The 57365-nt window shown below is 59.0% G+C and carries 52 protein-coding genes and 3 pseudogenes (1 of these 55 running past the window's edge); 25 read left to right on the forward strand and 30 right to left on the reverse strand.

The genetic code is table 11. The features are described from left to right. A pseudogene (locus FY112_RS24925) lies at positions 1-753 on the forward strand (keratin); the annotation flags it as partial. Between the two features lie 125 nt (positions 754-878). Continuing rightward, positions 879-2345 (forward strand): hypothetical protein, encoded by a 1467-nt coding sequence (locus tag FY112_RS24930; RefSeq protein WP_131622851.1) that lies wholly within the window; start codon positions 879-881, stop codon positions 2343-2345. Between the two features lie 188 nt (positions 2346-2533). Here the strand turns inward: FY112_RS24930 and FY112_RS24935 are convergent, their stop codons facing one another. Beyond that, positions 2534-2833 (reverse strand): hypothetical protein, encoded by a 300-nt coding sequence (locus FY112_RS24935; protein WP_025395764.1) that lies wholly within the window; start codon positions 2831-2833, stop codon positions 2534-2536. 308 nt (positions 2834-3141) lie between these two features. On the opposite strand from FY112_RS24935, the gene FY112_RS24945 reads away from it, so the two are divergent. Then, positions 3142-4053, forward strand: a complete 912-nt coding sequence (locus FY112_RS24945; protein ID WP_131622849.1) for a glycosyltransferase — start codon at positions 3142-3144, stop codon at positions 4051-4053. A 132-nt stretch (positions 4054-4185) separates the two neighbouring features. Continuing rightward, positions 4186-5208, forward strand: coding sequence for a glycosyltransferase family 2 protein (locus FY112_RS24950; RefSeq protein ID WP_131622847.1), 1023 nt, complete (start codon positions 4186-4188; stop codon positions 5206-5208). 186 nt (positions 5209-5394) lie between these two features. Here the strand turns inward: FY112_RS24950 and FY112_RS24955 are convergent, their stop codons facing one another. Beyond that, positions 5395-6144: a Crp/Fnr family transcriptional regulator gene (locus tag FY112_RS24955; protein WP_026158838.1), complete on the reverse strand. Its 750-nt coding sequence runs from the start codon at positions 6142-6144 to the stop codon at positions 5395-5397. Positions 6145-6598: 454 nt separating this feature from the next. Here FY112_RS24955 and FY112_RS24960 point away from each other — a divergent pair, with 454 nt between their 5' ends. Next, positions 6599-7255: a sugar transferase gene (locus FY112_RS24960; protein WP_131622845.1), complete on the forward strand. Its 657-nt coding sequence runs from the start codon at positions 6599-6601 to the stop codon at positions 7253-7255. 148 nt (positions 7256-7403) lie between these two features. Here the strand turns inward: FY112_RS24960 and FY112_RS24965 are convergent, their stop codons facing one another. After that, the gene (locus FY112_RS24965; RefSeq protein WP_131630052.1) at positions 7404-7700 is read right to left on the reverse strand and encodes a hypothetical protein; all 297 of its coding nucleotides are present in this window, start codon (positions 7698-7700) and stop codon (positions 7404-7406) included. A gap of 591 nt (positions 7701-8291) precedes the next feature. Next, positions 8292-9512, reverse strand: coding sequence for an acyltransferase (locus tag FY112_RS24970; RefSeq protein ID WP_181018279.1), 1221 nt, complete (start codon positions 9510-9512; stop codon positions 8292-8294). 142 nt (positions 9513-9654) lie between these two features. Here FY112_RS24970 and FY112_RS24975 point away from each other — a divergent pair, with 142 nt between their 5' ends. From FY112_RS24975 to FY112_RS24985, 3 genes are all read left to right on the forward strand, one after another. After that, on the forward strand, positions 9655-11973 hold the full coding sequence (locus FY112_RS24975) for a membrane-bound PQQ-dependent dehydrogenase, glucose/quinate/shikimate family (RefSeq protein WP_131630051.1): 2319 nt from the start codon (positions 9655-9657) through the stop codon (positions 11971-11973). A gap of 146 nt (positions 11974-12119) precedes the next feature. Beyond that, positions 12120-13907, forward strand: a complete 1788-nt coding sequence (locus FY112_RS24980) for a tetratricopeptide repeat protein (protein WP_131630050.1) — start codon at positions 12120-12122, stop codon at positions 13905-13907. A gap of 195 nt (positions 13908-14102) precedes the next feature. Then, complete coding sequence (locus FY112_RS24985) at positions 14103-16274, forward strand: adenylate/guanylate cyclase domain-containing protein (RefSeq protein WP_165504150.1); 2172 nt, start codon at positions 14103-14105, stop codon at positions 16272-16274. Positions 16275-16288: 14 nt separating this feature from the next. On the opposite strand, the gene FY112_RS24990 is transcribed toward FY112_RS24985, so the two are convergent. The 5 genes from FY112_RS24990 to FY112_RS25010 form a co-directional block, all read right to left on the reverse strand. After that, positions 16289-16789: a YHS domain-containing (seleno)protein gene (locus FY112_RS24990; protein WP_026158840.1), complete on the reverse strand. Its 501-nt coding sequence runs from the start codon at positions 16787-16789 to the stop codon at positions 16289-16291. A 13-nt stretch (positions 16790-16802) separates the two neighbouring features. Beyond that, entirely contained in the window at positions 16803-17396 is a 594-nt protein-coding gene (locus FY112_RS24995) for an ankyrin repeat domain-containing protein (protein ID WP_026158841.1), read from the reverse strand. Positions 17397-17529: 133 nt separating this feature from the next. Then, positions 17530-18312, reverse strand: a complete 783-nt coding sequence (locus tag FY112_RS25000) for a FadR/GntR family transcriptional regulator (protein WP_017961838.1) — start codon at positions 18310-18312, stop codon at positions 17530-17532. A 194-nt stretch (positions 18313-18506) separates the two neighbouring features. Beyond that, positions 18507-19493 (reverse strand): substrate-binding domain-containing protein, encoded by a 987-nt coding sequence (locus FY112_RS25005; RefSeq protein WP_017961839.1) that lies wholly within the window; start codon positions 19491-19493, stop codon positions 18507-18509. A 48-nt stretch (positions 19494-19541) separates the two neighbouring features. Beyond that, positions 19542-20522, reverse strand: a complete 981-nt coding sequence (locus FY112_RS25010; RefSeq protein WP_017961840.1) for an NAD(P)-dependent oxidoreductase — start codon at positions 20520-20522, stop codon at positions 19542-19544. A gap of 257 nt (positions 20523-20779) precedes the next feature. Here FY112_RS25010 and FY112_RS25015 point away from each other — a divergent pair, with 257 nt between their 5' ends. Continuing rightward, entirely contained in the window at positions 20780-21520 is a 741-nt protein-coding gene (locus tag FY112_RS25015; protein WP_017961841.1) for an ATP-binding cassette domain-containing protein, read from the forward strand. A gap of 40 nt (positions 21521-21560) precedes the next feature. Next, positions 21561-22559: an ABC transporter permease gene (locus tag FY112_RS25020; protein WP_017961842.1), complete on the forward strand. Its 999-nt coding sequence runs from the start codon at positions 21561-21563 to the stop codon at positions 22557-22559. A gap of 60 nt (positions 22560-22619) precedes the next feature. Here FY112_RS25020 and FY112_RS25025 read toward each other — a convergent pair whose 3' ends face one another. From FY112_RS25025 to FY112_RS25050, 6 genes are all read right to left on the reverse strand, one after another. After that, positions 22620-23669, reverse strand: a complete 1050-nt coding sequence (locus tag FY112_RS25025) for an ABC transporter ATP-binding protein (RefSeq protein ID WP_131622835.1) — start codon at positions 23667-23669, stop codon at positions 22620-22622. A 13-nt stretch (positions 23670-23682) separates the two neighbouring features. Continuing rightward, the gene (locus FY112_RS25030; protein ID WP_151519513.1) at positions 23683-24525 is read right to left on the reverse strand and encodes a carbohydrate ABC transporter permease; all 843 of its coding nucleotides are present in this window, start codon (positions 24523-24525) and stop codon (positions 23683-23685) included. Next, entirely contained in the window at positions 24522-25445 is a 924-nt protein-coding gene (locus tag FY112_RS25035) for a sugar ABC transporter permease (RefSeq protein ID WP_017961845.1), read from the reverse strand. Before FY112_RS25035 ends, FY112_RS25030 begins: the two co-directional genes overlap by 4 nt. Before the next feature lie 11 nt (positions 25446-25456). Next, the gene (locus tag FY112_RS25040) at positions 25457-26704 is read right to left on the reverse strand and encodes a sugar ABC transporter substrate-binding protein (protein WP_151519514.1); all 1248 of its coding nucleotides are present in this window, start codon (positions 26702-26704) and stop codon (positions 25457-25459) included. Between the two features lie 132 nt (positions 26705-26836). After that, a complete protein-coding gene (locus tag FY112_RS25045) occupies positions 26837-27628 on the reverse strand; it encodes an SDR family oxidoreductase (RefSeq protein ID WP_151519515.1) in 792 nt (263 codons plus the stop codon). Continuing rightward, complete coding sequence (locus FY112_RS25050; protein WP_017961848.1) at positions 27625-28383, reverse strand: FCD domain-containing protein; 759 nt, start codon at positions 28381-28383, stop codon at positions 27625-27627. Before FY112_RS25050 ends, FY112_RS25045 begins: the two co-directional genes overlap by 4 nt. Before the next feature lie 159 nt (positions 28384-28542). Between FY112_RS25050 and FY112_RS25055 the strand changes: the two genes are divergently transcribed. The 3 genes from FY112_RS25055 to FY112_RS25065 are packed head-to-tail and all read left to right on the forward strand — an operon-like array spanning position 28543 to position 30948. Further along, entirely contained in the window at positions 28543-29688 is a 1146-nt protein-coding gene (locus FY112_RS25055) for a mandelate racemase/muconate lactonizing enzyme family protein (RefSeq protein WP_151519516.1), read from the forward strand. Between the two features lie 58 nt (positions 29689-29746). Further along, positions 29747-30613, forward strand: coding sequence for a DUF6772 family protein (locus FY112_RS25060; protein ID WP_151519517.1), 867 nt, complete (start codon positions 29747-29749; stop codon positions 30611-30613). Then, a complete protein-coding gene (locus FY112_RS25065) occupies positions 30613-30948 on the forward strand; it encodes a hypothetical protein (protein ID WP_151519518.1) in 336 nt (111 codons plus the stop codon). Before FY112_RS25060 ends, FY112_RS25065 begins: the two co-directional genes overlap by 1 nt. Before the next feature lie 44 nt (positions 30949-30992). Here FY112_RS25065 and FY112_RS25070 read toward each other — a convergent pair whose 3' ends face one another. From FY112_RS25070 to FY112_RS25115, 11 genes are all read right to left on the reverse strand, one after another. After that, positions 30993-32387: an FAD-dependent oxidoreductase gene (locus FY112_RS25070; RefSeq protein WP_151519519.1), complete on the reverse strand. Its 1395-nt coding sequence runs from the start codon at positions 32385-32387 to the stop codon at positions 30993-30995. Positions 32388-32407: 20 nt separating this feature from the next. After that, positions 32408-33211 carry an SDR family oxidoreductase gene (locus FY112_RS25075; protein WP_151519520.1) on the reverse strand — a complete coding sequence of 268 codons (804 nt, stop codon included), beginning with the start codon at positions 33209-33211 and terminating at the stop codon, positions 32408-32410. A gap of 316 nt (positions 33212-33527) precedes the next feature. Further along, a complete protein-coding gene (locus tag FY112_RS25080) occupies positions 33528-34085 on the reverse strand; it encodes a cytochrome c (RefSeq protein ID WP_151519521.1) in 558 nt (185 codons plus the stop codon). A gap of 125 nt (positions 34086-34210) precedes the next feature. Beyond that, positions 34211-34351: a hypothetical protein gene (locus tag FY112_RS37995; RefSeq protein WP_246700737.1), complete on the reverse strand. Its 141-nt coding sequence runs from the start codon at positions 34349-34351 to the stop codon at positions 34211-34213. An 11-nt stretch (positions 34352-34362) separates the two neighbouring features. Continuing rightward, positions 34363-34518 carry a methyltransferase gene (locus tag FY112_RS38000; protein ID WP_246700738.1) on the reverse strand — a complete coding sequence of 52 codons (156 nt, stop codon included), beginning with the start codon at positions 34516-34518 and terminating at the stop codon, positions 34363-34365. Between the two features lie 134 nt (positions 34519-34652). After that, positions 34653-35402, reverse strand: a complete 750-nt coding sequence (locus FY112_RS25090) for a ribonuclease activity regulator RraA (protein WP_151519522.1) — start codon at positions 35400-35402, stop codon at positions 34653-34655. Between the two features lie 21 nt (positions 35403-35423). Further along, positions 35424-36587 carry a mandelate racemase/muconate lactonizing enzyme family protein gene (locus FY112_RS25095; protein ID WP_151519523.1) on the reverse strand — a complete coding sequence of 388 codons (1164 nt, stop codon included), beginning with the start codon at positions 36585-36587 and terminating at the stop codon, positions 35424-35426. 33 nt (positions 36588-36620) lie between these two features. Next, positions 36621-37718 (reverse strand): ABC transporter ATP-binding protein, encoded by a 1098-nt coding sequence (locus FY112_RS25100; protein ID WP_151519524.1) that lies wholly within the window; start codon positions 37716-37718, stop codon positions 36621-36623. 10 nt (positions 37719-37728) lie between these two features. Continuing rightward, a complete protein-coding gene (locus tag FY112_RS25105; protein ID WP_077979186.1) occupies positions 37729-38616 on the reverse strand; it encodes a carbohydrate ABC transporter permease in 888 nt (295 codons plus the stop codon). After that, a complete protein-coding gene (locus FY112_RS25110; RefSeq protein WP_151519525.1) occupies positions 38613-39572 on the reverse strand; it encodes a sugar ABC transporter permease in 960 nt (319 codons plus the stop codon). Before FY112_RS25110 ends, FY112_RS25105 begins: the two co-directional genes overlap by 4 nt. A 74-nt stretch (positions 39573-39646) precedes the next feature. After that, entirely contained in the window at positions 39647-41125 is a 1479-nt protein-coding gene (locus tag FY112_RS25115) for a sugar ABC transporter substrate-binding protein (protein ID WP_151519526.1), read from the reverse strand. Positions 41126-41331: 206 nt separating this feature from the next. Here FY112_RS25115 and FY112_RS25120 point away from each other — a divergent pair, with 206 nt between their 5' ends. The 11 genes and pseudogenes from FY112_RS25120 to FY112_RS25170 all read left to right on the forward strand — a co-directional run. Then, positions 41332-42042, forward strand: a complete 711-nt coding sequence (locus FY112_RS25120) for a GntR family transcriptional regulator (protein WP_151519527.1) — start codon at positions 41332-41334, stop codon at positions 42040-42042. 32 nt (positions 42043-42074) lie between these two features. After that, positions 42075-43262, forward strand: coding sequence for a mandelate racemase/muconate lactonizing enzyme family protein (locus tag FY112_RS25125; protein ID WP_348642749.1), 1188 nt, complete (start codon positions 42075-42077; stop codon positions 43260-43262). A 60-nt stretch (positions 43263-43322) separates the two neighbouring features. Beyond that, complete coding sequence (locus FY112_RS25130; RefSeq protein ID WP_151519529.1) at positions 43323-44684, forward strand: mandelate racemase/muconate lactonizing enzyme family protein; 1362 nt, start codon at positions 43323-43325, stop codon at positions 44682-44684. A 17-nt stretch (positions 44685-44701) separates the two neighbouring features. Continuing rightward, positions 44702-45901 (forward strand): mandelate racemase/muconate lactonizing enzyme family protein, encoded by a 1200-nt coding sequence (locus tag FY112_RS25135; RefSeq protein WP_017961870.1) that lies wholly within the window; start codon positions 44702-44704, stop codon positions 45899-45901. Positions 45902-46642: 741 nt separating this feature from the next. Continuing rightward, on the forward strand, positions 46643-46930 hold the full coding sequence (locus FY112_RS25140) for a DUF2282 domain-containing protein (RefSeq protein WP_017961871.1): 288 nt from the start codon (positions 46643-46645) through the stop codon (positions 46928-46930). Between the two features lie 64 nt (positions 46931-46994). After that, a complete protein-coding gene (locus FY112_RS25145) occupies positions 46995-47876 on the forward strand; it encodes a DUF692 domain-containing protein (protein WP_094087526.1) in 882 nt (293 codons plus the stop codon). Beyond that, positions 47873-48655, forward strand: coding sequence for a putative DNA-binding domain-containing protein (locus FY112_RS25150; protein ID WP_094087525.1), 783 nt, complete (start codon positions 47873-47875; stop codon positions 48653-48655). The genes FY112_RS25145 and FY112_RS25150 overlap by 4 nt, the downstream gene beginning before the upstream one ends. After that, positions 48652-49176 carry a DoxX family protein gene (locus tag FY112_RS25155; protein ID WP_131645196.1) on the forward strand — a complete coding sequence of 175 codons (525 nt, stop codon included), beginning with the start codon at positions 48652-48654 and terminating at the stop codon, positions 49174-49176. The genes FY112_RS25150 and FY112_RS25155 overlap by 4 nt, the downstream gene beginning before the upstream one ends. 480 nt (positions 49177-49656) lie before the next feature. Beyond that, complete coding sequence (locus tag FY112_RS25160; protein ID WP_151519530.1) at positions 49657-50235, forward strand: TetR/AcrR family transcriptional regulator; 579 nt, start codon at positions 49657-49659, stop codon at positions 50233-50235. A 36-nt stretch (positions 50236-50271) separates the two neighbouring features. Further along, a complete protein-coding gene (locus FY112_RS25165) occupies positions 50272-50559 on the forward strand; it encodes a hypothetical protein (RefSeq protein ID WP_151519531.1) in 288 nt (95 codons plus the stop codon). A gap of 3 nt (positions 50560-50562) precedes the next feature. Continuing rightward, a pseudogene (locus FY112_RS25170) lies at positions 50563-50838 on the forward strand (DNA-3-methyladenine glycosylase I); the annotation flags it as partial. A gap of 313 nt (positions 50839-51151) precedes the next feature. On the opposite strand, the gene FY112_RS25175 reads toward FY112_RS25170, so the two are convergent. Both FY112_RS25175 and FY112_RS25180 read right to left on the reverse strand, forming a co-directional pair. After that, positions 51152-52684, reverse strand: a complete 1533-nt coding sequence (locus FY112_RS25175; protein ID WP_151519532.1) for a SulP family inorganic anion transporter — start codon at positions 52682-52684, stop codon at positions 51152-51154. A 4-nt stretch (positions 52685-52688) separates the two neighbouring features. Then, positions 52689-53393, reverse strand: a complete 705-nt coding sequence (locus FY112_RS25180; RefSeq protein ID WP_151519533.1) for a carbonic anhydrase — start codon at positions 53391-53393, stop codon at positions 52689-52691. Positions 53394-53759: 366 nt separating this feature from the next. Between FY112_RS25180 and FY112_RS25185 the strand changes: the two are divergent. Next, positions 53760-54044: pseudogene (locus tag FY112_RS25185) on the forward strand (integrase core domain-containing protein); the annotation flags it as partial. Here FY112_RS25185 and FY112_RS25190 read toward each other — a convergent pair. Continuing rightward, entirely contained in the window at positions 54041-55111 is a 1071-nt protein-coding gene (locus FY112_RS25190) for a lipocalin-like domain-containing protein (RefSeq protein WP_151519534.1), read from the reverse strand. The pseudogene FY112_RS25185 and the gene FY112_RS25190 overlap by 4 nt on opposite strands. After that, on the reverse strand, positions 55101-57365 hold the 3' portion of the coding sequence (locus tag FY112_RS25195) for an ABC transporter permease (RefSeq protein WP_151519535.1). Its footprint extends 138 nt past the window's final position; 2265 of the gene's 2403 nt are visible here — the last part of the coding sequence; the start codon falls outside the window, past its right edge — the gene reads right to left on this strand; the stop codon is at positions 55101-55103. The genes FY112_RS25190 and FY112_RS25195 overlap by 11 nt, the downstream gene beginning before the upstream one ends.

The following is a 57365-nucleotide window of genomic DNA, read 5'->3' on the forward strand; positions in this document are numbered from 1 at the left end:
CCCGATGTGGACAAGCTGAAGGCGCAGGAATTGAACCTGATGCGGCTGCGACGCGTCGATATCGAAAGCCAGATCGACGCGGCGAGCGACCTCGCCCGTCTCTACGGCCAGCAGGTCCAGTCGCTCGAGGCCAAGATCAATTCGCAAAAGCGGCAGATCGACCTTGCGCAAAAGGAACTGGATAATGTCAACAGCCTGGTGAGCAAGGGTCTGGTCAGCAATTCCCGGCAGGTCACGGTCGACCGCGGCGTTGCGGATGCACAAGGCACCCTGATCGATCTCGAGGTCGCCCTGACCACGGCTCGCCAGGGGCTCAGCGAAGCCGATCGCTCGAAGATTAATATCGTCAACCGGCAGAACAGCGAAAACCAGGAGCTGCTCAACCAGGTCAATCTCGCGATCGGCAGGGCTGCGATCGACATCCAGGTGGCCCAGCTTCTGGGCGAACAGGCTGGCTACAGCGCGCAACTCGCCCAGATGAATATGAACACGCCGGGTCTTGGCAGAGCGCAAAAGAACTACAGGATCGTGCGTCGCAACGACGATGGCACCTATCGCAACATCGAGGCGGACGAGACGACCAGCTTGCGGCCACATGATGTCGTCGAAATCGGCATCGACACGGATCTCCAGACGCCGCCGCTGCAGCTGCAGTCCGCGCCGCAGCAGCAAAGCTCGGCAGTCCCGCTGTCTGATGTCGCAGGCGACAATCAGACGGCTCCCGGCTGGATATCCCAGACGGGATCGAATTAGGGGGCGGTCGTGACCACTAACGACAGCTGGCGGCTTTCGCCTCGGGCATTGCGTCGGAAGGCGGATGCCGGTTTTCGGCAAACCCGATGCCTCCGCCGCTCTCCGTCCGGATCGGGATCTGAAGCATGTCGATAGAACCGATCGGCTTCATCGTTCTGCTGCTTGGCCTGCTCAGCATGGTCAACGGGGCCCGTTTTGCGATCACGACCCTTTGCCTGTCGACGCTGCTCGGAGCGGCCGCGGCTCTGCAATTGCCCGCGCTCGGCGGCAGCAGCATCCAGCCAAGCCATCTTCTCGTGCTTTTTCTCGTGGTAGCCGCCCTGCTGCGCCCGGCTCAAACACAGGCGACGCTCGCCAGCATGGCCTATCCGGGTCCCGGTTTCTGGTTTGCCGCCTACATCCTGTTTTCCGTGGCATCATCTTTCTTTTTGCCCCGCATCTTTGCAGGCGCGACCCTCGTCTACTCTTCTGCACGAGACACCACGGGCATGATGTCGACGGTGGCCGCTCCCCTGTCGCCGGGTTCGTCCAATCTCAGCCAGTCTGTCTATCTGCTCGGCGACCTCGCCTGCTTTGCCGTCGTCTCGGGGCTTGCCAGGCTCGGCTATGCCCGTTTCATCGCACTGCAGTTAATCGTCGCCTCGATCGCATGTTTTACCCTGGCATTGATTGATATCGGAACATTCCTGACCGACCAGTCCTACCTGCTCGATGTCATCAGAAACGCGAACTATACGATGCATACGGCCGAGACGATCAGCGGCTTCAAACGCATCGTCGGCCCCTTCCCCGAAGCAAGCACCTATGGCGCGGTCGCATTAGCCTATTTTTCCTTCACGCTTCTGCTTTGGCTGGAGCGCGTCCAAAGCCGTATGGCAGGACTTGCAACGCTTTTCATCGGCCCGACGATCGTCCTCTGCACATCGACAACTGCCTATATTGCCGGCATTTTCGTTGTCTGCATGTTCGTTCTGTTTTGCCTGAAACGACTGATCAGCGGCCCTGCCAAGACCCCGCATGTGACTTTCCTGGTGATCACGCTGTTTTTGATTCCCTGCGCCATCGTCGCGCTCAGCCTTGTCCCCGATGCGTGGAATTCCATTGCCGGCCTGATGAGCACCACCTTGTCGGACAAGCTCCAATCGCAATCCGGCGAAGAGCGCACCGCCTGGAATACACTGGCATTGATCGCATTCATCGATACCGCCACCTTCGGCGCTGGGCTCGGCACGGTTCGGGCATCGAGTTTTATCGCTGCGTTGCTCTCCAATGTCGGATTGACCGGCACTCTTCTCTTCGCCGCCTTCCTGTACAGCCTTGCAAGGGCCTCCGGTCGGCGCATGTCAGGCGACCGGGAGACGCACGCGATCGGAAACGCTGCGGTTATGGCATCCATCGCGCAGGTCGCCTCCGCGGCGATATCGGGGAGCGGCACGGATCTCGGCTTGCTGTTCAGCACCACGGCAGGTCTGGCGGCCGGCTGCCTGGCAACCAATACCTCTCCCCGGCGCGCGACCCGATCGCTCGCTAATCGAACCCCGCTGGAGACATCGACATCTCTGATGAGAGCGCCGATGTTTTCAACACGATGACGCCCGCTTTGAAACTCCGCCAGGGCGCGGGATGGCAATCTCGTCGAGCCATCGGCGTGCCCGCATTGGGCCGAAGCCGGCCGGCCGCACTGCATCTTTCCGGGATCGCCTGTAAAAGCAGTCCATCGAACAAACGCCGTCCTGCGAGGCCAGTCGCAGAAGGCCATGCTGCAGGTTTTATGTCGACATCAGCCTTGCGGGCGTTCGCTGGTGGTCGCGACGCTATCTGCAACGGAATTGTTTTCGCGCAGCTTGGCACTGCGCCGCAAAAGCCCCGACAGGAACACGCCTGCCAGATAGCCGATTTCCATGAGCACGAGGATGGCGATACCGGAGAGCATGGCCGCGATCACGGAAGACCCGCCGGCAAAAGCCACGCCGCCGAAGCCGATTGCCACCAGGATTGCAAAAATCGCGAAAGCCCAGGCGCGGATGGAAGCCCCGGCAGCGATCGAAATCACGGCTGCCCCGAGTGTGGTGATCAACATGACAATCCCCCTTCCCTCCGCATTCCGACAAGGGTCTCGGCACCAATCGCCGTACCGCGAAACAACATGTCGAAACATAGCCTTATGACAGGCAAGGCACTCTTCATGGTGAATATCTCAACAATGAAACATACAAAAGCCGCCGATAGCCGGACACCGTTTCAGCACCAGCGCGCTGGATGCTGGCCTATATATACCGAACAGGGCCTTCATATGACAGACCCGTCCGCTCAATTCACAACTGGTCCCTCGCCTCGCAAAGACAATACCGATTCACTTGTATTGCGCACAATCGGAAAGGTGATGACATGAACAACCAGTGCGTCGTCTACGTCACGGATGTCGAGTATTCATTTCCGACCATTCTCTCGGCGCTTCAGGCTCGCAAATTCGCAAGCCCTGCGACCGACGTCTGCGTTCTGATGTCGGAACATCTCGACAATTTCGAAGAGCTGAAAGCCCTGCTCGCAAGGAGTGGGGTCATATTGACCGATGCGACCGAAGCGCTGCAGGACTCGCTCGGCAAGCTCGACAGTTCGCATTTCCAGGGACGCATCAGCGTCAGCACAATGGCCAAGCTGGTCCTTTGCGAGATCCTGCCTTCCAACTATGCCCAGATCATCTACCTCGATGGGGATACCCAGATCGTCAGCGATCTCGGTGCGTTCGAAAGCGCCACTGTGCCCGAGGGCAGGTTTTTCGCGGCGCGCGATTACACGGCGATCCATGACTTCCTCGATACCGGAAAGGACAGCCACTATTTCAACGCAGGCGTCCTGAAATTCCATCGAAACGGCTGGATCGGGCAGGAGGCGCTCGAGCTTTTCGCTAGAAATCCCGAGGCCTGCGAGGGCAAACATGATCAGGGTGCATTGAATTATGTCTGCGGTTCATCACTCATCCTGGTATCGAACCGCTGGAACTTTCCCAAACAATTCCTTCATCTGGTGAACATGTCCTCCTTGTCGATCGTCCATTATATGGCGCATCCGAAGCCATGGCATGGAACTTTCTTTCCCTGGACCGATAAGGAAAGCCAGGTATACGTCGACCTGCGCAAAGCACATCCGATTTACAACGCGCTGTATCGTGGAATAACCTTCGATCGGAAGATGCTGTATAAATACCGGTCTATCCGGGCGCGCATCGAGCACGCAGTTGAGAAAGAAGGACCTAATCCCAGGGTCCAGAGCCTGCTGGTTGGCGACTACGCCGTATGATGATGTATTGTTGGTCCGACTTGAATGTCCGCGTGACTGAACTCAGCGTCGCCGGTCGAGCCGTGGATTTGCAGACGGAAGCGCAAAGTATTCATCCATTCATTCAGGAATGGATAATCTTCAGGACAGAATATGAGTTATAGGGCTTCCGCCGCCAGTATGTCGCACTACGTGAAAGCCCGCCTGCGCCGTTCGCTCAAGGCTCGGCAGGTTCGCTATGACCTGCTGCGCAACGGGCTCAAGCAGGCGCGCCACGTCGTCATCTGCGTCATCCGTGACGAGGGGCACCGGCTGGCCTTCTTCCTTCAGTATTATCGCGATCTCGGCTTCGAGCACTTCATCTGTATCGACAACGGCTCGACCGACGGCACGGTCCAGTTGCTGTCCAGCTTCGACGATGTCTCCCTTCTTTCGGCTCATGGTTCCTACAAGGCGGCGAGGTTCGGAAACGACTGGATCAACGAAGTCATCAACCGTCATTGCCGGGAGAAGTGGGTCCTTTATGTCGATGCAGACGAGTTCCTGGTCTATCCGCATTGCGACACACGCCCAATCGATCAATTGACTTCCTATATCGATTCCATGGGCGGCCATTCCCTCCGCTCGGTCATGATTGACATGTACAGCCCGCATCCCGTTCTCGAAAACATATGCGAACCCGGTCGCAACCCGCTCGAGGTCTGCAATCTCTTCGACCGCTCCGGCTATGTAGCGCATTTCGACAAACGCAACTGGACGATATGGATCAAAGGCGGCGTTCGCGGGCGCGTCTATTTCCACGACCGGCTCTGGGAAGGCCCCGCGCTCAACAAGATACCCCTCGTCTATGTGGCGGGTGAACGTCTGTTTCTCAAATCATCACACCAGGTCTGGCCACTCTCCCTGAATTTGGGCGACATGCGCGGAGCACTCGGCGTATCCGGCGCCCTTCTGCATTTCAAGTTCTTGTCGACCTTCGTGCACAAAGTCGCCGATGCGGCACACCGGTCCCAACATACAGAAGAATATACCGTATACTCCTCAGCCAAGGAAATGGATGACTTCGTCTACGACGATACGGGCACTTACAGAAGCTGGAAGGACCTGTCCGATTACGGGCTCATACAGGGTGAAGGCTGGAAATACTGGAGGAATGCTTCCGAGAGCGAAGTCTAAGTATGCCGCGCCAAAATACGCAGCGATTTTGGGACGACGTGCATGAAGACAAGTGCTAACAAGCCAACCTGATCTTTCAGCCTGCCTCGTCTGTCTATCAACTCGCACTGTCATCAAACACAAAACCCGCCGACGGCGGGTTCTGTCGAGGCTTTCTGCTGTTCCGTTTTTTATCGCGGCGACGCCTCAGGCGAGACCCGCCCCCTCGGCATAAGCCTCCAGCGCCTTCCGATTGAGAATACGGATTTTGCCCTGTGTCCCGTCGACCACTTTGCTCTCGCGCAAGCGCCGCAGGCATTGGTTGACCTTTTCACGCGACGCCGGCAGTGTCGCGGCCAGCTCATGCTGGGAGATGATCAGCTCGTCACCGCTATTTTGCGCATCCATTCTGTAGAGGGCAGAAAGACGCAGCAGCGTTCGGGCAAGTCTCTGCCTTAGACTAGATCCGGCATTGGAAATGATCCGCAGTTCGAGTTCGGAAACACGCGCCAGCGCCTTCGACAGGATCTTCACCTGAAATTGCGGATCGTTCGCACACAGGTCCCGCAGCAACCGACCGTCGAAGTAATGCAGTTCGCAATCCGATGAGGCCCGATATTCCAAGCTGAGAGACTGCTTGCGGAGCACCTCCAATTCGCCGATCAAGCCGCCTTTCGGAACGATTTCCACGATGAACTCTCGTCCATCGGCAAGCGGGGTGCTTGCGCTTACCATTCCGCGCTGTACGCGGGCGAACACGTCGAGGACGACGCCGGCGCCGGCAATAATCTCACCGCGGCGAAACTTTCGAACACTCGAGCGGCAAAACGGAAACTCGTGATCCAAATCCGCCCGGCCGTCGTAAACAATACCTGCAGACCCGCAAGTAACCGCTTCGCTTATTCGCGCTGCGTTTCCTCTAGGTCTGTTGTCTCTAGTGCTGATCGCCCCGTCCATACGCACAACTCCACACAGAATAATTGTCTTATTTGTCTTGAGCGACATTCGTAATAGGTTAAATTAGAAAGTCAAACAATAATAAAATAAAAAATTCCTGTTTAATCTATACATAATTATGAACAATCCTCATCTTTATATATAATAAAATTCATATTGAATTCTATCGCATACAAGTCTTTGGGGCTGCATGACGATTTTTATACATTTTATGACAATAGCCTACCTGCAGAACACATCTAACAATTATAACAACAACACCAAATTTTAAAATAAAACGAAATAACATTTCTGCTGTATAGTCAAAAGCAAAGGTAATACCTTTAATATTCACAAGAATTTCTTTATAGTATAAAGAATTTATTCATGATTATGACCTCGGTCACAGACATAAAACTTGCATTAAAACAAAGCTTTGGCTGTGATTTCTGGAATTCATCTAACGGAGACGCGGGTGGCGGGGAAAAATCAGGGCATCAACCCAACCGGACCTTGGCGGGATTTCGCCAGGGCTCGACAGGAAAGGCGTCCATGCAATTCGTCACAACCCCGTCTGATCAGCAGAATTCTGAAGCGCACATTGGATATCATCATTGCGGCAAGTTTCTTATTCTTTCTGTCGCCGCTCCTTCTGTCGGCGGCAGTCATCGTCACGCTAAGTGATTGGGGCCCTGTTTTCAATTCTCATCGCAAGATCGGTTATAAGGGAAAAGAGTTTGGTTGCCTCAAGTTTCGGACGACAGGATCCGACGCAACGACCGACGCGCACGTCACGGTCGTCGGCGATATTTTGAGGCGATCGAGCCTCGACAAGCTTCCGCAATTGATCAACGTGTTGCTGGGCCAAATGAGCCTCGTCGGGCCTCGCGCCATTACCAAAGAAGAGCTGCCGCGTTACGGTGAACATGCCTATGCCTACATGGCCGTCCGTCCCGGCCTGACTGGCCATTGGCAAACCAGCGGGCACAACGACGTCAGCTATCGGAATGGAATTTCCCTCGACGTCGAATATTTGTCCAAATGGACGCTCAGGCTGGATTTCGTGATCATGGCAAAAACGCTGTCGGCGCTGCTTTCCCGCCACGCGTTGCTGCCCAAAGTCGATTCCTAAAGCATGTCGCGCAAAGCTGTGGTGCGGTCTGCGATAAAGACATGCGCAAAACCAGAGACTCAGGCGTGGCAAGCGAATCTAAAATATCGCGACCCGCTTTACACCCTGACATAGCGCAGCCGAGCATCCTGCCGCCTCGGTCATGTCATTACCCATGAGGACGCTTGCCCGTAACGTGGGAGCGCTCAGTGATGGAGTTCTTTTTCCGGCGCTTTTGAATATGCCACAAGGAGAAGGCGAATAGACCCGCCAGATAGCATACCTCCATCAATACAAGCACTTCGACGCAAGAAACGACAGCCTCCGTCAACGAGGAACCTTTCAGCAGGATCACGCCGCCCAGGGCCGTGACCACCAGAAATGCAAAGATTGCAAAGGCCGAGGCGCGAATGGTCGCTCCGGCGGCGATAGAGACGGCAACCACGACGAGCGTGCTCTTCAGCATTATTCTGATCCTCTCTTCACACCTCCTTCAAGCCACCGTCAGCCCTCGATGACATGACAAAACCCAAAGTCGAAACGAAGTCCGATCAAAGTATTTTACCTATTGTGGTTAAAATATTGCTAATAGCAGTCCAGCAAATCGACGGACCAACGCCGGAGAATATTCGACTATTCATCCAGGAGGGCCGTTCTACCGATTAAACCCAAGAAATCCTTGGATATTGCGGTCAGAAAGATTTAGGTATCTGAGGCTTATACAGGAGCCGATAATGCAGCTGCGGCGTTCTCTCGCCGAACTGAACGCTCATTTGATATCCCTGAAAAGATGAATTTGGCCATAGGCTTACGCTCGAGCGCATATACGCCTGGCCACGAACAGGCTTATGCTCGTCCGGCAAGCGTGACATCGACCGCATCAAGGTTGCCCAGCAGCCTACGGAAAACTCGGCCCATCGATCGACCGGATACTTGTCCGAGGTGATCGGTCAGGCAACAACGAAACAGGGCCGCCGCTGTGGCGAGCCCTGCTGAAGTCCTTGCCGGGTTGAGCACCTGGATGGAATTGCTAGCCTCGAGGCCGATATCGACAAACCTATTTCGAGACCGCGCCGGCCAGTTGCCGTTTTACGCCGCGTTGGAGACTGAGGTTTTCCAGCCAGGTGACTTGTTTCCTCAATTTCAACGCCGGCTTTTCGATGAATCTCCACGAGAAGGCGGCAAAGCAAGCGGCAACAATGCTGCAGACGATGCCGTTCAACCACCAGTTATGCGCCCAGGGGCCGAGCGCTACGAACGCCTGTTGGATCGGATAGCCATAGAGGAAGACGCCGTAGGAGTAGTCGGCCCCACGTAGGACGCCGAGCTTGCGGGGCGAGGTGATACCAAGAAAGACCGTGACATATCCCATGGCCGGAATGGCAATGAAGTCCCCAAAGGAGGTGAACCAGTAGGCCCACAAAATCATTACCACAGAGGCAAGGAAAATTCGGATGTCCCAAAGAACCTTGTCCTTGTAGAGATAGAAGGTCACCCCCACAAGAAAAGCACAAATGAGGAGATTGCCGGACGCGGTCGTCGGCATAGTTGCCCAATCGCTTCCATGTTTCCAATATCTTGCAATACCGAAGGCTATGATCAACGCCGGCGTGGCGATAAGGGCAATCACCCGCCGCCTGACCACGCCGAGCAGGAAGAGTGCGGCGATCACGGCATAACACTCAAGCTCGAAGGGCACCGTCCAGAGCTGCCCGTTCACCATTGCGGCGTCAGGATTATCCAGGAATACCCCGGGTAGATTGAAGTGAATGTGCCCTGTGACATTCATCAGATATGTAAAGAACTGAGGATCGGTGAAATAGTCACGCAGGTCATACTCTGTATAGATCGCTCCGAGTATAAAGGCAGCCAGCAACACCTCTACCGCGAGAGCGGGATAGATCCGGATAAATCGATTGCCGAGAAAAGAGATCAATGTCTTCGATCGTTCGAGACTGCCAGCCACCAGAAACCCGCTCAGGACAAAGAACATGGGCAGAACTGACTTGATGACAGGGCGGAAGGGTGACTCCCAGAGAAACAGGTCGTCGCCATAGGTGACACGGGCCGTGTGTATCCAAAGCACTGAAAAGGCTAACAGTAATCGCATATAGTCGAATCCTGTCGGTCGCCCGTTCGCTAGATCAAGCTTTTCGCCGAGAACCATCTGTGCCCCTTTCAGAAGTATTGACCCGATTTGGAATGGCAAGCCGTTGCCGCAGAGCGGCAGCGGCATCATTGCCGGGTCGGGGCCGCGTGTCAGTGACCACAGGTACATCAGGTAAAAATTGAACGAGAGAGCAGCCCTCTCCCGAAGACGCGTCTCTGACCATCAACCCATGGCCCTGTGCTTCCCGAGGGCCATGCGACGGTCGGAGTTGGAATCCAGGTGATCGGGCGGCGGATTGGATGAGGAGACTATGAAATTTCTGGCCACCCTGTTCTGTATTGTTCTCGCCCTTATCGGATTGGGGCTGACCGGAGGCGGCGCCTGGTTGCTGCGCCTCGGCGGCTCGCCCTATTACGCGATCGTCGGGCTTGCCTATCTGGTTGCAGCGCTTCTGCTGTGGCGCCGGAAGACAGTAGGCGGGCTCATCGTCCTGCTTGTCGCCATGTTCACCTTTCCCTGGGCGCTATGGGAGTCGGGTCTCAATTTCTGGGCGCTGTTTGCCCGCTTGATGTCCCCCATCGCGCTGGCGGGCTTTGCCCTTCTCTTTGCACCGTCGCTTTCCCCGACCGCCAACCGGAAGCTCTTTTATGGCGGCGCCTTGGTGACCGCTCTCATTTTTGTCGCGGGTTTCGGTCTCAGCTTCGTGCCGCATGGGATCATTCACCCCTCCGCCGACATCACCGCCTATAAAACCGCCAAGGGCGACAACTCTCCCTCCGACTGGACATCCTATGGCCGCACCACGGCAGGAGATCGTTATTCCCCATTCGATCAGATCAACCGCGGCAATGTTTCCAAGCTCGATCTCGCCTGGACATATCGCACCGGAAAAGGCGATGGCGCCGATCAGAACACGCCTCTGCAGATCGGCGATACCGTTTACACCTGCACGCCGACAGATGTGATCGCAGCGCTCGATGCAGATACTGGCAAACCCCGCTGGACTTTCGATCCCAAGGCGACGGCGCCTTATTGGCAACGCTGCCGCGGCCTCGGTTACTACAAGATGCCGACGGAAGCGCAGTCTGCCGAGGGTCTTTGCGATGAGCGCCTGGTGCAGACGACGATCGATGCCCGTCTCCTGGCGATCGACAGCAAGACCGGCGCGCCCTGCAAGGAGTTCGGAGACCATGGCACCGTGCAGCTTTCCCAGGGCATGGGCGAAGTCAAGACGGGCTATTATTTCCAGACATCGGCGCCGCTGATTGCCCGCAACCTGATCGTCGTCGGAGGCTGGGTCACGGACAATCAGGAGGTCGGCGAACCCTCTGGCGTCATCCGTGCGTTCAACGTCGTCACCGGCGAGCTTGAATGGGCATGGGATCTCGGCAACCCGGAGATCACCAAACTCCCGCCGGAGGGCCAGACTTATACGCGGGCCACGCCCAACATGTGGACGACGGCCGCATTCGACGACAAGCTTGGCCTCATCTATGCACCGCTCGGCAATACCACGCCGGATTATTACGGCGTCAATCGCCCTGCCTTCGCCGATCAATACAATGCGACATTGGTGGCACTCGATGTGACGACGGGTCGGGAGAAATGGAAATTCCAGACCGTGCATCACGACATCTGGGACTATGATCTGCCGGCCCAACCGGCCCTGGTCGATCTGCCTGACGGCAATGGCGCCACCGTGCCTGCTCTGCTGCAGACCACCAAACGCGGGCAGCTTTTTCTCCTCGACCGCCGAACCGGCACACCGCTTGCCGAAGTTCAGGAGAAGCCGGTGCCGCAGCAAGGCAGCGTGCCGGAAGAGAAACTCTCCCCGACGCAGCCCTATTCCGTCGGCATGCCGACAATCGGTGCGGAGCGCGTGACGGAGCAGACGGCCTGGGGCCTGACGATGTTCGATCAGCTGGCATGCCGCATCGCCTTCCGCAAAATGCGCTATGACGGCGATTTCACCCCGATCGGCACGCAATATGCAATCCAGCAGCCGGGAAATCTGGGTGGCCTCAACTGGGGAAGCGTATCGGTCGATCTGCCCAACAACAGGGTCTTCATGAACGATATCCGCGTCCCCAGTCTCTTTGCACTCATCCCTCGCGAGGAGTATGTCGACTTTGCCCTCACCACGACTGCTCACGGCCCCTCCGCCCCGCAGCGCGGTACGCCTTACGCCATGGCCACCGAGATGTGGACATCGAGGCTCCGCGTTCCCTGCACCCAACCGCCCTTCGGCACCGTCACTGCAGTCGATCTGAAGACGCGCAAGATCGCGTGGCAGGTTCCGGCCGGCACAGCCGAAGAACTTGGGCCGTTCAAGATCAAAACCAAGCTGCCTATGCCGATGGGCCTGCCGAGCTATGCCGGCACTTCGGCGACCGCCGGCGGAATCGTCTTCTTCGCCGGCTTCCAGGACTATTATATCCGCGCCTATGACGCCGAGAACGGTGCCGAGCTCTGGAAATATCCCCTGCCGGTCGGCTCGAGCGCGACACCCATGACCTACGTCTCACCGAAAACAGGCAAGCAGTATGTGCTGATATCGGTTGGCGGCGCGCCCTATTCGAAAGATGTCGGCGACTACGTCCTTGCCTTCTCTCTGAAAGACGGAGCTTAGCCGCGGATATCGCTTAGGCTTCACCGACCATCTTCAAGTCCAAGCAACCCGCCACGGACCGCTTCTTAGCGAAGGCAATCGGATTTGGCGGCGTTGCCGATCACACTGTGTTATTTTGATCCGACGAGGAATTGGGACCTACGAACGTGACGCGAAAACTGGCGGCGATCCTGGTCGCAGATGTGGTCGGCTACAGCCGCCTCGCCGGTGCGGATGAGGATCGCATCCTGGCGCGGCTGAGAACGTTGCGCAGCGACCTGGTCGATCCGACCATTGCCGTGCACAATGGCCGGGTCGTCAAGCGTACCGGTGACGGAAGCCTCATCGAGTTTCGCAGCGTCGTGGACGCCGTGCGCTGCGCGATCGAAGTGCAGACTGCCATGGTCGAGCGCAATATCGGCGTGTCGCCTGAACATCGCATCGAGTTCCGGGTCGGGATCCATCTGGGAGATGTGGTCGAGGAGAATGACGGCGACTTGATGGGCGACGGCGTCAATATCGCCGCGCGGTTGGAGGGAATTGCCAAGCCGGGCGCCATTTGTCTTTCCGAAGACGCCTACCGCCAGGTGAAAGCACGGCTTGACCTTGCCGTGACAGATCTCGGCAAAATTGAGCTTAAGAATATCGCTGAACCGATGCAGGTCTATTCGCTCCAGATCGGAACTCCGCAGCCGAACCCGGCACGACAGGTGCGGCCCGCAATCGAAATGCCGTCAGTTCCGGTCGTTCCCGACAAGCCGTCCATCGCCGTACTGGCGTTCAACAACATGAGCGGCGATGCCGAACAGGAGTATTTCTCCGACGGTATCAGCGAGGACATCATCACCGACCTCTCGAAGCTGTCCGAATTGCACGTCATCGCCCGCAACTCATCCTTCGTCTACAAGAATGTAACAGCCTCGGTGCCTGATATGGCCAAGGCGCTCGGCGTCCGCTATGTCCTTGAGGGCAGCGTGCGCAAGGCCGGCAACCGTGTGCGTGTCACCGCCCAATTGATCGACGCCAGCAATGGCGGACATATCTGGGCCAGCCGGTTTGATCGCGACCTCACCGACATTTTCGCGGTTCAGGATGAGCTCACCCAGGAGATCGTGGCCGCGCTCAGGCTGAACCTCACGCATGGCGACCAGGATCGATTAGTCCAAGGGCGCGCACTCAATGTCAACGCTTACGAGTTGTTGTTACGTGGCCGCGAGCAGGCGTCGGCCCATACCCGAACCGGAAACAGAGCCGCCCGCAGCCTGGCGGCCGACGCCATCGCCATCGATCCGCAATATGCAGCCGCCCAGGCCCTCATTTCCTTCACCCACGTGCTCGACTACGTCAACGCCTGGAGCACCGATCCAGAAGGCTCGCTGCGGATCGGGAAGGATCTCGCGCAGCAGGCCGTGGAGATGGCCGAGGAACAGCCCAACGGCCGCTTCGCACTGGGCATGGCTTGCATGTGGAACCGGGAACTGGACCGGGCGCGGGCAGAGGTGCAGCAGGGCCTCGCGCTGCAGCCCAACTCCGCAGAGCTTCTGCTACTGATGGCCCATATCCAGATATTCTCCGGCGATCCCGCAGGCGCCCTGGAAACACTCGATGCATCGATGCGGCTCGACCCGCACCATCCGGACATTCTCTTCCAATTTCGCGCCGATGCGCGCTTTTCTCTCGGCGAATATGAACAAGCGATTGTCGCCATCGAGCAGCGGCTCCAACAAAACTCCCAGTCGGAGACCGCCTACGCCCTGCTTGCCTCATGCTATGGGCACCTCGGCCGGCCGGAGGAGAGCCGGCAGGCCTGGGAGAAGGCACTCCGGATCAATCCCGATTTTTCTGTCGAGCGCCGCCGGCGGGTCCTTCCATTTCGAAACCCGGAGGACTTTGACCGCCGCGTGGAAGGACTTCGTAAGGCAGGACTTACAATAGCGGATCTTGGTCTACGCTGAGGGGAGCAGCTGTCGAGCCGATATCGCGAACTGCTCATTCTATGGATGGACGCGCGAGCAGCCTCTCAGATTACGCCCTCTCCAAGAGAGCATGTGGCCAGCGAACGTGATGCCACTTCGGGCAACTCTGATAGCAACGGCACGGCACCTGCTGTAAGATAACGGCAGGTGATCGGACACCCGGAAAGAGCTGGTATGGAGCGCCGCCTTGCAGCAGTCCTGATTGCGGATGTGGTCGGTTACAGCCGCATGAGCGAGATCGACGAAGAGGGAACGCGTATCCGCTTCCACACCGACCTCCACGAACTCTTCGAGCCGAAGATCGCCACGCACCACGGCCGCCTGATCAAGACGATGGGCGACGGGATCCTGGTTGAGTTCCATAGCGTGGTGGATGCCTTGCGCTGCGCCGTCAAAATCCAGCAACAGAAGGCGGAACGCAACGCGGCCCTGCGGCCCGAACAGCGGATGCTTTTTCGCATCGGCGTCAATCTCGGCGATGTCATCGTCGAAGGAGAGGACATTCACGGTGACGGCGTCAACATAGCCGCGCGGCTGGAAAGTCTTGCCCAGCCCGGCGGAATTTGCATATCCGGCACCGCATTCGATCACACGGTACACAAGGCTGAGGTCGGTTTCTCCTCTCTCGGTGAGCAGCAACTGAAGAACATAGCCGATCCGGTTCGCGTCTATCGTGTTCTGTTAGATCCCTCCGAGGCAGGCAAGGTCGTCGCCTCCCGTCGGCCGCGCCGCCGGGCGATCATCCTGGCCACACTTGCAGCGCTGTTGATTGCGGCCGCTGCGATTGTCTTCGTATGGCAATGGCCGTCTGTGCCCCAACGTCCGTCGGTAGCGGTGCTTCCCTTCGCCAATTTGAGTAGCGACGCCGGCCAGGATTATTTCACGGATGGCATTACCGACAGCCTGATTGCCGATCTGACCATGCTTTCGGACCTTGACGTCATCGGTCACAATTCGGTGTTTGCATACAAAGGCAAGCCTCTCGTTTTGGCCGACATCGGACGCGATCTCGGCGTGCGGTTTGTCGTTGAGGGCAGCGTGCAACGGATAGGCGATCAAATCCGCGTCAATGCGCAACTGAGCGATGCCGCAAGCGGCGACCACTTGTGGGCCAACCGATTTAACCGCGCCGCGGCGGATGTCATGGCTGTGCAGGATGAGCTCAGTCGGCAGATCGCCGAAGCGCTCGGCCTGAAACTCACTCAATCTGAGACGGAACGGATTACCCGTCCGCCGACCGCCAATCTCGAGGCATACGACTACTACCTTCGTGCCGAGCAGGCGACGCGTACCGGCCGCCGTTCCCGGCTGCTCGAGGCACTGGCGCTCTTTGACAAGGCGGAGGCGCTCGACCCCGGTTTTGCAGAGGCCTTCGCGGCCGACGCGCACGCGACCGCCTATGTCTGGCGAAGCGCTTACGACGACGTTCTCCAGAGCGCGCCGGCGCGAAAAAGGGCCTACGAGAAGGCAAGTCGCGCGCTGGCGCTCGACTCGGCTCTTTCATCGCCATACGCCGTTCTTGCCGTCATGCAAGTCGTGGACCGCCGCTACGAGCAGGCGGTCACCTCGGCGCAGCAGGCAGTTTCGCTCGGGTCTGCCGATGCCGAAGCTCATATGGCGTTGGCATACGTTCAATTGTTCTCCGGCAATCATGCCGAGGCCGGCGCGGCCGTGGACACGGCGCTCAGGCACGATCCGAACCTCTCCGCCATCAACCGATATACTGCTGGCCTGGTATTTTATTTGCAGCGCGACTACACGAAGGCCATCGACAGCTTCGAACGCGCGCGCGATGGTTCTCCGGGAAATGGCGATTTCGTTACCCCACTCGCTATGGCCTATGTCCGTGCCGGTCGCCTCGACGACGCCCGTGCGACTGTCGCCGAGGGACTTCGCTTACTGGCTGGGCGCGATTCTCTGGCGGACTGGCGTCTCAGCAATGCCCATTTCCGCAACGAGCAGGATTTGGCGTTTATCCTCGATGCTCTGCGCGAGGCCGGCCTGCCGGAGTGGCCGTTCGGTTTCAAGGGCAACGAGCACGAACGCCTGCACGGTGAAGAAATCGCAAGTATCGTCATGGGCAAACTCCTCCGGGGCAAGACCGAGCCCTCAGGAAGCCCTGCACTCATGCAAATCGAACGCGACGGCAAGGCGGCCTTCCGCTCGACGACGCAGATGGTCACCGGAACGGTTTTCGTCAATGGCGACATGCTTTGCGAGCAGAGTGAAAACGCATTTGGACGAGCCGATTGCGGCCCGATCTACAGACCTGCAAACTCGCCCGCTGAAACCAGCTATGCTTACGTGAACTCTACGAAGGTCTTCTATTTTTCGCCCGTCAAATAGCCGCGCTCCACCGGTCAGTGATACTGATCGCGTTCGAGATCGGCTGCGACCTTCGGCCAGTTTCTATCGGCTTTCGGCACTGCTTCGGCCACATGAGCGGCAAACCCTTCTGCCGATCCCTTGTCGTAGATCAGGTAAAGCTTGCCCTCGATGATCTTGAATGCTTCCGGATCGACGTTGACCGTCACCGATCCGAGAGCCACCTCGCCCGCGCAGTAGCCGCCATATTGAGGCGCATATTTGATCGGCTCGCTGATGAACATTTCACGGTGTTTGGCATTGGCAAAAAGCCACGGCGTCCCCAGCCATTCGTGGGAGAATTCCTCGGAGCCTTTCACCGCTTTGCCTTCGGTGAAATAGGCAACGGGGTCGTATCCCATGATTGCCACGCCGCCGAAATACCCCGTGTTTACCGAGTCGTCGGCGAAAGCCCGCGGTCCACCGGCAGCTACCAAAGCCACAACGAACACCGCCATAGCAATTCCTCGCACACCGCTTCTGGTCCCCGCATACATCTGTGCCTCCTATTCAATCATGGATTTCCATGCACTTCGCGTATTCTTTCTCGCCGATGCGGCTGGCCGGAGGGCAAGGCGCACCATGCCGCTTAAAAAGCCGCACGATGTCCGAGTTGCCCTTCCAGATTGCTCGCGTGATTGGCGTGTAGCCGTGAACCTCCGCATGACCGACGTCAGCCCCCTCAGCGAGAAGAAACGTGGCGAGAGCCACGTGGTTTTCCTCACCGGCGACCATCAGCGGTGTCACACCTGCTTTATTGGCCGCATCGTCGAGCGTCGCGCCATGGGAGAGAAGTAGTTTGCTGATCGGCACGCTGCCGGAAAAGGCCGCGGCATGAAGCGGCGTAAAGCCGCCCGAGTTCCGAGCCATGACGTCGGCCCCTTTGCCGATCAGCAATTCGGCTATGGCAAGCTGGGCTCCGAGCGCAGCGTTGATAAGAGGTGTTGCCTGATCGCGTGCCCGACTGTCGACATCGGCACCGGTAGCCAGAACCTGCTCGACGACGGCGGTGTTTCCAGTGGCAACGGCATCGAACAAAGGGCTCTCCGCAGCGGCCACCGTCGCTGTGAAAATCAACGCCACCGATGCAAGCAGCCCACGCATGGCTCAGCCCCCGAAGGTTGCCAAGGAAAGTAGCACAAGCCGCGGGTTTTGGGTAGGCATCGAGGACTATAGGAGGTTGAATTCCCCTGCATCAAGCTATCGGCAACGCGCCAGTCGGAGAGGATGCAAAAATCTATCGTGACCACCGGGCGATGATTTCGTCGGTATTTGCCAACGCCTTGCGGACTGCGTTGCGCGCCATGGTCGGTCGCTGCAGCCGAATGCTTTTCTCAATATTTTCATGAAGTTTCAGCGCATATCGCAAATTGTCTTCCTCCCGCGTCACATGGGCGAAGAGGTGGTTCAGCGCCGATTCGATCAATACGCCGAGCGGCACCAGCAGATCATTTCCCGAGGCGCGTAAGATCGCGATATGAAATCGCGCATCGGCTTCTGTTCGCTGCTGGAGCGATGTCGCCTGATCCATGTCATGCAGGGCCTGGTTGATCGCGTTCATTTGCTCGTCAGTTCGGCGTTCCGCAGCAAGCGCGGTCGCTTCCGGCTCGATCATATGCCTGAGTTCTTGCACGGCCCTCAGAAAGGATTCGCGATCAGGAGATGCCGCATACCAGCCCAAGACATCTCGATCCAGCAGGTTCCAACGTTCCTTGGGTTCGACCCAGCTGCCGATTTTCGGGCGGGAAGAAAGCAGGCCCTTGGCCATCAACATCTTGATCGCTTCGCGCACCGCCGATCGGCTGACCTCAAAGACTTCCGACCATTTTGCTTCATTAGGCAGGATCGTGCCCGGCGGATAGTCGCCGCGCACGATTCGCAGACCGATCTCGCCTGCCAAAGACACATGAACACTCGCCCCAGTCATGCGGGGAGAATTTGGGCGCCTTGTGGTGGCCGAGCGGTCAACCATCACCACCTCGAGCGCAGCCGTTGGCTTTCCCGATTTTTTGTCAGGCATTTATTTCTACTGCCTCAGCATTCTTTCGACTGTCTGCACGTATGATCACAACAATCGTAATAACGAGGAAGTCGCCTGCGATTGACGCTGGCACAAAGCGCGGAATTCAGGGCGCGTCAAGCCCAGCGGATCTCTCGATCCGTCTCGTGAGAACAGTCGGCGCACCCTTGAACTGGGTGCGCCAAACCGTGAAGCTACTTTTGAATGCAGGTGTCGACTGTATCCTTCGTGCACTCATCGAGCCCGGTGAAGACCGGATCTTCAACCGGCTTGCCGGCAATCAGATCCATCATCACCGACGGTGCCTTGTAGCCCATCTCGAACGGCCGTTGGCCGACGAGCGCCGTCACCAGTCCTTCCTTCGCAATGGCGACCTCGTCGCCGATCGTGTCGGCGGCACCAATGACGAAATCGTTGCTGGCGATCTTGTCGGCCATCGGCTTGAACAGGTCGCGATAAGGTTGCGGCGCGCCGAACAATGGCCAGCCACCCATAATACCGAATGCGTCCAAGTCGGGATTGGCCGCGAGGATATCGGTCATTGCCTGAACGCCTTTGGCACCGTCGTCATTGGTGAACACCGGGCAGCCGGCGACCTCGGTCCAACCACCCTCGCCTTTCAGCTCGGTCAAGCCTTTCTGACCAGTAAGCGTGTCGCGCATCCCTTGTGCGCGGCGTAGAATATTGTCCGCTCCTGGATTGCCTTCGATCGTGCAAATCTTGCCGCCCTTCGGCTTGCCCTTCTTGATGTATTCGCCGATGCGGGCGCCCATCAGATAGTTGTCGGTGCCGAGATAGGTCTTGCGCAACGCTGCATCCTCGGCGGCAAGATCGGCATCGAGCGTCATCACCGGAACCGTCGGATTGGCCGTCTTCAAAGTCTGGGCGATGAGCTTTGCATTTGACGGCGAGATTGCAATTGCAGCCGTGTCTGCCTTGCCCAACATATCCTGAACGATCTGCGCTTCGCCGGCTTCATCGGATGTCGATGCTGGACCGGTGTAGAAGCATTCGTATTCCGAAGTTGGGTTCTCCTTGTTCCACTTCTGGCAACCTTGATTGATTGCTTCGAAGAACGGATTGTCGAGGCCCTTGACGACGATGACGAGTTGCTTCTTGGCCAGGGCTTGCCCGGCGGTCAGTGCTAAAACTGCGGCTGTAAGTAGTAGTGCCTTCCTCATAGTTTCCTCCCTTGAAACAGACGGACACCGCGTGCCCGCCACACGAAATCAACCCGGATACCAGACGATGCGAGGCTCCTCCTTTGAACGCTCGTATTGCCAAGCCGAGTCGATAAGCATTTCGAGATCGTAGTTTGGCCGCCAATCCAGCAGGTATTTCGCCTTGCTGTTGTCCATCCAATTGGAATGGAAGCGGCTCGGTATGTCGACAGAGCCGAGATTGCGCGTGCGCAAGAGATAGGCGGCGACTTCAGCATAGTCGACGGGGCGATCCATGCAGATATTGAAGAGCTGCCGCTCTGCCCGCGGGTTGTCGATCGCTGCCAGTATTGCCGACACAAGGTCATCGACATGGACGAAATTGCGCTTCAGTGCACGTCCGTCGGCATCCAAGAGCAGCGGCACCGTACCCATCGCCGCATAGCGCCGTGCCGCGTCTTCCGGAACGAGCGTCTTCCAGTCCGGACCACCAAAGACGTCGTCTCCAAAAGACAGCGAATACTTGAAATCGTCCTTTTCCATGATCCAGGGTGCGCGCAGACAACAGCCATTGAGGCCGTACTGAATGCCAAACTGCTCCAGCATGACCTCTTCCAGGACTTTGGAGAGGGCATAGCTTCCCGGATAGGCACAATGGCGAGCGTTCTCGGTGATCGGGCCGTCGTGGCGATAGTGGAAATGTCCCACACCCGCATCACCACCGATCAGGATGAATTGGCGTGCCGTCACGCTCGTACGGAACTCCTCGAGCAGCCAAAAGAGACCTTTGACCGTAACATCCATGATGTCTTCAGGCGTTTCCTTGCATGTGGCGAGATGCACGACATGGGTAACGTCATCCAGCGCCGCTGCTACGACATCGCGATCGGCGATCGAGCCTTGGAAGACGTCGACACGATCGGTCGCCTCGTACAAACGATTATGACAAAGCGCACGAATACGGGCTTTGGAAAATCTCGGATCGTCAAGCAGCCCAGCAATAAAGCGCCGCCCGACCTTGCCCGTCGCTCCGGTCACAAGGATCAGCATGCCGTTTCTCCCCCATTGATAGCTAATATCTGCGCGCCACTCTCGTCAAATGATATTTGTCTGACAAAACAGATTTTTGCGACAATAAGGCCAATTGCCGGGACAATGAGTTGACGCTGTCGCAGGGTTTTGCGTAAATGCTCCCAATCGCTTTCCTGGGAGGATACTGGAAAGCGAACTCGCCGGAGCCTTGCCTCGAAGACAAGCAGGGTTCGGTGCGATGGATAGCCCGCAGGTTTTGGGAGGCGAGGAGGCTGGTGGCGGTTCTTGAGCTCAGCAATGTTTCCAAACATTTCGGTGCCATCCAGGCGGTCAACGATGTTTCGTTTTCGCTCGAGGCGGGGCAGGTTGTCGGCCTGATGGGCGACAACGGGGCTGGCAAGTCCACACTGGTGAAGATGATCGCCGGCAACTTCCGGCCGAGCCATGGAACCATGCGGCTCGACGGCGCCGATCTCGTGCTTCATCGGCCGAAGGAAGCGCGTCAGCATGGCATCGAGATCGTTCACCAGGATTTGGCGCTCTGCAACAATCTGACGGCGGCAGCGAACGTGTTCCTCGGACGAGAATTGCGCCGCGGCGTATGGCCTCTTCGCATCCTCGACCACAAGGCCATGTACAAGCGCGCCGGCGAGATATTTCGCGAGCTCAAATCCGAGACGCGGGCGCGCGATCTCGTCAAGCAAATGTCAGGCGGCCAGCGCCAAGCGGTCGCTATCGGCCGCACGATGCTGTCGGAAGCGAAAATCGTATTGATGGACGAGCCGACCGCAGCCATTTCCGTGCGCCAGGTCGCTGAGGTTCTGAATCTGATCCGCCAATTGCGGGACCGGGGCATTGTCGTTGTCCTGATCAGTCACCGCATGCCCGACGTCTTTTCGGTCGCCGACCGTGTGATCGTGATGCGGCGAGGCAGAAAAGTAGCCGACAAGCAGATTGCGGCAAGTTCGCCGGAGGAAGTGACGGGACTGATTACCGGCGCCATCGAACAGGTGTGATCGATGCTATCCGTTGCAACAGGAAGGAAGAAGGTCGACGATGGCGATTACACTTGACCAAACGATCGGACAGAAGCAACGGAGCTGGCTTGCAACGATCATGAGCGGTCAGACATTCTGGGTGCTGATTGCAGTCATTCTAGCCTGCATTTTTCTGTCGATGGCAACGGACTCCTTTGCGACGGCGAAGAACATCTACAACATCACCCGCAACGTCACCTTCGTCGCCATTATCGCGCTGGGCATGACGCTGGTCATCATCACCGGCGGCATCGATTTGTCCGTTGGCTCCGTACTTTGCCTGTGCAGCATGGTGCTGGCGGTGGTCATGCATGCGGGATACAGTATTGAAGTCGGCATCGCGGCCTCGATCGGTACGGCTCTTCTGGTCGGAGCTTTCAACGGCGTCTTGATTGCCTATCTCGGCTTCCCGCCTTTCGTCGTCACACTCGGCATGTTGTCGATTGCGCGCAGCCTTGCGATGGTTGCATCCAACAACACTGTGGTTTTTGAGTTCGGACCTGATCACGACAAACTGTTGGCGCTGGGTGGCGGCGCCTGGGTTTTTGGCATCGCCAATCCAGTGCTTTACATGGTCGTGCTGGCACTCATTACCGGTTTCGTGCTGCGCTGGACCAAGTTCGGCCGCTATGTTTTTGCGATCGGCGGCAATGAGCACGCCGCGACACTGACGGGCGTTCCCGTGCCAAGGATCAAGGTCATCGTCTATATGATTTCGGCCCTCTCGGCGGGGGTTGCCGGCATCATTCAAACCGGTTGGCTCGGCGCCGTCACCACAAATATCGGCGCCGGGATGGAACTTCAGGTCATTGCCGCTGCGGTTATCGGCGGCGCCAATCTGGCCGGCGGCGTTGGCACCGCCTTTGGAGCCTTGGTCGGCGCCGCACTCATCGAGATCATCCGCAACAGTCTTGGCCTGCTTGGCATCAACGCGTTCTGGCAGGGCTGCTTTATCGGTGGCGCAATCGTGCTCGCCGTCCTTTTCGACCGGCTTCGCAACTTGCGCCAGGGCGAGTAGACGAACCCGGCTCTTAAGAGACTTCTGCGGGTCGCGCCCGCGCCAAAAGCGGCGGTACGCTCAAGCAGTCCGGCCTTGTTCCGTCCGCTTTATTGTCTGCCCGTTGCCATTGAAAAAGTGCACCTTCGAGACATCGGCGGTGAGTCCGATTTGGTTTCCCGCCTTCATGTCACCACCGTCGTACAGAACGAGGCAATCGTGCCCAGCCGGCAACTTGACGTGGAGCAGCGTTACCGCCCCGGTATATTCGCAAAGCCCGACGGTTCCGCGCAGCGTCCCCTCTCGAGGTTCCACGACGATCAGATGCTCCGGCCTTATCCCGATGGTCTCGGCGGCGGTATCCGCTACCGTTGCGCCTGTCAGCAAAGGCGCGATATCTGCCGGGAGCAGATTCATTTTTGGGCTTCCGATGAATTGCGCCACGAAGATATTTGCCGGCCGCTCGTATAGTTCCCGGGGGGAGCCGACCTGCTCGACACGGCCGTCGCGCAGAACCACGATCTTGTCGGCGAGCGTCATCGCTTCGATCTGGTCATGCGTTACATAGATCATCGTCGTGGAGAGCCGCTTGTGCAGTGCGGCGATTTCAGAGCGCATGTGCACGCGCAACTCTGCATCGAGGTTCGACAGCGGTTCGTCGAACAGGAAGACATCGGGATTTCCGACGATGGCCCGGCCGATCGCGACGCGCTGCCGCTGACCGCCGGAAAGCTCGCGGGGGTAGCGATCGAGCAATGCTTCGAGCTTCAGCGTGGCGCTTGCTTCATCGACACGCTTCTGACGCTCCTGTGCCGGAACTTTGCGGACCTTCAGCCCGAAACCCATATTGTCCCGGACGGTCAGGTGCGGATAAAGGGCATAGGATTGGAAGACCATGGCAACGCCGCGTTTCGAAGCCGGCACTTCGTTGACCACCCGGCCGCCAATCGCAAGTTCACCGCCGCTGAGATATTCCAGCCCCGAAATCAGCCGCAGCAACGTTGACTTGCCGCAGCCTGACGGACCGACGAATACGACGAACTCGCCCGGATCGATCCTGAGATCGACACCACGGATGACCTCGACGGCGCCGAAGCGTTTTTCGATGCCTTTAAGCGATACACTGCTCATGAACGAAAATTCCTCATCCCTTCACGCCTGATAGCGCAAAACTTTCGATGATCTGCCGCTGGGCGATCAGATAGACGATCAGGATCGGCACCACGGCAAGGCTGGTAGCGGCAAGCTGCAGGGTCCACAACGGTAAGCCGTAGCTATCGTTGAAGTTCGACAGGGCCAAAGGCAGCGTGAACATGTCGAGCGAGCTCAGAAAGATCAGCGGCTCCAGGAACAGGTTCCACGAGAACAGAAAGGTGATGATGGAAACCGCAGCCAGGGCTGGACGCGCCATCGGCAGCGCTATCTTCCACCAAACGCCGAAGCGTGAGAGGCCGTCCATCTTGCCGGCTTCTTCCAGTTCCTTGGGCAGGGCCAGGAAGTACTGGCGCATCAGGAACGTTGCCATCACCCCATGAGGGCCGAAGGTGGGCAGCAGGATCAGCGGCCAGTGAGTATCCACCAAACCAAACCAACGCATCAGGAAGAAGTTCGGAATGATCGTCACTTCCTCCGGCACCATGAGCGCCGAGATCAGAAAAAGCATCAGCAGCCCGGCACCGGCAAACCGCATGCGCGCCAGCGCATAGCCGGCCAGGGACGAGATGGCGAGGGTGAGCGCCGTCACCACGATCGCGATGTAAAGCGAGTTGAAATACTGCCGCGCGAACGGCTGATATGTGAACACTTCAACGAAATTCTGCCAGCGCCAGACGCGCGGAATAAGCGTCGGCGCACCGAATATCTCGGTCACGCTCTTGAAGCCGGCAGACACCATCCAAACGAATGGGAAAACAAAAGGAATGGCGGCGATCAGCAGTGCGATCGTCCAGCAGGTGCGGTAGAGCATCTGGATTTGGCGCTGGGTCACTCCGATCCCTTTCTCCGCAGCATCACCTGCACCAGTGTCAGCGCCATGATCATCACGAACATGATCATCGCGAGCGCCGAGGCATAGCCGACATTGAAGAACTTGAAGCCCTGCTGGTAGATGTAGAAGGCAAGCACCAGTGTGCCGTTTTCCGGGCCGCCACCGGTCATCTGATATATGTGATCGAACACCTTGAAAGAGCCGATCGTCGTGATGACCATGATGACGAGCGTGGTCGGCGCCAGCAACGGCCAGGTGATCATGCTGAAAATCTGCCGGCGTGAGGCGCCCTCCAGGCGCGCCGCCTCTTCATAGTCCCGCGGGATCGCTTGCAGCGCCGCAATGTAGAGGATCATGTTGAGGCCGACCATCTTGATGACGCGGGTGACGATGACCGCCGCCATGGCCCAGTTCGGTTCACGCAGCCAGTTTGGACCGGTGATCCCGACCAGCGCCAGTACCTGGTTGATGAAACCGCCTTCTCCCTGCAGCAGAAACTTCCAGACGATCGCCCAGGCGATGGCCGAGGTGATGACGGGAGCGAAAAACACCGTGCGAAAGAACACGACCCCGAAGAACGGCCGGGAAAGGGCGAGCGCCAAGGCGAGCGCGAGCGCCATGTTGAGCGGCACGAGACCGATCGCGAAAACAACCGAATTGCGTACCACAAGCCAAAAGTCAGGGTTTTCGAGCAACGCATTCTGAAAATTGGCAAGGCCTACGAAGGTGGCCTGCTGGCTGAGCAGGTTCCATTCGGTCATTGAATAATAGACCACTGCGCAGAGCGGACCGAGGAAGAAGATGAGGAAGCCGATGAAGGTGGGACTGACGAACAGCCACGCCTCCATCATCTCTCTCATCTTCAACGTCAGCCAGGTCTTTTGGCCGGTTCGAATGGAGTTATGAACGGTATCGGCCATCTTCGTTCTGATCAAAGCAGCGGCTGGATTGCCGCACAGATGCCCTTGATGGCGGCATCGACATCGGCATCCGGCTTCCACAGGGCATCGACACGAGGCGCCATAGCGGCAAGGATCTGGGGCGCTTTTTCGTTGGCCGAAACCACCCGGCCCTTTTCTATAGCGGCAGCCACATTCTTCATCATCTCGGGCGGCACGAGCTTGTTGCCGTTGATGAATGCATCGGCCTGCAGAACGCTCTTGCGGGCCGGCGGGAAGAACTGCGCCATGGTGGCGACATTTTCCTTGTTGGTCATATGCGCTACGAATTCCGCGGCGATTTCCGTATTCTTGCCTTGGGCGAACACAACAAGACCGGCCTGGCCGATAACGGGTGACTGACCACCTGGGCCGGTGGGCAACGGTGCGATGCCCCACTTGAAGCCGGCTTCCGCCATCTTCGAAGCACGGGAAATCTGGTTGACCGTCATCGCCGAATTGCCGGAGAAGTAATCGCCCTGTTCGCCCGGCGGAACGATGGACTTGTCCTTGAAGACCATGTCATGCAACTGCTTGACCGCCTTGACGGCTTCGGGCTTGTCGAAGCCGCATTCCTTGTTCGACCAGATATCGCCACCATAGGCGCGGATTGGCGGCAGAAGGGCATGGGTCATGCGAGAGGCATAGCCTTCGCCATCCTTGAACTCGAAGCCCCATTTGCCGGGATTGGTTTCCGCGAGCTTCTTGGAGACTTCCTGGAACTTGTCCATGTCCCATTCGCCCTTGGCGGCGAGCGTCAGCGGGTCTTCGAGCCCGGCTTTGTCGAACATGTCCTTGTTGTAGTAGATCATGAAAGGCGAGGTGGAGAACGGAATGCCGTAGACCGTTTCGTCCTTCTGCCAGAGGCCCATGGCCGGCTTCGAGAAATCGTCGAAATCATAGCCTTCCGCCGCCTTGAGCGTCGGGCCGAGATCCTTCAGAAGATTGGCGTTTTCGAAAGCCGGAGCGGCATCCTCCATCATCCAGGCTATGTCGGGAGCATTGCCGCCGGCGATCTGGAAGGTCAGTTTCTGCGTGTAGTCGTTGACCGGCACGGTCTCGAACTTCACGTTGACGTCGGGATGTGTGGCTTTAAAGCTCTCCGCAATGCCATTCAGCATCTTCAGATGAGCCTCGTTCCCGGTCCAGACCGTCATGCGGAGATCCGTCGCGAAGACGGCAGACGTCGATATGCACAATGTCAACGCGGATGCTGCGATACCTGCTAATGCGGCCTTCATGGTTTCCTCCCTTTTTGGTCGTCGGCAATCAGCCTTCGCCGACTGAATGCAAGCGGCATTCGCCCAGCGTTTGGCTGCAAGCTGCGGCGGATGGTTCCGCCGCATGATCTCGAAAACCTTGCCTCAAGCCGCTCACCCGGCAGCGTGCGGAAGGCTCCCGGGCGCGTCTCCGATCGACCATCCTCCGTCGACCGGGATATTTGCACCCGTAATGTAGCTGGCAGCATCGCTGCACAAAAAAACAAACGCCCCAACCAGGTCCTGCGGCTGGCCCGGCCTGCCCACAGGGATCTTGGCGGCTACCGCTTTGCGGAACGCCGGGTCGCCGTAGCGCGCGGCATTGGCCTCGATCTCGATCGCACCCGGCGAAACCACATTCAGCGTGACGCCGCGATGGCCGATATCGCGCGCAATCGACCTGATCGCAGTCAACTGCGCCGCCTTGAGCGACGCATAAACAAGCGTTTCCGCCCGCGGTCGCACCGCCATGATACTGCCTGTGGCGACGACCCTGCCCCAGCCCCGCTCGGCCATCGGCGGAACCAGCTTTGCCGTCAGCGTCAGCAGCGCCGAGAAATTCGATGCCACATGGGCGTTGACATGCGCCTCATTCAATTCCTGCCAGGGCCGTCGATGTTCGATGGCGGCATTGGCAATGAGGATATCGATCGGGCCGCATGTCCCGAGCACTTCATCGGCAAAAGCCTGCGTCGCACGCCCGTCGGTGAAGTCTGCTTCCAGTACCGGCGCTGTGCCGCCGGTCACCCGGGCCACCTCGCTCGCGCCCGTCTCATTACCGAAATGATGCAGGATCAGTTCCGCTCCATGCTCCGCAAGGCCAAGCGCAACAGCCCGGCCGATGCCGGAACTGGCACCGGTCACCAGCGCGCGCCGGCCTTTCAGTGAGAAGCGCGCGGCGCTCATCGCTCGGCATCTTTCAGCTTGTCGGCCACCTCGAGCGAGGCAATGTCGGCAGCTTCGAAATGCTGCCTGATTTTTTGCTCGGCGAGATCGGCATCACCAACTGCAATTGCGTCGTAAATCGCCTGATGCCGGTCAATCGTTGCTCGCCAGTCAGCGTCGCTGCGATTGGCGCGACGTGAAAACAATTCCGACACCTCGCGCTGCACGGAACGCATGCTCTCCATGTGCACGCGGATCATGTAATTACCCGTCGTCACGGCAAGGCCGAGGTGAAACAGGATGTCGGCGGCGGTAAAGCCGGAAGGCTCCTTCACGGAAGCGAGCATGCCTGCCAAGCCCTGCCGCATGATCTCCAGACCTTCCGGATCGCGACGTTCGGCGGCGAGCCGGGCAATTCCCGTCTCGACGACACGGCGCATTTCATTGGCTTCGCGCAGCCGCTTGAGACTGGAGCGGACCGCGTAGCCGTAGATTTTGTCCATCGAGTCGCCGCTCAGGGCCTTGGCGCGGGCAACCTTGCCTTGTTGGGTGAAGATCAGCCCGGCTGCCGTCAACTGACGAAGCGCCTCGCGGGCGATCGGCTTCGAGACGCCGAATTCCCTGGCGATCTCCCCTTCGGGCGGCAACGGCTCGCCAGGCGAGATTCGTCCATCAAAGAGTGCGGCGGCAATCGCATCGGACACCCCATCCGCCAACCGCGAAGGGTTCGGCGGCTTGGCGGTGAAAACGGGTTTCCTTTCGGGAATTTCACTCATCTCGATCCTCATATTCACAAAGCTAACATGCAGTTTCCAACTTAGCAACTAGGTTTATCAGTTGCCAAGTCGCGAACATCTCGCTAGGAATAACAGACACGCCCCAAAGCAGCGAGCAAACCCGGAGCAACAAGCAAAACATTGGGAACGAAAGAGCCGATGGATTCCGTGCAACGTTCGACCGGACAGGCGATCCTCATTTCAGATGTCGTCGCTCATCCGCTCAGCCAGATGCTGCCCAAACCGACCGTCACGTCCTGGGGCACCTATCACGAGGTCTCGATGGTTCTCGTCGAAGTGCGCACCGATGCCGGCATTGTCGGCGTCGGTGAGGTTCTGGCCCGGTTTTCGCCCAAGGCCTATGCGGAACTGATCGAAACCTCTTTAAAGCCACGGCTGATCGGACAGGACGCACGCAACATCGGCGCGCTCTGGCAATCCATGCGGCGCTCGCTGTCAGGCCGCGCCGGCGGCATGCTGATCGAGGCGATCGCAGGCGTCGACATCGCGCTGTGGGACATCATGGGCAAGGCCGCGGGCATGCCGATCGCCAAGCTGCTTGGTGGCATCGGCCGGGAAACGATCGAAGTCTATGCCGCCGCCGTAAACTGGGTCGACGATGCTGAGGCGGATCGGGAACTGGAGCGTTATATCGGCGAGGGATTTCCGCGCATCAAAGTCAAGATGGCCAATCCCGTCAAGGAAGCCTGCCGGCGCATCGAACGGCTGCGCAAACGCGCCGGCGACGATATCGAACTCTGTGTGGACGCCAACTGGGCCTATGATCTGGACCAGGCGATCGAAGTCGGCAGGGCACTTTCGGCCAACGGCTACTTCTGGTTCGAGGAGCCGCTGGCGCCGGAAAACGAGCAAGGCTACGAAGAACTTCGCAAACGCTGCGACGTGCCGCTCGCAGCCGGAGAGAGCAACTTTACCGCCGATCAGGCGCAGCGTCTCGTCGCCAACCGCACCCTTTCAATCCTGCAGCCGGATGTCGCCCGTGCCGGCGGCATATCCGAAACACGGCGCATGGCAGACTATGCCGCCCTGCACGATGTGGGCTACGCCCCGCATATCGGCATGTCCGGCATTATCTGCGAGACGGCCAGCGCGCATCTGGCGGCCGCCCTTCCGAATTTCCGGATGATGGAATGCGAATGCGATCTTAGCCCCTTCAAGCGCGACCTGGCCGATCTGGCGCCCGGATGCCTGCGCCAGAAGAACGGCAGGCTCGACGTGCCGACACGGCCGGGTCTCGGCATCGAAATCGATTGGGACGCCGTCAGCCGGCTCCGCATGCAGTGAGGTCAACGCCATAATGACGACATCAGCCCCCTCTTCCACAGCCGACATAATGGAAGCCATGAGGCTCGCCATGCTTCGCGCAGATCCGGCGCTTAGCCGTTTCGATCCTCTGCCGCGCATCCTGTCCTTTGACGATTTTTCGCGCGGGCATTGCGGCTGGTCACAGTTGGTCGGCAATTACGAGGACAGCCTCGACGTCATGCTGCCGGGCTTTGCCCAGCACTCGAGCGCCATGCTCTCAACTCTCGGGCATTGGGATGCAGGATCCCACGGCGGCATGGATTCGTCCTACGCGCTGAAGATCGCCACAAAGGCAAAACCGGGTGCCCAGAACGTTGCAATCAAGCGCCATACCTTCCGCAAGCGCGGGCCGATCCGCTTCGAGATTTTCTTCACCTTCAAGCCGGAGGCGACGGAACTGAAACTATCGGAAACCGACGTGCGATCGATCGGCTTCCTGTTCGACCTGCAATGCGGCGATCGCGACGGAGACGGCGAGCGGGTTATGCCGCATCTGCGCTTTCTCAATGCACTCGACGGCAAGCACTTGCAGAAATGGCAATACAAACGTGAGACCACGTCCTTCACAGCCATCGGCCGGGAAGACAAGACCGTAAGCCACTATCACCTGGCGCCCGAAGGCTGGCTGGACCTGCCGGATGGTGAACAACGGCTCTGCTACAACGAGATCCCGACGAAGGTGAACTGGAGCTATATGCGCTTCGATTTCGACCTCGCCTCCATGAAGGCGACCTGCTTGCAGTGCAACGACCGGAATTTCGACGTATCCGGCTTCGAGTCGATCCGGATTCCGGCGATGAAAAACCTCTGGTGCATGCTGAACTTCTGCCTGTTCGCCGAGACGGATGTCGCAAAACGTGCCTTTCTCTACGTCGATTCCATCTGCATTTCAGGGGATTTTTGATGCTTCCCGAAAACATCACGGCGGTGATAACCCGCAATGAGCGCTGGAGCGGTGACGCCGCGAGCGAACCCTATGAGGCCGGCTGGGCGCATGAAGCCGTGTTCTTTATTCGGGCGTTGAAGCCTCCCGTCGGCACTGTACCCAAGGGCTGGGTGGAGATCTCGCCTGACGGCATGCACTGGGTTCGCGAAGGAACGGAATTCGCCATGCCGGGCGAACAGGACGGCATTGCCGTGGCCCGGCTCAACGCCTTCGGCAATTGGCTGCGCGTTGCAACCCGCTTTGCCGATGGCTCCGAATGCACCGTGCTGGTGACCCTTCATCTGAAGGCCTGACTTGAGAAAACACGGATATATAGCTTCCGCGCTTTCTCCTTCCGTCAGCCAAGATAGGCGCCCTGGGCCAGAAGTTCCCTGCGCAAATCCGCGTAGTCGACATGCCGGGGGCTTGCCCTGTTGCCGACCGAAAGTGCTGCGGCAACACCGGCCGCCTGGCCGAGCGCAAAACAGGGCGGCATGACGCGAATGGCGCTGAGCGCCTCATGCGTCGCCGAGACCGCGCGGCCGGACACCAGCAGGCCCTCATGAACGCGCGGCAGCATGACCCGGTAGGGTATCTGGTAGATATTGGCCGCATCAAGCCCCTGGCCACCGGTCCCACCGCCCGAACCTGTGGGGTCGTGAATATCGAGCGGATAGCCGCACAACGCCACGACATCTTCGAAGGCACGGCCGGAATGCAAATCTTGCAGCGTCAGTTCGTAGGCGCCATCGATCCGTCGGGTTTCCCGCACGCCGATCTGGGTTGCCGTGTCCCGCAGCTCCACCTGCTCGAAGCCGGGCAGGTTGTTCCGGAAGAAATCGAGCAGCGCCACGGTCTGCTCCCGGCCTTCGACCTCGGCAAGCGAGAGTTCAAGGGCGTCAGTCCCATTGCGGCGCAAGACGCGGCCGGTATTGATGCGCCAGACGCCCGGTTCCATGGTTTTGTAAAGGCCGATGCCGCGGCGAGGCGCGGGAAAGCGGCCCTCGGCCGTCGCCTTGGCGACGATCGAGGCGAAAGGCCGAAAATCCTGCGGATGCGCGCGGATGTAATCCTCCACCGCCTGGTCATCGACGTTCTGCACGCGGAAGAACAGTGTCTGCGGCTGGGAAAGGCCGTCGCTTTCCCGCCCCTGACGGGTATGGACACCGGCATAATGGGCGACATCGCCATCGGCCGAGCAATCGACGACGACCTTGGCACGAACGCTCCTCAGCCCACCCTTGCCGGCGCAAACAACACCGAGCACCCGGGGATTGTCCGCGTCATGGTCATCGACGATGGCATCGACGACCATGGTGTGCAGCAACAATTCCACTCCCGCCTCGACGCACATGCGCTGCGCCGCGACCTTCGCCGCCTCAGGCTGGAAAGGGGTCACCTTGTCGTGGCCGTAGACGATGAAGCCGCAATAGGCCGAACCTGCCGGGATCGTACTCGGATGCAGCGCGCCGCCGAGCGCCATCATCCGCTGAACGAATTCTTCGTAGATGCCGCGGATCAGTTGCTGGCTGCCGTCGAGCGAATAGGAGGTCATGCAGGGGCCGACGAGGCCCGCCGTGAGGTTACCGCCGAGGAAGCCGTAGCGCTCCACAAGGCGTACCCGCACACCAAGACGTGCCGCCGCGACCGCCGCCGATAATCCCGATGGTCCGCCCCCGATGACGAGCACATCGACATCATCGAGTTCGGGAATATCAGCCGTATAGGCGTAACGGCGGGCTGTCTGCTGCATGCCTTTATCCCCTCCCCGATCTAGCGGAACATCGATCCGCCATCGACATCGAGCGCGGCACCGTAGGTAAAGCTGGCTGCGTCCGAGCACAGGAACATGATTGCCGCCGCCATGTCCTCCGGCCGTCCCATGCGCCGCATCGGCAGATTGCCGGCGATGCGGTCCTTCAGCGACTGGTCGATATGGGAGTGCATCGGGGAATCCGTCGGCCCGGGGTTCAGCGCGTTGATGCGGATCTTCTTGCCCGCAAGTTCGCGCGCCACCGACTTGACCATCGACAGGGTCCCGGCCTTCGATGCCGCATAGGCGGTATCGGCAATCAGCCCGCCGCCGCCATGCACGCCGGCATCCGAGGCGATACAGACGATGTTGCCGCCATCGGGGTTGTCGAGCATGCGTTTGACTGCGCCCTGCACGACGAAGAAGGTGCCGAGCAGATTGACATCGAGCACGCGATGCCAATGCGCCCGATCCTGCTCGAATATACGCTTGGCTGTGATGATCGCCGCACATGTCACGACGTTATCGAGACGCGCCAGATTGGCGTCACAATAATCGAAGGCCTTGTCGATGCTTTCCTGATCGCTGACATCCACCGTCACGGTGTGAACAGCCGCGCCGCCATTGCGCAGTTCCGCACCGTAGCGCTTCAGCCCCGCCTCGTCACGATCGGCCATGACGACTTCCGCGCCCTTGCTGGCGAAGGCCCTTGCCGTTTCAAGACCCATTCCGCTCGCTGCGCCCGTGATAAGGACGCTTCGGCCCGCAAAACTATCGTCGGAAAAAGTGGCATAGGTCCCAGACATCGTCGCAGCGTCCTTCATTAAGGGCAGTCCAACAACCAGTCAGCAGGCCCGCTTTCCATCGCTAGTAACGTAGCAACTATGTTATATAGTTGTAAAGCGCAATGTCGAGGCAATACGCTGTCTGGAAACAGAGTTTCGCGTGGCAAATACTCAGGACGGAGGGAGCAAGCCGTTGATCGCGCTGCTTTCAAAAAGCGCGGCAGGTGGCGAAAATGCGGGCTCGGCAAGGGCGAGGTTCTCTTCCCGAAATGAACTCCGGCGCAATCGTCCGGGGCGACTCCGCGCGAGTCGCGAGGCGGCAATGGGATGGGCGCCGCCCTGCAATGCGCCGGCCCTATTTCTCCGCCGGCGCCACGATCTTCATCACGAACGAAGTCGGCGCCTCGCCCGGCCCGAACGGTCGGGGCACCTTGTTGCTCAACGGCGGCAGGCTCTTGAGATAGGCCGCAATCGCCGCGGCGTCAGAGTCGGTGAGCTTCGCCAATGCGGGCCACGGCATGACCGGAGCGAGCATGCGTCCGTCGGGGCGCCTGCCTGTCCGGATCGCAGTGACGATATCACGCTCGCTCCAACGCCCGAGACCCGTCTCCTCATCGGGCGTGAGGTTGGGGCCGTAGAACACCCCGACATCAGGGATCTCGAAACCGACCTCGGAGCCGCCGAGGTGACGCGTCATGTCCGGCTTGCCGAGGAAATGTCCCGGCGTGTGGCAATCGGTGCAGCTCGTGATGGTCACCAGGTATTTCCCCCGTTCGACCAGCTCGCTGTCGGCCGCGCCGGCAGGCGACGATCCAATCGCCGCCGCCAGCGCTGCGAATGCTGCGGGCAACACCCGCCTGTCCGCGCGCGACGCCACGCGCGTGGCAGCAGATCCGAAGTCGTGAATGCTCATACTTCCCTCCGTCCCGTTGCTCTGGAGCATGATGCCGAAAAGTGTGCGCGGTTTTCAGACGACATCATGCTCTGATTTAGATCAGGTTTCATATTTTAGGCCGATTGGGCCCAAATCATCCTGATCTAGGGCTTGCGGCCGATCACCGCGCCGTTCGCGGCGGGTGCGTCGAACCAGACCGTCTCGATGTGCCGGAATCCGGCTTCCTCGGGCCACGCCGAATATTCGGCCGGTGTGTAGTTTCGCCCTTCCGTCTCGATCAGCATGTTGAGGCTCATCAGTGCGGCCGGCGCGGCCCGGTCTTTTCTTCATTGACGAGAAGCTCGCTAATGATCACTGCGCCGCCGCTCGGCGAAGCCTCGAAGGACCGGCGCAGCAGGGCGCGGTTCTTGGCCTCGTCCCAATCGTGCAGGATCATCGACAGGAGATGCACCTCGTGATCCCCGGGAAGTTGTTCGAAGAAGTTGCCGCCGGCGGTCTCGCACGGCGAAATTCGACTCCCTATTTTTTGCGTAGACGTCGGCGATACCTCAGAAGGTTCGCGGCCCGCCGAGGGTAATCAATAGGCTAACTTCGGTTCTCCAAGCGGTTTGTTTTGCGCCACTCTTCGTATTCTCCGCGGGCATCGTCATGCAGCGGATAGTAGCGCTGCAACGACCCGCCCTCCATAAGCTTCACTCGCGAGAACTCCTCCCAATCGTGATGCTTTTGCGACTCTTCGATTACCTTCGCGGCCATTGCGACTGGAAGCACCACCACCCCGTCATCGTCGGCGACGATGATGTCGCCGGGGATTACCGTGACACCGCCGCAGGCAATCGGAACGTTGACCGCATTCGGATAGATGCTGGTCTGCACATGGTAGTTGGGAGTCCAGCCACGTAGCCATAGGGGCAGATCCAGCTTCTCGACATTGGGCCGATCGCGCATGCACCCATCGATCACGATGCCAGCGCCGCCTCTGCCTTTGAAATAGGTCGACATCATATCGCCGAAGACGCCTGAGCTCATATCGCCGCGCGCGTCGACCACGACCACATCGCCCTCCTGCGCGTGATAGAGCACGTGCCGGTGCAACTGCGTCTCCGGATCGGCATATTCTCCCTCGGTGAAGAGGTCCGGCCGCTGCGGCATGAACTGGAGCGTCAGCGCCGGCCCGACGATCGACTTCCCGCGGTTCTGCGGCACGGGACCGACCATGTGCGGGTTGCGGAAGCCCATGTGGCCAAGCGTGCCGGAAACCGTCGCGGCGCCGATTTCCTTCAGTGCGTCGATCAGCTCTTTGGTCGGTCGCGTTATGTCGGGTGCATGCGTCATTTTAGGCTCCGGTGGATGAAACTACCAGTTGGTGACAGAACCGTCGCGGCGCTTCAGGTGCGGCGCTTCCCAGAACCGAAAGCTCTCCGCCTTGACCGCCTCTTCGTTGACCTCGACGCCGAGCCCCGGCAGATCGCCGACCGGATAGTCTGGGCCGTCGAGCCGTGGTTGCACGGGGAAGAAGTCGGAATTATCGAAGCCCAGCTTTGCTTCGGGAGCCCTGGTCTCGAGCCAAGCGAAATTCGGCACCGCGGCGGCGAGATGGATGGTCGCGGCCGTGCAGACCGGGCCGAGGGGATTGTGGGGCATCAGGTCCACATAGTGCGCCTCGCTCCAACCAGCGACCTTCATCGCTTCGGTGAGCCCGCCGACATTGCACACATCGACCCGGTTGAACTGATGGATGCCACGCTCGATGTAGGGCAGGAATTGCCACTTGCTGGCAAATTCCTCGCCGATGGCGAACGGGATGTCGGTCATCGTGCGCAGGGATTCGTAGGCCTCGGGTGTCTCGTCCCGTATCGGCTCCTCGAGGAAATCAATCACGCCACGGCCGAGCTTGTTACAGAAGCTCGCCGCCTCTGCCACCGATAGCCGATGATGATAGTCGATGCCGAGGACGACCTCGTCGCCCAGCGCCTCGCGCGCCTTGTTCAGCATCGTTGCAGTCGCGCCGATCGACTCCCGCGGCTCAAAGATGTCCTTGTTGTTTTGCCCGACGGGAAAGAAGCGGATCGCCTGCCACCCTTGTTCGCGTAGTTCGCGGGCTCGTTCGATGGCAACATCGCCCTCGGCCTCGTCACCCGTCGAGGCGAAGGTAGGAACGCGGTCGCGCTGCTTGCCGCCCAGCAGTTCGTAGGCCGGCACCCCCAGCGCCTTGCCCTTGATGTCGTGAAGGGCGATGTCGATGGCGGAAATCGCCGCCTGCAGAACGCGCCCGCCTTCGAAGTATTGGCTGCGATAAACTTCTTGCCAGATCCGACCAATCTGCATCGGATCGCGGCCGATGAGAAACTCGCGATAGTGCTCGATCGCGCCGGCCACGGCCTTTTCGCGACCGCTCAAGCCGCTCTCGCCCCAGCCGGAGATGCCACTGTCGGTCTCGACCTTGACCAGCATCTGGTTGCGCGTTCCCACCCATACCGGATAGGTCTTGATTGCCGTGATTTTAAGCTTCGTAGTCATTCACGCCCTCGTTTCGCACGCATCGGCCCTGTCTCAATGGGCCTTGAGGGCCATTTCTGTTTCGCCGTCGAACAGATGCATCCGCTCCTGATCGAACTCGAGCCAAATCTGTTCGTCGGGCGCGACGGCAATGGTCGGCGGCACGCTGACATTGACGATGGCGCCGGAAAGAAACGCCTGAACGAAGGTGACGTCTCCGGTCGGCTCGACCGTGTAGGCCTTGGCCGGAATGCTGCCTGGCACCGCACTCTTGTGCAGCTTGATCGTCGAGTGACGTGCGCCGAGCACGACTTTCTTGGTTGTTGCCCTTGAGACCTTCTGAGCGTTTTCTGGCGAGAGCTCGAGGCGCCAGCCCTCCGCGCTGGTCAACACAGTGTTGCCGCTTGCCGTTGACGCCTCCAGCGGAACAAGGCTCATCGCCGGGCTGCCGACGAAGCTGGCGACGAACATGTTCACCGGATGGGCAAAGACCTGCGCCGGTGAATCGTATTGCTGCAGGTAGCCGCCGTTCATCACCGCCATCCTGTCGGCCATGGTTACCGCTTCGAGCTGGTCGTGCGTCACATAGATGATCGTCGCCTTGAGGTCCTGGTGGAAACGCTTGATTTCCGACCGCATTTGCACGCGCAGCTTTGCATCGAGGTTGGACAGTGGTTCATCCATCAGGAATACCGCCGGGTCGCGAACGAGGGCACGGCCGAGCGCCACGCGCTGCTGTTGACCGCCCGAAAGTTCGCGCGGCTTGCGCTCGAGCAGCTGCGTCATGTCGAGCACGCGCGCTGCTTCCTTGACCTTCCTGTCGATCTCGTCCCTTGGCAGTTTGCGCATCTGCAGCGGGAAAGCCAGATTTTTATAGACAGATTTTTGCGGATAGAGCGCGTAGTTCTGGAACACCATTGCGATGTCGCGGTCCTTGGGGTCGAGGTCGTTGACTACCCGGTCGCCGATGACGATGTCGCCAGAGGTGATGGGGATGAGCCCCGCCACAAGATTGAGCGTGGTTGTCTTGCCGCAGCCTGAAGGGCCGACGAGCGCAACAAATTCGCCGTCGTTGACCGTCAGCGAAACATCGTTGACAGCTTTGAAGCTGCCATAGGTCTTGACAAGATCTTTGAGGACCACGTGGGCCACCGGCAACTCCCTAGTGCTTGACTGCGCCCTCTGTGAGGGCGCGTACGAAGTATCGTTGCAGGACGAGGAACAGGACCACGACGGGCACGCTCATCATAAAGCTGGCCGCCATAAGGCCGGGAAAGTCCGTCGTATTTTCTGAGAAGAAGCGTTGGATGCCGACCGGCAGTGTCAGCTGCTCGTTCTTGGAGAGGAACGTATAGGCGTAGATGTACTCGTTCCACGCGCCGATGAAGGAATAGATCGCCGTGGCGATGATTCCTGGCGCCGAGAGCGGCATCACGATCAGGACAAAGGCCTGGAACCGCGTTGCCCCATCGATGCGCGCCGCCTGCTCGAGTTGCACCGGGATGTTGTCGTAGAAGCCCTTGAGGAGCCAGATTGCCAGCGGCAGGCCGAATGTGAGGTAAGTGAGGATGAGCGAGCTATGCGTGTTCACCAGCCCGATCGCGCGCATCAGGATGAAGAGCGGCACGAGAAAGATCACCGCCGGGAACATGTTGCGAAGCAAGACGGCGAAGAACAGAAAGTTCCGGCCTGGGAAGGTGAAGCGCGAAAACGCGTAGGCCGCAGGAACCGCCACGATCACCGAAAGGATGGTCGTGGCAGTGGAGACGAAAAGGCTGTTCCAGAAGAAACGAAGGAAGTCCTGGCCGACGCTGTTTTGCGGATCGAGCAGCTTCTGGTAGCTGGCAAGAGTGGGTTGGTCCGGCCACCATTGCGGCGGGAATTGCATGGCCGCGAAGCCGGACTTGATCGAGGTGATCAGCATCCAGATCATCGGTAATGCGGTGTAAAGCAGCATGAACACAAGGAAGATGCGTCCGCCCCACCGCCATCCATCGACGCGCATACGGCGACGCGCCTGGCCTTGAGCAGTCTCGACAATCGTGCTCATTCGCTCCCGTCTTTCTGGTCGTTGCCGCTCAGCGCACGAACGTAGAAGTAGCCGAGCGACATCAGGATCAGGAACAGCAGCACCGAATAGGCCGATGCCACCCCCCAGCGCTGGCGGCCGAAGGCGAGTTCGTAAATGTGAGTGATCCAGATATGCGATGCATTCGACGGGCCGCCGCCGGTCATGATCCAGGGGATGATGAAAGAATTGAAGTTGGCCACTGCCAGCAGAAGGATCGTCACCGTCGAGACGTTTCTCAAATGCGGAAAGGTGACGTGCCAGAACCGCTGCCATGCATTGGCTCCGTCGACTTTTGCGGCGCGCAGCAATTGGTCGGGAACCGTTTGCAGGCCAGCCATCATCATGATCATGGCGAACGGAAATTCTCGCCAGATATTCACGACGATCAGCGAGGGCAACACCGTACTGACGCTGTCGATGAAATTCGGCGGCCGGTCGCTCAATCCCAGGCCAACCAGCACTGAGCCAATGATCCCAAAGTCCGAATGGTAGATCCATTTCCAGATATAGGACGCGGCAACCGCGCTGATGACCCAGGGAATGATCAGGATGGCGCGCAGGATGGCGCGGCCGGCGAAGTCACGATGAAGTGCGAGGGCGCAAGCGAACCCCAGGACAAATGCGATGAAAGTCGATCCCGCTGTCCAGATAAGAGTGTTCGAGGTAACCGTCCAGAACACCGGACTTTTGAGGATGGATGTGTAGTTGTCGAGACCAACGAAAATCTTGTCCCGAAGCTGCAGACCAGGCGGTGTATTGAAGAACGACAGCTCGATCGTGTAATAGATGGGGTAGGCTATGACGATGAGCATCACGGCGATCGCAGGAAGCACGTACGCGTAGTCAGCGCGATGCTCCCAGACCTTTCGCAGCACTCTGGACCTATCAGGTCGCAGTCGTCGGGGAACCTCGGCCTTCCCAGTCAAGATCGTCACCGTGCAGAGCCCTCATCCTTGGGAACGAAACCGGCTGCGACCGATGTGCAGCCGGTCAGATCGTCGGACTTGGACTAGAGCCCACCGTCCATCAGGTCTTTGACCTTCTTGGCCGCATCGTCTGCAGCCTGGTCGACGGTCATGGCCCCAGTCAGAGCATTCTGGAGCATGTCCGGGACGATGATGTTCATGATCTCGGGGGACTGTGGCAGTGCCGGGAACGGGATGCCGTAAGGCAGCATCGAGGTCGTGACATCAAGGAACTTGATACTATCAAGGCGTTCCTTCATCCATTTTGTCTTGAATCCGTTGAGGTTTCCCGGGTTCGAGCCGGCATAAGCCATCTTCAGTGACCATTCGGGGCTTGTCCACATGCAGATGATGGCTTTTGCCGCCGGCTCGTCTACCTTGCCGCCTTCGACGTATTCGGGCTTCAGGATGTGAATGTTGGAGCCGCCAAACACGACGGCACGCTTGCCGTCGGGGCCAGTCGGAATCAGGCCATAACGCATGTTGTCGATCACGGTCTGCGCCTTGTCCTTGTCGGTGGCCGTCGCCTTTTTCTGCAGGTCGAGCATGACGTTGTAGTCGGACGGGTGCGAGATCATCATGCCGAGCTGGCCAGCGAGAAAGAGGGGCTGGTTGTCGGCCTGCTGGTTGGTGAGCGCCGAAACCGGAACCGACTTGTCGCGAACATACATATCGTAGGAGGCTTGCAATGCCGCTTTGCTCTGCGGGCTATCGAGCTCGACCTTCTTATAGGTCGGGTCGGCGGCGGCCTCGTCGAAGACGCCGCCGCCATAGGCCCACAGCTGCGGCATGAAGCGGTACGGTGTATTGCCGGCATTCTTGCGAGCGACGAGCCCGTAACCGGCAATGCCGAGCTTGTCGTGGATCTGCTTGGAATACTTGACGACGTCGTCCCATGTTGCCGGAGCCTTGTCCGGATCGAGGCCTGCACGCTTGAAGATGTCGGCGTTCCAGATGAACGCCATCGTCTCGTTGTTGGTTGGAATGCCGTAGGTGACATCCTCCCAGGTTACAGCCTTCATGGCGCCGGGCCAGAAATCCTCGGTCGAATACCCTACATCCTCAGGTTTGAGCGGCTCCAGATAGCCTTTTGAGGCGAACTCGGTGCCGCCCAGGATTTGCAGGCGGACCGCCATGGGCGCTGCATTGCCCAAGAGCGCGGTCCGGAACTTGTCCAAGAGGTCGTTATAGGTGAGGGCTTGTTCCTCAAGCTGGATGTTTGGATAGGTTTTGCGGAAGGTCTCGAAGAACTCCTTGTAATACTGGCGCAGGAGGTCGGGGTCGCCCTCGAACACGCCCTGATACCAGAAAGTCAGCCGTCCCTTGTAGTCGAGAGGGGTGACCTTGCCGCAATCAGCTGCCGTGTCAAAATTCTGTGTGCCGGCAATGGAGCGCACATATTGCGGCGACCACTTGCTCAAGTCGACCGGCGCCCCCAGCGCAGACGCAGACATCAACGATACCATCAAAGCAGTGCAGACAGTGTCGCGCAGGACGGCACCGCCGAGTGAAATCCTCGTCATAGGGTATCCTCCAGGTTCTCCCATGCCGCTCTGCGTCGAGGCGAGCGGTCTTTGTTCCCGGCCGCGGGACTCTCCACCCAATGTATCCCTTTGGCCTAATCATACGTTTTCAGATTGTAGATTGGCTGTCAATTGAATAAATCGTACATTGTTTACAGAAGGCTGGCGTGATATCCGAGCAATGTGTGTATTGATTGGGGACCGTCTTGGCCGAAACAAGCGATTTTAAAGCAAAGCCACCCGAAGGGATCGACGCTATCGGGGCCTCCAGCGAGGGCGCCTCGCTTTATCAACTGATCAGGGACGACATCATCGAAGGGCGGCTCGCTGCCAACGAGCGGCTTGTGGTCACCGATCTCGCCCGGCGCCACGGCACCTCAACCAACCCCGTGCGCGAGGCTCTGCAACTGTTGCGTGGGGAGGGCTTTGTCACCCTTGTTCCCAATCGCGGAGCGCGCGTCCGGCCCATAGATCAGGATTTTGTCCGGGACATCTACGAGATAGGAGTCTTGATCGAGCCGGCCCTAACGCGATGGTTCGTGAATATGGCCACCATCGAGGACATTGCTGAACTCGAACGCATCCAAGGCCTCATTGAAGAGAACAACTTCGCTGACACGTTCAGGCACAGCGAGCTGGACACCGCCTTTCACACCGTAATGTACCAAAAGCACTACAACCGCCATGCCGCCGAGCTTTGGTGGAAGCATCGCGAAGTGCTTCGGGCCGTGAGCCGGCGTTTCAACTTCACGCTCGCCCGACGTGCCGCGATCCTGAGCGAGCATCGCGAGCTCATCGTGCATGTAAAAGCGGGAAATGCGAACGAGGCAGCCGAGCTCATTGCACGCCATGTCGAGGGCTCCGGCCGGCACATCCTCGAACACATGCGTGCGCGTAACGCCGCTCGGGCAGGATAGAATACATAACCTGGAATATCGTTATCCCGACCATTTCAGTAAAGGCAGTTGAGATGAAAATCACCAGCGTTCGGCCGTGGCTCATCAAGTCCGATGCTTCTTATTGGGGAGAGTTTCTGTTCGTCGAAGTAACGACCGATGAGGGGGTGAGCGGCTGGGGAGAGATCACCACCACGACGAGGCTCGCCAATCGCGCCCTCTGCACGATCCTGAGGCAGATCGGTGCCGCTGTGACAGGCGAGGACCCGGCGCGTATCGAGTATCTGTGGCACAAGATATTCCGCAGCTTCACCTACATGGGCAGTCGCGGCGCCGCGGTCGAATGCGTGAGCGCCATTGACATAGCCCTCTGGGACATCCAAGGCAAAGTCTTGGGTAAGCCGATTTACGAGTTGTTGGGCGGGCCGGTACGCGATGAAATCGCGCTCTACACCCACCCCAACCAGGCTAAATTTGCCAGCAATGAGGCTGTTGTCCGCGAAATTCGAGACATCGTCGAGTCTGGCCACACTGCGCTCAAGTTCGATCCTTTTCCGCAACAAGGCCGCACCGCCGGCGGACAGCCTCGCGAACAGCGCGACGGCTACCTCGACGGCAGCATGACCCGTAAGGATGAGCGCGAAGCCGCCGAACTCACGGCTCTGATCCGCGAAACGGCGGGCTCTGATGTCGACATCCTCATCGATGCGCATGGCCGGTTCGACGTTCCCACCGCCATTCGCCTTTGTCGGAGCCTCGAGGAAGCCGGTCAGATCGACTGGTTCGAGGAGCCCTGCCCACCGGAGAGCCTCAATGCGCTTAGACAGGTCCGTGAGAAGGTCAGCGCCGCTATCTCGTGGGGCGAGCGCGGCCATACGAAATGGGATTTCGTGGCGGTGCTCGAGAACAGACTAGCTGATTACATTATGCCTGATGTCACATGGACCGGCGGCATTACCGAACTCAAGAAGATTTCTGCCCTATGCGAAGCCTACTACATCCCCGTCTCGCCACATGACGCCGCAGGCCCAATCAACGTGGTTGCGGGAGCGCAGGTGATGATGACCGTTCCCAATTTCTACAAACTCGAAACGTCGGAGTGGAACTTGGGCAAATACGATCACCTCATCGACAGCCCACTCGATGTTTCGAACGGCAGCCTCAAGCTTACGCCCAAGCCTGGTCTCGGCGTTGAAATGAACCGCGACTACCTTCAAAGCCACGAGATAGAGCTGGATTAGCGCCCTACGCCGTCCCAGCGTGTGCGGCGGCGAGCCCCCCGACTAAAACGAGGATGAATCATGCTAGAGGCAGATGGAGCCGATGAGGCGCTCGATCGTGTGAACACGCATTCCAGGCCGTCCGACCTTCGCATCACCGACATGCGGGTAGCCGAAATTATCGGCGCGCCGTTCACCTCGGTGCTGCTTAAGATTTACACCAACCAGGGCATTGTCGGGCTCGGCGAGGTGCGCGACGGTGCCAGCGCCACCTACGCGCTGATGTTGAAGAGCCGGTTGCTTGGCGAGAACCCTTGTGACATCGACCGCCTGTTTCGCCGGATCAAGCAATTCGGCGGGCACGGCCGCCAAGGCGGCGGCGTATCGGCGGTCGAAATCGCGTTGTGGGATCTCGCCGGCAAAGCCTATGGCGTCCCCATCTACCAGATGCTCGGGGGCCGGTTTCGGGACAAAGTGCGCGTCTATTGCGACACCGATGCCACCGTGCCCAGCGGCACCGAGACCGGCAGGCGCCTCAAGCAGCGCATGGAGCTCGGCTTCACCTTCCTCAAGATGGATCTGGGGCTGATGCAGATCGCGGATGTGCCAGGGGCGGTCGTGTCTCCTGCCGGCTCACTTGAAGGCTACCGCAACCACCCCGGCCGCGGTCCGCTGAAGACCATTGAAGAGCGGCGCGTCCGCAACGCTGCATACGATTTGCATAACGTCCCACACCCGTTTACCGGGCTCCACTTTTCCGATAAGGGCCTCGACTTCCTTGAGCAATACATTGCCGAGGTTCGTGAGGTCATCGGCATGGATGTGCCGCTCGCAATCGACCATATCGGCCATATCTCGATGCAGAACGGCATTCGCCTTGCCAGGCGAATTGAAAAATACGTGCCAGCCTGGATCGAGGATGTGATCCCGTGGCAGTATACCGATCAATACCGACAGCTGCAGGACGCCACCACAGTGCCCATCTGCACTGGCGAGGACATATACCTCAAGGAAGGCTTCGAGCCTCTGCTCAAGAGCGGCGGCGTCTCCGTTATCCACCCGGACCTGCTCACCAGCGGGGGCATCCTCGAGACCAAGAAGATCGGCGACATGGCGCAGGACCATGGTGTCGCCATGGCCATCCACATGGCAGAAAGTCCAATCGCCGCAATGGCCGCGGCACATATCGCGACCGCGACTGAAAACTTCATGGCGCTCGAATACCATTCCGCCGATGTCGACTGGTGGGACGATATCGTCACGGGTCTTCCCAAGCCGCTGGTGAAGGACGGCTTCATCACTGTTTCGGACAAGCCGGGCCTGGGGATTGACGACGTCGTCGACGAGGTGATCTCGGAGCATCTGCAGCCGGGTATCACCAGCATCTGGCTGCCTACGGATCACTGGGACGATGAGTATTCCTGGGATCGCACCTGGAGCTGAGGCGAAAAGGAACGAAGATGAAGATCACCGATCTCCGCTGCGCCGTCATCGGCAGACATCCGATCGTCCGCATCGTCACGGACGAGGGCCTCTATGGCTTGGGCGAAGTCGAATTCACCAAGACCTACCTCAAGCCCTGGGTGCTGCATTTCCGCGAGGCGCTGATCGGCGAGGACCCGACCGACGTCGAAAGAGTAATGTTGAAGATCCGTCAACGCGGCTCTTTCAAGCCGTACGGCGCGGCGGTCAGCGCAATCGAGCATGCGCTGTGGGACATTGCTGGCAAGGCCGCGGGCGTGCCCGCTTATAAGCTGCTCGGCGGCAAGGTGCGGGACAAGGTGCGCGTCTACAATGGTTCGATTCGCCAGAAACGTGCGGGCGACCGGCCGGAGGATTACGCCGCCGACGTCAAATGGATGATGGAGCAGCCGCAGAACTTCTTCATGGTCAAGCAAGGAATCTCGTTCCACTCCAACATGAAGGACACCGTCGAGGGCTTTCACTACGGCGTGACGCAGAAGAAGGCCGGCTATCACGGTGCCATGGATCAGGGCATGATCAGCGAGCGCGGTTTCAATCACATGCTCGACTGCGTGATCGCGATGAAAGAAGTGCTGGGCGACAAAGTCAGCCTGGCGCTCGACTGCGGCCCGGGCTGGATGCTGCCCGATGCGATCAAGTTCGCTCGCGCGGTCGAGAAGTACAATTTGATGTGGCTCGAGGACATGCTGACTGGCGACTACGTGCCGTGGGTCAATCCGCAGGCCTATCGGGAACTGACGACTTCCACCTCGACGCCAATCCACACTGGTGAGCAGATCTATCTGCGGCACAATTTCAAGGAATTGATCGAGACGCAGGCGGTACGCGTCATCGGCCCCGATCCAGCCGATGTTGGCGGCATTGCCGAGCTCAAATGGGTCGCCGAGCACGCCTACATGCACTCGATCCTGATGGCACCGCACGGCACCGCTAACGGCCTGCTGGGCCTCGGCGCATTGATCAATGTCTGCGCCACGTTGCCGGCAAATTACATCGCCTTCGAATATCCGACCGCCTCCGACCCCTGGTGGGAGGACTTGGTAATCGGCTTGCCGCCGCAGATCGTGAAGGACAGCATGGTGGACCTATTGGAAGCGCCAGGGCTGGGCCTCGATATCGACGCCGAGGCGGCCAGGAGATATCTCAGGGAAGAGGATGCGGGCTTCTTCGACTGAACCTCTCTCCACTCTATATCGTCGGCGATCGCAGCCTCTGGGAAACCCTGCCTTACTTCAAGGAGACAGCGAGTGCCTTGGATACAATACAGGCAGCAGAATTCCTGGCCCGGAGTGAATTGAACTGAAGGATCCGGATTACTGTATCCTGGATGCCTGCCTCGACCCACTTTTGGCAACGCAAAAAACCCGCACGAGGCGGGCTTTTGAGTATGTGTATCTTGGAATTTGGTTGCGGGGGCCTGATGGCACGGAGACTTGCAATATCGTCTGTGAGCAAGTTCACTCTTAAAGAGGTGCTGCATCGCATGATGCTCTACGCCGGGATGGGCGACCACAAAACCGGCCCTCCTTGATATACATTCCTGGCGTAGCAGCGCTTTGCTATCGGCGACGATGCGGCGGGAAAATGTCCGGTAATCCAGATCCATATGCTGCTGTTCCACGGTGCTTCGCCGAAAGCGGTCTCAACGAATGACGCGAAGGGAAGGCCAAGGCGCTCTGGCGCGATGCCCGTCCCCCTCGACGTGTTATGGACTAAACTCTCTTTCCTTTGCTGTCCGCTATGACGCGCAGAGCTGGTTTGGACCGGCGAAACTTCCCTCACCCGGTTGCGAGCCCGTAAGCCGCCAGCGCTCACGAACTTGTGTTCGCGGCAAAGCGTAACGTCGGGGCTCTTACCATCGAATAGGTGGTTACGCAGCCGATCACCGGCCTGCGGACTTCAAGAGGAGATCATCCATGAACCGTTCCACGCTCACCCTCGCCCTCGCCGGCTCGCTCGCATCGGCAATCGCATCCGTTTCCTTCGCCGCACCGCTGGCGCCGGAAAAGATGGTCGGCAACGAGAAATGCTATGGCATCGCACTGAAGGGTCAGAACGATTGCGCCGCCGGCCCCGGCACCACCTGCGCAGGCACCTCGACGGTCGACTATCAGGGAAATGCCTGGAAGGCCGTCCCCGCCGGCACCTGCACCTCGATGAATGTCAATGGCCATAAAGGCATGCTGGAGCCCATGAAGGGTTGACCCCGACCCGGAGGCCCGGTTTGGCCGGGCCTCCGACTTATCCGTCGATACAGGGAGAACAGCAATGACCACTTCCGCAAGCCGCGCCACTGCCTTGCCGCCACGCGCCGGCCTCAGCCTCAAGCCGGAGCATTACGAAACCATTCTCGCCAATAGGCCGGATGTCGGCTTTTTCGAGATTCATGCCGAAAACTACATGGGTGCTGGCGGGCCGCCGCACCGCTATCTCGAGGCCGTCGCCGATCTCTATCCGCTCTCGCTCCATGGCGTAGGCCTGTCGATCGGTGCAGCGCGCGACCTCGACAGAGAACATCTGAAGCGGCTTCGCGGCCTCATCGACCGTTACCGGCCACAGAGCTTTTCGGAACATCTGGCCTGGTCGACCCACGAGACCGGATTCCTCAACGACCTCCTGCCGTTGCCCTATACGCCCGAAACCTTGGCTCGGGTCGTCGACCATGTCGATGAGACCCAACAATGGCTCGGCCGGCAAATGTTGCTCGAAAACCCCTCGACCTACCTGTTGTTTTCCGAGAGCACCATAGACGAAGTGGATTTCCTGGCCGAAATCGTAAGCCGAACCGAATGCGGGCTGCTGCTCGATGTCAACAATGTCATGGTTTCGGCTGTAAACCACCATCTCGATCCGGTCGCCTATATCAACCGTTTCCCGATCGAACTGGTTGGTGAAATCCACCTAGCCGGCTATGACGAAACCGTCGACAGCGTGGGTGACCGGCTGCTGATCGACGCCCATGGCAGCACCGTCAGAACCGATGTTGTGGAGCTCTACCGACACACGTTGTCCCGGAGAGCCCCCCTGCCGACATTGATCGAGTGGGACAACGACGTCCCGGATTTTGCCACCCTTCACGCCGAAGCAGTTCGCGCCGATGCCATGCTGGCCGCCGCGGTCCTGGATCGCGGCGCCACCCGGGCGGCATGACCATGGGTCTCACCGAAAGCCAGGATGCCTTCGCGGCCGCCCTGCTGCATCCGGATTGGCCGCCTCCGCAAGGCATCACTACCGCCCGCGGCGTGACCGATTCATCGCGCTTCGCCGTCTACCGCAACAATGTCTATGTCGGGCTGACGACGGCACTCGGACAGCGCTTTCCGGTGACGAAGCGGCTCGTCGGCTCCGACTTCTTCGCCGGCATGGCCCGTGCTTATGCCGCAGATCATAAGCCGGCCTCACCGCTGATCATGCACTATGGCGATGATTTCCCGGATTTCGTCGCAGTGTTTCCGCCCGCGGCTTCTCTCCCTTACCTTCCCGATATCGCCCGGATCGAGGCTGCCTGGACGCGGGCCTATCATGCGGCGGATAGCCTACCGCTCGACGTCACCGCACTTGCCAGCGTGGCGCCAGAACGAATTTCCGACATGGCGCTCGTTCCGCATCCCTCGGCCCGGCTCGTGCGGTCGGACTTTCCGGCCGGCGCCATCTGGAGCGCCCACCAGAGCGAGACCGTGGCAACGGTAGCCGAGTGGCATCCCGAAGCGGTGCTGGTCGTGCGGCCGGCAATGCACGTCGAGGTACATGTCCTACCTCCACGGGACGCGGCGTTTGCGGCCTCCCTCCTTGAGGGGGCGACCCTCGGCGAGGCGGCGCAGACGGCATTCGCCGCCGCGCCCGATTTCGATTTCGGATCGGCTTTGATCGGTCTGATCGGCCTTGGCGTATTCAGCGCCTTTGAACCTGTTGAAGGAGAACTTCCATGACCATCGAACGTGCTTCCTCCCGCGGTCTCGGCGTAGCACTCGTCTCGCTTCACCATCGCGCCGAACACCTGCTCGCATTAATTCCACAGTCACTGCCGTTGCTGGCGCTGCGCATCGGCCTGGCAATCCCGTTCTTCAAATCGGGGCTGACGAAGTGGGACGGCTTCCTGACCCTCTCGACCGGCGCCAGATTTCTGTTCGAACAGGAATTCAAGCTGCACATCTTCGGCAGCCAATTCTCCTACCCTATGCCGTTGGCGATGGCGGCCGCGGCCGGGATTGCCGAACTTGCCCTGCCCGTCCTGCTGGTCCTGGGCCTTTTCACCCGCTATGCGGCTCTTGGCCTGCTCGCGATGACGGCAGTGATCCAGCTCACTATTCCGGACGGCTGGGCCAACTTCCATCTTCCATGGGCCGCCATGGCGCTGACCCTTGTGGTGTACGGCGGCGGCAGGATCGCACTTGATCCCTTGGTCAAACTTCGCAGCGAATGGCCAACTCGGCCCATCTCGAACAGTTGAATACTCATTGAAGCCTGAAGAACCGCTTCAGAAATAAATTGTCATCCAGTCCTCACAATTCCAGCGACGGTCGAAGCCTGGTAGAGCGGGTAACGGAACCGGCCGGGGACACCGGCATAACATGCCCGCGGGCAGACAAGCGCAGCCGCAGATAATCGTCCGCGTCTAGAGCATGATGCCGAAAAGTGTGAGCGGTTTTCGGACGACATCATGCTCTAACTATATAATGTAGAACAGGATTCAGATTTTAGGCCGACCCGGCCTAAAATCATCCTGTTCTAGCCACCACAATCTTCAACGTGCTGCTCCCAAGGGGAGCGTCAATCGGCTAAGCTGTTCAACAGCTATACTCTCGCAACTATGGATTCCGCTCCAAAAAAATCTTGATCTTTGTAGGTCAAATGTCCTAAATGGCTCTGGGTCAATCGTCCTAAAAAAGTGAGGGCGCTTTCGGCAAAGCGCATTCAAAGGAGCCGGAATTTGGTCACCACGACTACGCGACAGCAGATTGTTGAAGCAGCCGACAAGCTCTTCTACGAGCGAGGTTTCGAGGCGACGTCCTTCGCAGACATCGCGGCGGTCGTGGGGCTTTCGCGTGGAAACTTCTACTATCACTTCAAGACCAAGGACGAGCTTCTCGAAGCCGTGATCGCCCATCGCCTTTCAAAGACAAGGGCGATGCTCGATGCGTGGGAGGTTGAGGGGAAAACGCCGACCGACCGCATCAGCAGCTTCATCAACATCCTCATCATGAACCAGGCAAAGATCATGGCCCATGGCTGCCCCGTCGGAACGCTATGCAATGAACTCGCCAAGCTCGATCATGTTGCCAAGAACAGAGCGGCTGAACTGTTCACTTTGTTCCGCGACTGGCTGTCGCGCCAGTTTAGAGCCATCGGCCACGACACCGGCGCCGATGAACTCGCCATGCACATTCTCATGCGCAGCCAAGGTGTGGCCGCGCTCGCGACCGCGTTTCGCGATGAGGCGTTCGTGCACCGTGAGGTTGAAGACATGTGCCAATGGCTGGCAGCGCAGCGCACGTCATCACCCAAGTAGAAACCGTTTCCGTCCAGAATTCATGAGGGGTCGCCTATGTTCGTCGTTACACTCAAATTCTCTGCCAACAAGGCCAAAGCGCCTGCTTTGATGGAAGGGCACAATGCCTGGGTCAAAACAGGCTTCGACGAGGGCATTTTCCTCCTTAGCGGAAGCGTTCAGCCAAGCGCAGGCGGGGCGGTTTTCGCCCATAATACCTCCCGCGCCGATCTGGAAACACGCGTTCGGCAAGACCCCTTTGTTGTGGAAGATGTCGTTACCGCCGACATCCTCGAAATCGCACCCGGCCGCACAGATGACCGCCTGGCTTTTCTCAAGGTTTGAGGTATGAGCGCGACGATCCCGGGCCCGGACGGGCAGCCGCGCTGCCTTTGGTGTGCTGCCGCTCCGGAATTCATGGCCTATCACGATAAAGAGTGGGGCTTTCCCGTCGACAATGACAACCGCCTATTCGAAAAGCTTTGCCTGGAAGGCTTTCAATCCGGTTTGAGCCGGCGCACAATCCTGGCCAAGTGGGAGAACTTTCGATCTACCTTTCTCGGCTTCGATTTCAACCATATCGCGCGATTTAGGGACGCCGACATCGAACGCCTCGTGCAGGACCGCCCTGGCCCGACAGTTGGAGGCCCTTCCGGCAACCACCACCGGACGACCGCTCAACGGCGGTCTTCTGACAAGCGCAATCGCGGCGGTCAGGACCATGCTGTCCATGCGGGAGAATCCAGTCGACAAGACCTGGATATCGATCGCCCGCCAGCTGATTCAAAAGGTGGTAATCGCGTCTTGCACCTGCGGAGCTAGCTACAGCTAGCACCGAACAAAGCGTGTACCGCTGTCAGATATCTTCGTCCGGCTGACGACGTCTGCGTTTAGGGATGAGCGGCGGGAGAGCAATGGAGTTGCCCTCCTCGCAGGTTCAGGCGGCTTCGGCTGAGAATCGGTCAAACAGCGGCTTGAGGCGGGGATGACGGGCGGCGGCCCGGGGCGGGTGGATCTCGACGATTCGGCCAGATTTTGTCTCGCGCCGGAGCCATTCGCTAATCGTCTCAGCGCTGGTGTGATCCATATAAAACAGGTGTTTGCCGATGATATTGACTTTGCGGCCGTCGGGTAGCCCTTCGAACGTGCTGAGTAGCGCCGGCACGTCTTTGCAGGTGACCGCTCCGCGCAAACGGACATGAATTTCGTCGTCGATCTCAGCATGCCTGATCACAAGCTTTCGGCGCAGATAGGGGAGAATTTCCAGAATCGACAGCGCAAGGCCGAGCGCCACGCCAACCAGCAAATCCTGAAGGACGACCATTGCCACCGTCACTGCCCAGATTCCGACCGGTACGAGACCATGGTGTTCGAACAAGTGACGCACATGCTGGAGACTGATCAGCCTCCAGCCAGTGACGAGCAGTACGGCGGCAAGCGCCGTCAACGGCACCATTCCCAACACGCCCGGTAAAAGCGCCACCAACGCCAGGATCCAAACGCCATGTAATATTGCCGAGGTGCGCGTGCGAGCTCCGGCCTGGATATTGGCCGATGATCGAACAATGACACCGGTGATCGGCAATGCCCCGAGCAATCCACAAAGGCCGTTACCGACGCCTTGGGCGAATAGTTCCTTGTTGAAGCGGGTACGTTCTCCATCGTGCATTCGGTCGACGGCGGCCGCGGAAAGAAGCGTTTCGGCGCTTGCAATGACGGCAATCATCAACGTCATTAAAATAATGCCCGGCTGCACAAGCTGGGCCATATTCCCGGCCGTCGGAAAGGATATGCTGTCAACTAGAGAGGCGGGCACGTCCACGCGGGCGATCGGGAGTGCAAGCGTGGTTGTCAAGATTGTAGCGGCAGCAACACCGACAAGAGCTCCCGGGACCAGCGACAGTGATCTCGGGCGGAATTTCTCCCAACACACCATCGCAAGGAGAGCGATAAGGCCGACCAACAGTGCGAGGGCCTCGTTGGTGACATTGGGGCCTGTTAACCGCCTGACGCTCTCGTCGATGGCGGTGACATTCTCTATGCCACCTGCTGCGGGCTTGGCACCCATGAGAACATGGATCTGTCCCAGGATGATCAAAATGCCGATGCCAGCCAGCATCCCATGAACCACCGCCGGAGAAATCGCTCTGAACCAGGAGCCAATTCTCAGGAACCCCGCCACGATCTGCAGAAGTCCGACAACGAGCAGCACAGGACCGAGCATGGCAATGCCATGCTGTTCGACGAAGCCGAAGACGATGACGGCTAGACCGGCGGCCGGCCCGGAGACCTGAAGAGGTGAGCCAGCGAGAAGGCCGACGGCCAAGCCGCCGACAATACCGGAGATCAGGCCCATGGCTGCGGGCACTCCGGAGGCGATCGCAATTCCCAGGCAAAGTGGAATGGCGACAAGAAAAACGACCACAGAAGAAGCGAGGTCGCGCGACAAGGCAGAGCCGTTGTTTATCATGGCACTATTCTCCGGCGAGCGTAGCCGCGACGCGCGGCATGACATGCGGGCGATCACGCCCCGTAACAGCGACTGGCAGCGGCTCATTCTCCCTCACCTCGGTAAATGCTGCCAATGCTCCGTCATAGACCTGGACCTCACCCGTCTCGATGTCGAAGAACCAGCCGTGGAGTGTGATTTCGCTGGTCGCGAGCTTTGCCGCCACTGATGGATGGGTCTTCAGGTGGTCAATCTGTACGACAACATTTTCCATCGCTACTGCACGCACACGCTCAGCGTCGGAAAGGTCGTCGGGATAGGCCTGGCATACGACCGAATAGGCGGCGTGGCTGTGGCGCAGCCAGGCTGCGACATTGGGCATCGGCTCAAGCATTTCCGGATGGCACAGCCCTTTCATCGCTCCGCAATCAGAGTGACCGCAGACGACAATGTCACTGACGCCGAGCGCCAGAATGGCGTATTCGATCGCGGAAGAGACCCCACCATTGAGGGTCGAGAAGGGGGGAACGATATTGCCTGCATTGCGGCAGACGAAGAGATCGCCGGGGCCGGACTGCGTTATCGTTTCCGGCATCACGCGGCTGTCGGCGCAAGATATCATCAGGGCATGGGGCTGCTGACCTTCGCGAGCGAGTTTGCGGTAAAGTGCCGAATGGGTCGGGAATACGGCGCCGCGAAAACTGGAGATACCTTTCAGGAGATCACCCATATTCGGATCCTCTTTCTGGCCGGACGTCGGAGCGGGAAAATCTCTCATCCGGCGGGTTGCAGAAGCGATCTGTTCGCACGTGCACAATAAGGGGTGGCGAGAACCCGATAAAAGAGGCTCTCCGGATTTTGCATCGCAACATTTTTTGAACGAGAAGTGATCCGGCTGATGATCTCTCCCGCACGACGCGCGACGGTTGAAATCCTGAGGTCTTAGATGATCGACGGTCTACAAGATCCACACCGTGTTCACGGGATCCAGTTCATCGGGCCCGGCGCTGGAGGGTCGGCTGTGCCACTGATCAAAGATGCGATCGCCAATGGCGAACGCTAGGCCCATGCCTTCGAATACACCTGCGCCACCAGCGATATCGAGCACCGCACGACCAAGCCGAAGCATCCGTGGACCAACGGTCAAGTCGAGAGGATGAACCGCACCATCAAGGATGCCACCGTCAGGCGCTTCTACTATGAAAGCCACCATCAACTCCGCGAGCACCTCGCCGACTTTGTCGCTCCTTATAACTTTGGCCGCAGACTCAAGACGCTCAAGGGCCTCACACCCTACGAGTTCATTTGCAAAGCATGGGCTTCACAACCCGAGCGCTTCACCTTCGATCCGCTCCATCAAAGCCTGGGATCAAACATCTAGTACCCGGTCATCTCAAGATATCCGACACCTGACGTAGAGCCAGTGAAGTTGATCGGCCCCTCCCAATAGGGCGTCGAGGTCGCCATCCAGGACTGGTCGTTCAACGGTTTGGTCGTGATATCGAGCGACTTACCCGGCACGCGTATACGCCACTCTACCGGCATTTGGCGGCCATCGACGGTTGCGTTCCGAGTTGGCTCCAGTTGGATGTCGTCTTTCGACAGAAGTGTCGTTCGCCCGTCCGCCGATATCCAGTTCGCTGAGATGAACCCGTTCTTGTCGTCACGAAGGCGAAAAGCCATCAGCTTCTCGCCGGAATTCAGGTGGAGTGAGAACCAGTCCCAGCCCGTCTGATTGGACGCAAGTGGTTGCGACGACCACTCCCGGTCCAGCCAAGCTTTGCCGGTGACCTTAACCGGCGATCCGGACGTCGTGATCGTCCCCGCCACCTCATAAAAAGGCTGCGAGTAGTAGTAGCTCGCCTGTCCGTTCGCCGACTTTACCGAAAAGCCTTTGTCACCTTGGAGAACGAGTGGCCCGTTGGCCTTGAGGTCTAAGGTATAGCTGAAGTCCGGCCCGCCGGCGAAGGCTGAAAGGTTGCCAAAGGTGTCCGAGCCGCTTTGCTCGGTGTCCTCCATCCGCCAGTCGTCTATCCACGCGCGAAATGGCGTTGCCTGAACGCCCGCCTGCCCGACGCCTCCCCGGCCCAAGCGCTCCGCTACATAGTGATGGCCCTGGGTGGTGATCGCTGCATGCCCGATCCAGACTTGCGGATCTGCGAAACCTGTCTTGTTTCCCGGAGCCAGCGCAGAGCGAAACAGCGTCCACTGCGCACCATATTGCTTGCCATCATCACCGTTGAGATTGGCGGTCACATACCACCACTCAATGCGGTAATCAGGATGAGCGCCATGGTCGGCGGGGAAGGAAAGACCATTGCCACGCTCCGGGATCGCGAAACCTTGCGCATCCGATCCCAATCCGGCGAAGCCCTGTGTGAACGCCTGACCGCTTACGCAGATCATAGCTGCCGCCATCGGGAGAGACGCCAACTTTCTAACGTTCATTGGCGAAAATCCTCAGCAGGTCCGCGGGATTAATCGAGGCCAGACGCCGAACCGGCACCAGCACCGACAGCGATGCCGCTATGAAGGCGATTGCTCCCAGCCAAAGCCAATCCATTGGAAACACCGTCATTGGCAATCGCCAACCGAAGGCCTCCACGTTCACAATCGCAAGCAGGACCCAAGCCAGGGCAAGACCGACCGGGACGGCCGCCACAAATGTTGTGAACCAGAGCGCAAGTGTTCGGGCAACTTCATAAAGCGCCAGATCCCGTCGCCGCACACCCATGGCCCACACCGGCGCGAGTTGAGGAAGCCGAATACCGGACAGTGTCAGAAGACTTGAGAACATAGCAAATCCTGCCACAGCAAGGGTGAGGACGTTTAACGCGCCCGTCACCTTGAATGTCTGGTCGAAGATCGCTCTCGATTGTCGCTTGAGCGAAGCCTGGTCAACGATCGCGGTATCCGACAGACCAAACTCCTCGACCAACTGGCGCTTGAGATCCTGAGCTCGCTCGGGAGCCACACGGACACCGTAGCGAAGTTTGGGGACATCGGGGTAATGATCGACCAGGTTATTGATCCCGACGATCACTTGCCCATTCGGGTTCCCATAGTCTGAGTACACACCGGCAACGGTTACACTCCAACCTCCAGGCATGACCAATGGCTGGCCGATCTTACTTGCGCCGCGACGCCACATCTGTTCGTTGATGAGAGCGCCCTGACCGGCAGCGACCTTATCCCAAACGTCATTGTCGGAAGCGATCAAGGGCCAGTGCTCTCGGTAAGTTGGATCGTCCGCGACACCAAAGATCTGGATCTGTTCGCCAAGCACCTCACCATCGACGCTCCAGATGGGCAGGACTGCCGTCGAGCGTTGCGGAAGCCAGGCACGGAGCCGTGCGGCTTCCTCCTCGTCCTTGGCCGTCACGTAAAGCTCGGCGGCCAGCCGTTGATCCAGCCAGCCGATGAACGTCAACCGGAAACTGGATACCATCGTGCCGACGCCGATGTTCGCCGACAATGCCAGTAGCAGAGCCATCAAAGCCAGCGACAGGCCGGGAAGCTGTATGCGGGTGTCTGCCCAGAACCATTCCATGAGGGCGCTCCGCGCCGTTTGCTGCGCTGCGGTCAGGATGACCGCAAGAAGTCCAGGCAGTATCAGAGCCGTTCCCAGAAGCAGGCAGCCAAGAACCGCAAAGCCCGCTACCAGCCCGGACGCAGTTATCGCAAGGGCAGCCGCCAGGATCAGCAGAAACCCGCCGGTTCCCGCCTGATAGGCAAGGAACCCGGCGGATTGTCTCGCCCACGCCCGCGGCTGGGCGGCAGCCAAAATCGGCAGCTTCCAAACCCGCCACAGGCTCTGAGATGACGAGACAGCGGTTCCTCCGAGAGCAATTGCCAGTCCAGCCAACCACCATTCCGGCCGAATGGAAAGCGAGCCTGACACACTCGCGCCATAGAGGCCCCTGAGGGTCGCGGCGACACCCGGCATCAGAAGCCACGCAATGACGTAGCCGAGTATGACGCCGATCAAGCCGGATATCAGCGCCAGCATCGAAAGCTCGATCAGGAGCATCGTGGTCAATGCTCGAAGGGAGACACCAAGCGATCGAAGTGTACGAAAAGTGCCTCGACGCTGCTCGAAGCTCAGGCCGGTGGCCGAATACACGATGAAGAGCCCGACGATGAACGATAGGAACCCGAAGGCGGTCAAGTTGAGGTGAAAGCTGTCGGTGAGGCGAGCAACGTCTGGTTGTTCCGCCGGATCGCGGATCGCCAATCTCGCCTGATCGATTGCTTCGGGGGAAATCTTTTGATCGCCTGCGACCACCAGGCGGTCGATTTTTCCGTGCTTCTCGAGCAATCGATCGGCGACCGCTATATCGACGAAGGCAGCGCCGTCGGGAACGTTGCCATTGATTTTGATGCTCATGTTCGTGGCGCCACGAAGCCGCTCGGCAGTGGCGCTCGACACGAGCAACTGTCCGCTGGCTGAAAAGAAGCCCGATAGATCTGAACCGCTGGCGATCGTCGCATTCTGGGTGTCCCTTGGCATCGTCAGAGGCTCGATGCCGACCAAACGGACCCTTATGCTTCCGAAGCGGTAGCTGCCCTCAATCACGGGTGAAACATTCAGACCCGCTCGACGCAGGCCGCCATAGACCTCAGTCGCTATGCCGTCACCGTCCTTGGCAACGATCTGCCGGAGGTTGCCTTGCTCAAGAACTGACGCTGCCCGGGTATAGCT

Source organism: Rhizobium sp. PEPV16 (assembly GCF_008919455.1).
GTDB classification, from domain to species: Bacteria; Pseudomonadota; Alphaproteobacteria; order Rhizobiales; family Rhizobiaceae; genus Rhizobium; species Rhizobium leguminosarum_Q.

Bases quoted from the DNA above. Each gene is read 5' to 3' on its own strand.
- FY112_RS24930 (WP_131622851.1), top strand. From the start codon at position 879: ATGTCGATAGAACCGATCGGCTTCATCGTTCTGCTGCTTGGCCTGCTC.
- FY112_RS24935 (WP_025395764.1), bottom strand. From the start codon at position 2,833: ATGTTGATCACCACACTCGGGGCAGCCGTGATTTCGATCGCTGCCGGG.
- FY112_RS24945 (WP_131622849.1), top strand. From the start codon at position 3,142: ATGAACAACCAGTGCGTCGTCTACGTCACGGATGTCGAGTATTCATTT.
- FY112_RS24950 (WP_131622847.1), top strand. From the start codon at position 4,186: ATGAGTTATAGGGCTTCCGCCGCCAGTATGTCGCACTACGTGAAAGCC.
- FY112_RS24955 (WP_026158838.1), bottom strand. From the start codon at position 6,144: ATGGACGGGGCGATCAGCACTAGAGACAACAGACCTAGAGGAAACGCA.
- FY112_RS24965 (WP_131630052.1), bottom strand. From the start codon at position 7,700: ATGCTGAAGAGCACGCTCGTCGTGGTTGCCGTCTCTATCGCCGCCGGA.
- FY112_RS24970 (WP_181018279.1), bottom strand. From the start codon at position 9,512: ATGTACCTGTGGTCACTGACACGCGGCCCCGACCCGGCAATGATGCCG.
- FY112_RS24975 (WP_131630051.1), top strand. From the start codon at position 9,655: ATGAAATTTCTGGCCACCCTGTTCTGTATTGTTCTCGCCCTTATCGGA.
- FY112_RS24985 (WP_165504150.1), top strand. From the start codon at position 14,103: ATGGAGCGCCGCCTTGCAGCAGTCCTGATTGCGGATGTGGTCGGTTAC.
- FY112_RS24990 (WP_026158840.1), bottom strand. From the start codon at position 16,789: ATGTATGCGGGGACCAGAAGCGGTGTGCGAGGAATTGCTATGGCGGTG.
- FY112_RS24995 (WP_026158841.1), bottom strand. From the start codon at position 17,396: ATGCGTGGGCTGCTTGCATCGGTGGCGTTGATTTTCACAGCGACGGTG.
- FY112_RS25000 (WP_017961838.1), bottom strand. From the start codon at position 18,312: ATGCCTGACAAAAAATCGGGAAAGCCAACGGCTGCGCTCGAGGTGGTG.
- FY112_RS25005 (WP_017961839.1), bottom strand. From the start codon at position 19,493: ATGAGGAAGGCACTACTACTTACAGCCGCAGTTTTAGCACTGACCGCC.
- FY112_RS25010 (WP_017961840.1), bottom strand. From the start codon at position 20,522: ATGCTGATCCTTGTGACCGGAGCGACGGGCAAGGTCGGGCGGCGCTTT.
- FY112_RS25020 (WP_017961842.1), top strand. From the start codon at position 21,561: ATGGCGATTACACTTGACCAAACGATCGGACAGAAGCAACGGAGCTGG.
- FY112_RS25025 (WP_131622835.1), bottom strand. From the start codon at position 23,669: ATGAGCAGTGTATCGCTTAAAGGCATCGAAAAACGCTTCGGCGCCGTC.
- FY112_RS25035 (WP_017961845.1), bottom strand. From the start codon at position 25,445: ATGGCCGATACCGTTCATAACTCCATTCGAACCGGCCAAAAGACCTGG.
- FY112_RS25040 (WP_151519514.1), bottom strand. From the start codon at position 26,704: ATGAAGGCCGCATTAGCAGGTATCGCAGCATCCGCGTTGACATTGTGC.
- FY112_RS25045 (WP_151519515.1), bottom strand. From the start codon at position 27,628: ATGAGCGCCGCGCGCTTCTCACTGAAAGGCCGGCGCGCGCTGGTGACC.
- FY112_RS25050 (WP_017961848.1), bottom strand. From the start codon at position 28,383: ATGAGTGAAATTCCCGAAAGGAAACCCGTTTTCACCGCCAAGCCGCCG.
- FY112_RS25055 (WP_151519516.1), top strand. From the start codon at position 28,543: ATGGATTCCGTGCAACGTTCGACCGGACAGGCGATCCTCATTTCAGAT.
- FY112_RS25060 (WP_151519517.1), top strand. From the start codon at position 29,747: ATGAGGCTCGCCATGCTTCGCGCAGATCCGGCGCTTAGCCGTTTCGAT.
- FY112_RS25065 (WP_151519518.1), top strand. From the start codon at position 30,613: ATGCTTCCCGAAAACATCACGGCGGTGATAACCCGCAATGAGCGCTGG.
- FY112_RS25070 (WP_151519519.1), bottom strand. From the start codon at position 32,387: ATGCAGCAGACAGCCCGCCGTTACGCCTATACGGCTGATATTCCCGAA.
- FY112_RS25075 (WP_151519520.1), bottom strand. From the start codon at position 33,211: ATGAAGGACGCTGCGACGATGTCTGGGACCTATGCCACTTTTTCCGAC.
- FY112_RS25080 (WP_151519521.1), bottom strand. From the start codon at position 34,085: ATGAGCATTCACGACTTCGGATCTGCTGCCACGCGCGTGGCGTCGCGC.
- FY112_RS37995 (WP_246700737.1), bottom strand. From the start codon at position 34,351: ATGCTGATCGAGACGGAAGGGCGAAACTACACACCGGCCGAATATTCG.
- FY112_RS25090 (WP_151519522.1), bottom strand. From the start codon at position 35,402: ATGACGCATGCACCCGACATAACGCGACCGACCAAAGAGCTGATCGAC.
- FY112_RS25095 (WP_151519523.1), bottom strand. From the start codon at position 36,587: ATGACTACGAAGCTTAAAATCACGGCAATCAAGACCTATCCGGTATGG.
- FY112_RS25105 (WP_077979186.1), bottom strand. From the start codon at position 38,616: ATGAGCACGATTGTCGAGACTGCTCAAGGCCAGGCGCGTCGCCGTATG.
- FY112_RS25115 (WP_151519526.1), bottom strand. From the start codon at position 41,125: ATGACGAGGATTTCACTCGGCGGTGCCGTCCTGCGCGACACTGTCTGC.
- FY112_RS25130 (WP_151519529.1), top strand. From the start codon at position 43,323: ATGCTAGAGGCAGATGGAGCCGATGAGGCGCTCGATCGTGTGAACACG.
- FY112_RS25135 (WP_017961870.1), top strand. From the start codon at position 44,702: ATGAAGATCACCGATCTCCGCTGCGCCGTCATCGGCAGACATCCGATC.
- FY112_RS25140 (WP_017961871.1), top strand. From the start codon at position 46,643: ATGAACCGTTCCACGCTCACCCTCGCCCTCGCCGGCTCGCTCGCATCG.
- FY112_RS25145 (WP_094087526.1), top strand. From the start codon at position 46,995: ATGACCACTTCCGCAAGCCGCGCCACTGCCTTGCCGCCACGCGCCGGC.
- FY112_RS25150 (WP_094087525.1), top strand. From the start codon at position 47,873: ATGACCATGGGTCTCACCGAAAGCCAGGATGCCTTCGCGGCCGCCCTG.
- FY112_RS25155 (WP_131645196.1), top strand. From the start codon at position 48,652: ATGACCATCGAACGTGCTTCCTCCCGCGGTCTCGGCGTAGCACTCGTC.
- FY112_RS25165 (WP_151519531.1), top strand. From the start codon at position 50,272: ATGTTCGTCGTTACACTCAAATTCTCTGCCAACAAGGCCAAAGCGCCT.
- FY112_RS25175 (WP_151519532.1), bottom strand. From the start codon at position 52,684: ATGATAAACAACGGCTCTGCCTTGTCGCGCGACCTCGCTTCTTCTGTG.
- FY112_RS25180 (WP_151519533.1), bottom strand. From the start codon at position 53,393: ATGGGTGATCTCCTGAAAGGTATCTCCAGTTTTCGCGGCGCCGTATTC.
- FY112_RS25190 (WP_151519534.1), bottom strand. From the start codon at position 55,111: ATGAACGTTAGAAAGTTGGCGTCTCTCCCGATGGCGGCAGCTATGATC.